General features: G+C 69.3%; 44 protein-coding genes and 4 pseudogenes (2 of these 48 only partly in view). 27 read left to right on the top strand and 21 right to left on the bottom strand.

Annotated elements, in window-relative coordinates; all coding sequences use genetic code 11:
• Nucleotides 1–2,555 carry the 5' portion of a tetratricopeptide repeat protein gene (locus AB0D44_RS08685; RefSeq protein WP_362586484.1) on the bottom strand. 2,383 nt of this gene lie to the left of the window's left edge, so the window shows 2,555 of its 4,938 coding nt (coding positions 1–2,555); it begins with the start codon at nucleotides 2,553–2,555; its stop codon lies beyond the left edge, outside the window.
• 491 nt (nucleotides 2,556–3,046) lie between these two features.
• On the opposite strand from AB0D44_RS08685, the pseudogene AB0D44_RS08680 reads away from it, so the two are divergent.
• Nucleotides 3,047–4,045 (top strand): annotated as a pseudogene (locus tag AB0D44_RS08680) (tyrosine-type recombinase/integrase); the annotation flags it as partial.
• Between the two features lie 213 nt (nucleotides 4,046–4,258).
• On the opposite strand, the gene AB0D44_RS08675 reads toward AB0D44_RS08680, so the two are convergent.
• Entirely contained in the window at nucleotides 4,259–4,510 is a 252-nt protein-coding gene (locus AB0D44_RS08675; protein ID WP_362586481.1) for a hypothetical protein, read from the bottom strand.
• Between the two features lie 86 nt (nucleotides 4,511–4,596).
• Complete coding sequence (locus AB0D44_RS08670) at nucleotides 4,597–11,535, bottom strand: polymorphic toxin-type HINT domain-containing protein (protein ID WP_362586478.1); 6,939 nt, start codon at nucleotides 11,533–11,535, stop codon at nucleotides 4,597–4,599.
• Nucleotides 11,536–12,228: 693 nt separating this feature from the next.
• On the opposite strand from AB0D44_RS08670, the gene AB0D44_RS08665 reads away from it, so the two are divergent.
• The 5 genes from AB0D44_RS08665 to AB0D44_RS08645 all read left to right on the top strand — a co-directional run bounded on the left by AB0D44_RS08665 (nucleotide 12,229) and on the right by AB0D44_RS08645 (nucleotide 23,171).
• A complete protein-coding gene (locus tag AB0D44_RS08665) occupies nucleotides 12,229–16,497 on the top strand; it encodes a ricin-type beta-trefoil lectin domain protein (RefSeq protein ID WP_362586475.1) in 4,269 nt (1,422 codons plus the stop codon).
• A gap of 206 nt (nucleotides 16,498–16,703) precedes the next feature.
• Nucleotides 16,704–18,224: a hypothetical protein gene (locus AB0D44_RS08660; RefSeq protein WP_362586472.1), complete on the top strand. Its 1,521-nt coding sequence runs from the start codon at nucleotides 16,704–16,706 to the stop codon at nucleotides 18,222–18,224.
• 297 nt (nucleotides 18,225–18,521) lie between these two features.
• Nucleotides 18,522–20,108, top strand: a complete 1,587-nt coding sequence (locus AB0D44_RS08655) for a PKD domain-containing protein (RefSeq protein WP_362586469.1) — start codon at nucleotides 18,522–18,524, stop codon at nucleotides 20,106–20,108.
• Nucleotides 20,109–21,048: 940 nt separating this feature from the next.
• The gene (locus AB0D44_RS08650; protein ID WP_362586466.1) at nucleotides 21,049–22,782 is read left to right on the top strand and encodes a VCBS repeat-containing protein; all 1,734 of its coding nucleotides are present in this window, start codon (nucleotides 21,049–21,051) and stop codon (nucleotides 22,780–22,782) included.
• A gap of 74 nt (nucleotides 22,783–22,856) precedes the next feature.
• Nucleotides 22,857–23,171 carry a transposase gene (locus tag AB0D44_RS08645; RefSeq protein ID WP_362586463.1) on the top strand — a complete coding sequence of 105 codons (315 nt, stop codon included), beginning with the start codon at nucleotides 22,857–22,859 and terminating at the stop codon, nucleotides 23,169–23,171.
• Between the two features lie 261 nt (nucleotides 23,172–23,432).
• Here the strand turns inward: AB0D44_RS08645 and AB0D44_RS08640 are convergent, their stop codons facing one another.
• Nucleotides 23,433–24,194: an SDR family oxidoreductase gene (locus tag AB0D44_RS08640; RefSeq protein ID WP_362586461.1), complete on the bottom strand. Its 762-nt coding sequence runs from the start codon at nucleotides 24,192–24,194 to the stop codon at nucleotides 23,433–23,435.
• Nucleotides 24,195–24,689: 495 nt separating this feature from the next.
• Here AB0D44_RS08640 and AB0D44_RS08635 point away from each other — a divergent pair, with 495 nt between their 5' ends.
• Complete coding sequence (locus tag AB0D44_RS08635; RefSeq protein WP_362586458.1) at nucleotides 24,690–25,691, top strand: helix-turn-helix domain-containing protein; 1,002 nt, start codon at nucleotides 24,690–24,692, stop codon at nucleotides 25,689–25,691.
• A gap of 175 nt (nucleotides 25,692–25,866) precedes the next feature.
• Nucleotides 25,867–26,268 (top strand): hypothetical protein, encoded by a 402-nt coding sequence (locus AB0D44_RS08630; RefSeq protein WP_362586455.1) that lies wholly within the window; start codon nucleotides 25,867–25,869, stop codon nucleotides 26,266–26,268.
• A 92-nt stretch (nucleotides 26,269–26,360) separates the two neighbouring features.
• Here the strand turns inward: AB0D44_RS08630 and AB0D44_RS08625 are convergent.
• Nucleotides 26,361–26,429 (bottom strand): annotated as a pseudogene (locus AB0D44_RS08625) (MerR family transcriptional regulator); the annotation flags it as partial.
• Nucleotides 26,430–26,515: 86 nt separating this feature from the next.
• Nucleotides 26,516–26,620, bottom strand: a pseudogene (locus tag AB0D44_RS08620) (HNH endonuclease); the annotation flags it as partial.
• Nucleotides 26,621–26,696: 76 nt separating this feature from the next.
• Between AB0D44_RS08620 and AB0D44_RS08615 the strand changes: the two are divergent.
• A complete protein-coding gene (locus tag AB0D44_RS08615) occupies nucleotides 26,697–27,431 on the top strand; it encodes a hypothetical protein (RefSeq protein ID WP_362586452.1) in 735 nt (244 codons plus the stop codon).
• Nucleotides 27,432–27,530: 99 nt separating this feature from the next.
• Here the strand turns inward: AB0D44_RS08615 and AB0D44_RS08610 are convergent, their stop codons facing one another.
• The gene (locus AB0D44_RS08610) at nucleotides 27,531–28,466 is read right to left on the bottom strand and encodes an MBL fold metallo-hydrolase (RefSeq protein ID WP_362586449.1); all 936 of its coding nucleotides are present in this window, start codon (nucleotides 28,464–28,466) and stop codon (nucleotides 27,531–27,533) included.
• 94 nt (nucleotides 28,467–28,560) lie between these two features.
• Here AB0D44_RS08610 and AB0D44_RS08605 point away from each other — a divergent pair, with 94 nt between their 5' ends.
• Nucleotides 28,561–29,499, top strand: a complete 939-nt coding sequence (locus AB0D44_RS08605; protein ID WP_362586447.1) for an AraC family transcriptional regulator — start codon at nucleotides 28,561–28,563, stop codon at nucleotides 29,497–29,499.
• Nucleotides 29,500–29,590: 91 nt separating this feature from the next.
• On the opposite strand, the gene AB0D44_RS08600 is transcribed toward AB0D44_RS08605, so the two are convergent.
• The 4 genes from AB0D44_RS08600 to AB0D44_RS08585 form a co-directional block, all read right to left on the bottom strand.
• Complete coding sequence (locus AB0D44_RS08600) at nucleotides 29,591–30,514, bottom strand: peptidoglycan recognition family protein (protein ID WP_362586445.1); 924 nt, start codon at nucleotides 30,512–30,514, stop codon at nucleotides 29,591–29,593.
• 329 nt (nucleotides 30,515–30,843) lie between these two features.
• Nucleotides 30,844–31,572 carry a GPP34 family phosphoprotein gene (locus tag AB0D44_RS08595; protein ID WP_362586442.1) on the bottom strand — a complete coding sequence of 243 codons (729 nt, stop codon included), beginning with the start codon at nucleotides 31,570–31,572 and terminating at the stop codon, nucleotides 30,844–30,846.
• A 213-nt stretch (nucleotides 31,573–31,785) separates the two neighbouring features.
• Complete coding sequence (locus AB0D44_RS08590; protein ID WP_362586439.1) at nucleotides 31,786–33,081, bottom strand: RNA-binding domain-containing protein; 1,296 nt, start codon at nucleotides 33,079–33,081, stop codon at nucleotides 31,786–31,788.
• Nucleotides 33,082–33,385: 304 nt separating this feature from the next.
• Nucleotides 33,386–33,688 carry a hypothetical protein gene (locus tag AB0D44_RS08585; protein ID WP_362586436.1) on the bottom strand — a complete coding sequence of 101 codons (303 nt, stop codon included), beginning with the start codon at nucleotides 33,686–33,688 and terminating at the stop codon, nucleotides 33,386–33,388.
• Between the two features lie 426 nt (nucleotides 33,689–34,114).
• Here AB0D44_RS08585 and AB0D44_RS08580 point away from each other — a divergent pair, with 426 nt between their 5' ends.
• The 4 genes from AB0D44_RS08580 (at nucleotide 34,115) to AB0D44_RS08565 (ending at nucleotide 38,474) form a co-directional block, all read left to right on the top strand.
• Nucleotides 34,115–34,804: a DUF4389 domain-containing protein gene (locus tag AB0D44_RS08580; protein ID WP_362586593.1), complete on the top strand. Its 690-nt coding sequence runs from the start codon at nucleotides 34,115–34,117 to the stop codon at nucleotides 34,802–34,804.
• A gap of 610 nt (nucleotides 34,805–35,414) precedes the next feature.
• Nucleotides 35,415–36,119 carry a peptidase inhibitor family I36 protein gene (locus AB0D44_RS08575; RefSeq protein ID WP_362586433.1) on the top strand — a complete coding sequence of 235 codons (705 nt, stop codon included), beginning with the start codon at nucleotides 35,415–35,417 and terminating at the stop codon, nucleotides 36,117–36,119.
• Between the two features lie 17 nt (nucleotides 36,120–36,136).
• On the top strand, nucleotides 36,137–37,585 hold the full coding sequence (locus tag AB0D44_RS08570; protein WP_362586430.1) for a phosphodiester glycosidase family protein: 1,449 nt from the start codon (nucleotides 36,137–36,139) through the stop codon (nucleotides 37,583–37,585).
• Between the two features lie 280 nt (nucleotides 37,586–37,865).
• Entirely contained in the window at nucleotides 37,866–38,474 is a 609-nt protein-coding gene (locus tag AB0D44_RS08565) for a DJ-1/PfpI family protein (RefSeq protein ID WP_362586427.1), read from the top strand.
• A gap of 75 nt (nucleotides 38,475–38,549) precedes the next feature.
• Here AB0D44_RS08565 and AB0D44_RS08560 read toward each other — a convergent pair whose 3' ends face one another.
• Nucleotides 38,550–39,239, bottom strand: a complete 690-nt coding sequence (locus AB0D44_RS08560) for a 1,4-alpha-glucan branching protein (RefSeq protein ID WP_362586424.1) — start codon at nucleotides 39,237–39,239, stop codon at nucleotides 38,550–38,552.
• Nucleotides 39,240–39,445: 206 nt separating this feature from the next.
• On the opposite strand from AB0D44_RS08560, the gene AB0D44_RS08555 reads away from it, so the two are divergent.
• Entirely contained in the window at nucleotides 39,446–39,862 is a 417-nt protein-coding gene (locus AB0D44_RS08555) for a VOC family protein (RefSeq protein WP_362586421.1), read from the top strand.
• Between the two features lie 99 nt (nucleotides 39,863–39,961).
• On the opposite strand, the gene AB0D44_RS08550 is transcribed toward AB0D44_RS08555, so the two are convergent.
• A complete protein-coding gene (locus AB0D44_RS08550) occupies nucleotides 39,962–40,735 on the bottom strand; it encodes a DUF2071 domain-containing protein (protein ID WP_362586418.1) in 774 nt (257 codons plus the stop codon).
• 344 nt (nucleotides 40,736–41,079) lie between these two features.
• Between AB0D44_RS08550 and AB0D44_RS08545 the strand changes: the two genes are divergently transcribed.
• The 7 genes from AB0D44_RS08545 (at nucleotide 41,080) to AB0D44_RS08515 (ending at nucleotide 46,252) form a co-directional block, all read left to right on the top strand.
• Nucleotides 41,080–41,325, top strand: a complete 246-nt coding sequence (locus AB0D44_RS08545; RefSeq protein ID WP_362586415.1) for a hypothetical protein — start codon at nucleotides 41,080–41,082, stop codon at nucleotides 41,323–41,325.
• A 9-nt stretch (nucleotides 41,326–41,334) separates the two neighbouring features.
• A complete protein-coding gene (locus tag AB0D44_RS08540) occupies nucleotides 41,335–42,159 on the top strand; it encodes an alpha/beta hydrolase (protein ID WP_362586412.1) in 825 nt (274 codons plus the stop codon).
• 193 nt (nucleotides 42,160–42,352) lie between these two features.
• Nucleotides 42,353–42,556 carry a hypothetical protein gene (locus tag AB0D44_RS08535; RefSeq protein WP_362586409.1) on the top strand — a complete coding sequence of 68 codons (204 nt, stop codon included), beginning with the start codon at nucleotides 42,353–42,355 and terminating at the stop codon, nucleotides 42,554–42,556.
• A 206-nt stretch (nucleotides 42,557–42,762) separates the two neighbouring features.
• Nucleotides 42,763–43,812 (top strand): PI-PLC domain-containing protein, encoded by a 1,050-nt coding sequence (locus tag AB0D44_RS08530; RefSeq protein ID WP_362586406.1) that lies wholly within the window; start codon nucleotides 42,763–42,765, stop codon nucleotides 43,810–43,812.
• A gap of 222 nt (nucleotides 43,813–44,034) precedes the next feature.
• The gene (locus AB0D44_RS08525) at nucleotides 44,035–44,598 is read left to right on the top strand and encodes a CAP domain-containing protein (protein WP_362586403.1); all 564 of its coding nucleotides are present in this window, start codon (nucleotides 44,035–44,037) and stop codon (nucleotides 44,596–44,598) included.
• Between the two features lie 312 nt (nucleotides 44,599–44,910).
• Nucleotides 44,911–45,414, top strand: coding sequence for a hypothetical protein (locus AB0D44_RS08520; RefSeq protein WP_362586400.1), 504 nt, complete (start codon nucleotides 44,911–44,913; stop codon nucleotides 45,412–45,414).
• A 346-nt stretch (nucleotides 45,415–45,760) separates the two neighbouring features.
• The gene (locus AB0D44_RS08515; RefSeq protein ID WP_362586397.1) at nucleotides 45,761–46,252 is read left to right on the top strand and encodes a hypothetical protein; all 492 of its coding nucleotides are present in this window, start codon (nucleotides 45,761–45,763) and stop codon (nucleotides 46,250–46,252) included.
• A gap of 127 nt (nucleotides 46,253–46,379) precedes the next feature.
• On the opposite strand, the gene AB0D44_RS08510 is transcribed toward AB0D44_RS08515, so the two are convergent.
• Together AB0D44_RS08510 and AB0D44_RS08505 are read right to left on the bottom strand one after the other, a co-directional pair.
• Nucleotides 46,380–46,853, bottom strand: a complete 474-nt coding sequence (locus AB0D44_RS08510; protein WP_362586394.1) for a DUF6069 family protein — start codon at nucleotides 46,851–46,853, stop codon at nucleotides 46,380–46,382.
• Between the two features lie 272 nt (nucleotides 46,854–47,125).
• The gene (locus AB0D44_RS08505) at nucleotides 47,126–47,815 is read right to left on the bottom strand and encodes a TetR/AcrR family transcriptional regulator (protein WP_362586391.1); all 690 of its coding nucleotides are present in this window, start codon (nucleotides 47,813–47,815) and stop codon (nucleotides 47,126–47,128) included.
• A gap of 116 nt (nucleotides 47,816–47,931) precedes the next feature.
• Between AB0D44_RS08505 and AB0D44_RS08500 the strand changes: the two genes are divergently transcribed.
• Nucleotides 47,932–48,642, top strand: coding sequence for a DUF4386 domain-containing protein (locus AB0D44_RS08500; protein WP_362586388.1), 711 nt, complete (start codon nucleotides 47,932–47,934; stop codon nucleotides 48,640–48,642).
• 151 nt (nucleotides 48,643–48,793) lie between these two features.
• On the opposite strand, the gene AB0D44_RS08495 is transcribed toward AB0D44_RS08500, so the two are convergent.
• The gene (locus AB0D44_RS08495) at nucleotides 48,794–49,276 is read right to left on the bottom strand and encodes a VTT domain-containing protein (RefSeq protein WP_362586385.1); all 483 of its coding nucleotides are present in this window, start codon (nucleotides 49,274–49,276) and stop codon (nucleotides 48,794–48,796) included.
• 510 nt (nucleotides 49,277–49,786) lie between these two features.
• Between AB0D44_RS08495 and AB0D44_RS08490 the strand changes: the two genes are divergently transcribed.
• The 3 genes from AB0D44_RS08490 (at nucleotide 49,787) to AB0D44_RS08480 (ending at nucleotide 51,700) form a co-directional block, all read left to right on the top strand.
• Entirely contained in the window at nucleotides 49,787–50,470 is a 684-nt protein-coding gene (locus AB0D44_RS08490) for a maleylpyruvate isomerase N-terminal domain-containing protein (protein ID WP_362586382.1), read from the top strand.
• Nucleotides 50,471–50,565: 95 nt separating this feature from the next.
• Entirely contained in the window at nucleotides 50,566–50,970 is a 405-nt protein-coding gene (locus AB0D44_RS08485) for a type II toxin-antitoxin system PemK/MazF family toxin (protein WP_362586379.1), read from the top strand.
• Between the two features lie 289 nt (nucleotides 50,971–51,259).
• A complete protein-coding gene (locus tag AB0D44_RS08480; RefSeq protein WP_362586377.1) occupies nucleotides 51,260–51,700 on the top strand; it encodes a GNAT family N-acetyltransferase in 441 nt (146 codons plus the stop codon).
• 143 nt (nucleotides 51,701–51,843) lie between these two features.
• Here the strand turns inward: AB0D44_RS08480 and AB0D44_RS08475 are convergent, their stop codons facing one another.
• The 4 genes and pseudogenes from AB0D44_RS08475 to AB0D44_RS08460 form a co-directional block, all read right to left on the bottom strand.
• A complete protein-coding gene (locus AB0D44_RS08475; protein WP_362586374.1) occupies nucleotides 51,844–52,512 on the bottom strand; it encodes a class I SAM-dependent methyltransferase in 669 nt (222 codons plus the stop codon).
• A 35-nt stretch (nucleotides 52,513–52,547) separates the two neighbouring features.
• The gene (locus AB0D44_RS08470) at nucleotides 52,548–53,312 is read right to left on the bottom strand and encodes an MOSC N-terminal beta barrel domain-containing protein (protein ID WP_362586371.1); all 765 of its coding nucleotides are present in this window, start codon (nucleotides 53,310–53,312) and stop codon (nucleotides 52,548–52,550) included.
• A 91-nt stretch (nucleotides 53,313–53,403) separates the two neighbouring features.
• Nucleotides 53,404–54,177, bottom strand: a complete 774-nt coding sequence (locus tag AB0D44_RS08465; RefSeq protein WP_362586368.1) for a maleylpyruvate isomerase family mycothiol-dependent enzyme — start codon at nucleotides 54,175–54,177, stop codon at nucleotides 53,404–53,406.
• Nucleotides 54,178–54,305: 128 nt separating this feature from the next.
• Nucleotides 54,306–55,531: pseudogene (locus tag AB0D44_RS08460) on the bottom strand (FAD-dependent oxidoreductase).
• Nucleotides 55,532–55,750: 219 nt separating this feature from the next.
• Between AB0D44_RS08460 and AB0D44_RS08455 the strand changes: the two are divergent.
• Nucleotides 55,751–56,395 (top strand): TetR/AcrR family transcriptional regulator, encoded by a 645-nt coding sequence (locus AB0D44_RS08455; RefSeq protein WP_362586365.1) that lies wholly within the window; start codon nucleotides 55,751–55,753, stop codon nucleotides 56,393–56,395.
• A gap of 240 nt (nucleotides 56,396–56,635) precedes the next feature.
• Here AB0D44_RS08455 and AB0D44_RS08450 read toward each other — a convergent pair whose 3' ends face one another.
• A protein-coding gene (locus AB0D44_RS08450; RefSeq protein WP_362586363.1) for a GDSL-type esterase/lipase family protein crosses the window boundary here: on the bottom strand, nucleotides 56,636–57,671 show its 3' portion. Its footprint extends 98 nt past the window's final position; 1,036 of the gene's 1,134 nt are visible here — the last part of the coding sequence; its start codon lies beyond the right edge, outside the window — the gene reads right to left on this strand; its stop codon occupies nucleotides 56,636–56,638.

Below are 57,671 nucleotides of genomic sequence, written 5' to 3'. Positions count from 1 at the left end.
GCCCGTCCCGCAGCGTCGCTCCGCCGCCTCACGTCGGCCATCGCCTCCCGGACTGCGGTGGACGCTGCGTCGCCGGACAGCAGGCGCAGATAGAACTCCCGGGTGAACTCGACGGCGAACTCGTCGGCGAGGGGATAGCGCATGGCCAGGACCGCACAGTTCATCGCCGAGGCCAGCCGGATCGGCAGCGCCGGGGCCGGCGTCGGCTCGACGTCCTCCTCGTCGTCCCAGTCGGCTGTGGCGCCCGCGCCGGAACCGCACCATGACAGCACCATCAGCTTCAGTCGCCGTGCCGACGGATTCAGCATCCCGGTGATCTCGTCGGCCGTCACGGTCTCGCTCCGCCCGTGGCCGTCGTCGGTGAACAGCTCTCCGGGGCGTCCGTGCCCGGCCAGGTGCACGATGTCCCAGCCTTCGGGGTCGGGGAGCCGTTCTCGCAGGCGGTCGCGCGTGACTCCGTAGTGCAGGACGTGCAGCTCGATGGCACGGCCGCCGTCCGAGACCTCTTTGACGATCCGCTCGAGGGTCATCAGCTCGCGGCGCAGCGCCAGCGCGTCGGCGTCGGACAGCAGGCTGAACACCGCGAGGATCCGCAGGGCCGTCGACGGCATCTCCTTGTCCGCCGCGGTCGCCGTGGCCGCCGCGGCCGCCACGGTTTCGAAGACCAAGCTCACCGGTCGTTCCGCGAGTCGGACGCCGTCGCCGATATGGGCCAGCTCCCATGGTCTGTCCAGGAGCCAGGAGGCGCCCTCGGGCACCTGGACGCGCACGACGGCGGGTTCGGCGCGGTCCTCGCCGAGGATCGTGCCGACGGGGCCGAGGACCTCCGCCCCGGTCCACCGGCCGAGCCCGTCCATCAGCCTGAGCTCGTCGCTGCGGCGCCGGTCGGGTGAGGTCCGCCAGCGCAGCCAGGTGTGCAGGTCGGAGAAGGCGGCGAAGGACGCGTCCGCCGGGTCGAGCCGCACCTCGTGCTCCGTGAGCACGGTTCCGTCGGTCCGTGTCAGCTTCCACGTCCATTCCACCGGGGCGGCGGCATCCAAGACGCCGTCCGCTGAGAGGATCAGATGGGACGGATCCAGCGGAGGGAAGGGTGTCGTCTCCACGACCGCAGCCGGCTCCTCCTCTTCGGCGTTCCCGCCGAGCTCGCGCTCGACCCGTTCCAGGTCCCCGCGGTCCGCGAGCACATGGGGATGAGCCGGGCCGTCGATGGCCTCTCCTGCGGCCACCGCCGCGGCCAGCTGGTTCCGGGCCTCCTCGAGCTCACCCAGATCGCGCAGCACCCGGGAGAGCGTGGACCGGCAGGCGGTCACCCTGTAGTCGTTCTCCCCCACCGAGGCCAGCAGCTGGGCCAGGGCCTGTTCCATTTCGCGCCGGGCGCCTTGCAGATCTCCTTCCTCGTGGAGGAACAGACCCAACGACTGGTGGCCGACCGCGAGGTCCGGGCTGCCCGCTTCAAGGCGCCTCTCCCCGATCTCCAAGGCGGCCTGCAACTCCGCCTTGGCGGCCGCAGGTTCACCGAGCTTGCGGAGGACCGTCGACAGGTTGTGCCTGTACCGCGCGACTTCCGGGTGGTCTGGTCCGCGGACGGCCGTCGCCAGGGCGATCGCCTGGTCGATCTGGGCACGTCCCCCGGCCAGGTCGCCGTTCTCCGAGAGAGCGTGGCCGTACTGGTAGTACGCCTCGGCCAGGTCGGCAGGGTCGCCGCGCCGGATCGCGAGATGGATCTCCAGGGAGTCCTTCAGCAGCCGTTTCGCCTGCTCGGTCCGGCCCCGCCTGCCCGCGGTCATGCCCAGGTCCCGCAGAACCCGGGCGCAGAGCGGCTGGAGCCTTTCCATCTCGCGCACGTACGCGACCGCGTGCTCGGCGTGGCTCGCGAGCCGGTCGGCGTCGGCGGGGAGGCCCGTCTCGTTGAGTGCCTCGGCGCACAGGAGCAGTGCCGCACTGGCCCAGTAGGGCCTCACCACCAGAGTCCGGGCCGCGGCCTGCACCACGGAGTGCATTCTGAGCTCGGACCCGTCCGGCGCAATCTTGATCAGCCCGTACTCGGCCAGGGTGGCGCCGGCCGCGGCCCGCACCTCCGGATCGCGGAGCGGTGGCGGCAGAAAGCCCAGGTCCCCGTCGTGGCCGAACAGCAGCCGCAGGTCGAGCCGCGCGGGGGCGAGGAACGCCAGCAGGCTCATCAGTTCATACGCGCCGGGCCGGGACCGCAGCTCGCCCTTCATGGCCGACAGTGCCGCCGCCACCGGCGTCACCTGGGCGGGTACGGCCGCACGCATCACGGCTCTGGTCGCGCGGTCGCGGTAGACGATCCCGGTCAGGAGGCGGTTCGGACGCTTCAGGCCCTTGCGCACCCGCCGGAGATAGTCACCGAGGGAAAGCGAGTGCCGTTCCAGGCAGGCCCGGGCCAGCCGGAGGGCGAGAGGCGAATCCGCGAGTTCGGCGGCCAGTGCGTCCGCGTCGCGAAGTTCCACAATTTTGGTCACCGGTGCCAGGTACGCCAGCGACTCCTGCCGAGTCCAAGCCGGCACCAGACCGACGACCGCATCGTCCCGCATCCCAAAAGCTTACGGACCGAACGCCTTCCCGGGCGGAGAATCCACGCATGGGGCCGGTCTGTGCCTTGCCCTGTCCTCAGGCCCCTGGTCGGGTCACCGCACCGACCCGCAAACCACCAGCGCCGCCGCCGATGCCGGCGTGCGTGCCCCGAGCTGAATTCCCAGAACTCTGCCTGGGCCATCCCCGCATGCGCGGGGAGCAGCAGCACACGTCAACCTCCCGCTCCCAGTACGGCGGAGGTCCATCCCCGCAGGCGGCGGGAAGCAGTGTGGATGACCCGGTGCCCCATGCAGCCGGCAATCCAGCCTGTAGCAGTTTCGCCGGTTGCGGCACAGCCGACAGGGGTCAGCCTCGCCCTGCCGCATGCACGCCGGCAAGAGCACTGCCCAGCTGGGCTGCGGTCACCGGGCCGCGTTCCGGGAGAGAGGTCTGTTGCCAGACGCGCAGCGCCAGGTCCCTGTCACCGTCGGCAGCCTGGAGAACGTGACCCAGCAACCGTGGCGTTGCCGTTCCGTCCGCGCAGGGCAGCGTCAGCGCCTACCTGACGTACTGGCTGGAGGCCGTCGCCATCCACCAGCTCCGCGAGAACACCCACACCCGCTACACCACCTGCGTCAACCAGCAACTCATCCCCGGCCTGGGCAAGAAGAAGCTCACCAAACTCAGCGCCAAGGACGTCCGCACCTGGCTCAACCAGCTCCGCACCACCTGCCAGTGCTGCGCCCGCAGCATCGACGCCCGCCGCGACCAGCCCCGATGCTGCGCCGCCGGAGCGTGCTGCTCCAATCGGCTCTCCCCGCTGACGCTGGCGTACATCCACTCCGTCCTCAAGTCCGCCCTGGAACACGCCGTCCTCGAGGAGGAGATCACACGCGACGTGGCCCGCAACGTCCGCACCGGTACACCGCGCCCCCGTCGATTCGAACCACTCACGGCAGATGAAGCCCGCCAGTTCCTCGCTGCCGCCCGCGATGACCGCCTGTTCGCGCTGTACGAACTCGCCCTCCGCACTGGCCTCCGCAAGGGCGAACTCCTCGGTCTCCAGTGGGAAGATCTCGACGTTCATAACGGCACTGCCAGCATTCGCCGCACCCTCCAGCGCACCCAGACCGGCGGGCTGACCGCCCTGCCTACCAAGACCCGCGCATCGGAACGGCGCATCGCCCTCCCCAGCGAGTGCATCCACTCATTCAAGGCACACCGTGAGGTACAGGAAGGAGAACGAGAGGCCGCAGCGGAGGACTGGAGGGACAACGGCCTCGTCTTCAGCACGCCGGCAGGAGGGCCGATCGATCCCGCGAACCTCAATCGCAGCTTCCGCGCCCTCCTCGATCGGGCCGGGCTCCGCCGCATCCGCTTCCACGACCTCAGGCACTCAACCGCCACCCTCCTCCTGGAGCAAGGCGTCGAACTCGTCGTGATCAAAGAACTCCTCGGCCACGCGCACATCGGCGTAACCGCCACCGTCTACGCCCACGTCCGACTCTGACTCCAGCGCGACGCCATCGACCTCTTGGGCCGTGCTCTCCAAGGGTCCGACGACGCCACCAGACAGCCCGGCGACCGCGGCGAACCGCCGCTGTGTGCAGCGCCCGTCCGCTGACGTTGCCGTCAACTACTGCCGTCAGGCACCCACAGCGCACGCGAGCGGCCCCAGCAAAATGAACCTGGTGGGGCCGCTCAATTTTCGTTCTGTTCAGCATCAGGCGGCGGATGCAACACCACGATAGTAATCGGCGGCCTGCTTCAGCGCGACGGCCAATTCCGCCAGACCTTCAGAGTGGCGCCATTCCCGAGTTGCCTCTTCACAGGCTCGCCAAACTCGAACATATTCGTCATCAAGCTCTGACGACTTGATCACGATGTCATCGAATTCGACATCAGAGAATTTTCGCCTGTCGGCATCCAGGAACCGCTCATTCAATTCTTCGCGTGCGACGAGAAGTTCACCCACTCGACGAAGATGCAATCCGCCGACTCTCGGGCTGGAGATAATCTCAGCCAAGACCTTGATGTACTCGGACGGGCCACCTGCTGGACTCACCCTCTGTTCATCCTTCCTCGTAGTACAGCCATCCCGCGACGCCCTTCCGGGAGGTTGACTCCACCAGCCCGCAGGATGTCAACGCAATAGGTCACGCAGCTATTGTCCATCCCGTCGTACGCTCCGAGGTCCGCATCAATGGTCCTCCCTTGAGCCCCGTAGGCATCCTCTGCGTTCGGCAAGTCGAAAGTGAGGCTCCTCGTGTTAGGGCCGAGGTCTCCGGGGAATGCCTCCGCACCTGTGGTCGGGAGCCCGTTGTACTGGCCCGGCCTGGCGGGAATTCCATTAATTACCTGCTCGGTAATCTGCGATCGACCGTCGGCCATATCGATTCGAATTATGGCGTGCCCGGTTGGCCCCATGTCGGGGTCATACGAAACGGTGGCAGTACCACCACAATTATGGACGAGGACCGGAGTCGCGCCTGCCAGCACATAGTACGTGTGGAAGTCGTCGACGGTGAGGTTGTGCGTAGTGACCGCGTACGGGTAGTCGCGCGTGGTCTGGACGGTGAGGGTGGTGCCGTCGGGCTGGCGGAGTTGTTCGCCGGGGGTGAGGTCGCCGGCGTCGGTCCACTGGTGGCGGGTTTCGCTCCAGTATGGGTGGTGAGAGGTGGAGGTGATGGCGACGGGCGGGCCGCGGGGGCTCGCGTCGTCGGTGAGGGTGAGGTCGGTGAAATCCTTGTCGTCGGGGGTGGTGATGGTCGCGGTGACCCGCTTCGGGCGGGTTTCGCCGGTCTGCGGGTCGGTGGCCATCACGGTGTCGCCGACCCGGATGTCCTCGATGGCCTTGGTGGTGCCGTCGGCCATCTGGACCTTGGTGCCCGTGGGGAAGCTGTTGGTCTTTACGTCACAGCTGCCGGAGCTGCTCCTGGAGTCAGAGCCGCTGCCCTTGGCTTCCGCGTCGGCTTCGCCCTTGCCTGCTTTGGACTCTGAGCCGGCGCTGTCGCTGGCTGATTCCTTTGAGGCTTTGGTGTCGCCTGATTTGGCTGCTTTGGATGCCGCTTCGGCCGCTTCGGAGTCTGCCTTCTTAGCCTTGGTGTACGCCTCCATCGCCTGGGACGCTCTGCGTTCGGCGGCGTTGAGGGCATCGTAGGTCTTGTTGATCTCCTTATAGATCTTGAAGGCTTTAATGCCGATCTTGATGGCCTTGAAGAGCTTGCCCCAGGGAACCGAGTTGAGGGCCGTGTTGATGCAGGCCATTACGTCGCCCTTGGTGAAGCAGTCTCGGGCGTCGTTGTAGCCGATCAGGTCCATGACCAGGTCGACAACGGCGTGCTTCAGCTCATCGCGCTTCTTCTTGAGCTTGGTAACTTCGTTGTTGGCGCTGTTCAGCTCAGTCGTTTCAGTCGAACCGGGACCGCCATCCCCTCCCGGGTCGTCTGGCTCGTTCGGTTCATCGATGGTTCCACCGTTGGCCTTGCAGTTGCTGTAGTGCGCGCAGTTGTCGTCCTTGAGGCCACTCGGGTCGGAATTGTCGATCGGGTGATTGTGTGCATACGCGTAGGCGTTCCATTGCTGTGGGTCGCCCGGGTCGATGATGGGGTCGGGGCTGATGAAGCGGCCGGTGGTGGGGTCGTATTCGCGGGCGCCGAGGAGGGTGAAGCCGGTGGCCTGTTCCTTGGTGCCGCCGACGAAGCCCTTGTCGCCGGCCCATGTGCCGGGGGCGGGCTGGGTGCCGCGTTCGTTGCCGAAGGGGTCGGCGGGGCGGCGGGCCTGGGCGAGGTCGGTGGCGTTGAACTGGACGCCGTTGGTGCCGTGGTGGTCCGAGGACTGGTAGGTGAGGTTGGAGGTGCCAGCGGTGGTGGTGCGGGTGATGGACAGGCCGCCGGGGGCGCCGTAGGTGCGGACGTTGGAGATCTTGCTGGTGGCGGTGTCCAGGGTGATCTGGTCGGTGCCGAGGTTCAGCGTGGTCTTGCCGGGGTCGCGGCGGATGAGCTGGTTGCCGCCGGTGTCGTAGAGGTAGCTGGTACCGGCGCTCTCGCCGGTACCGGTGATCTTGTCGAGCTTGCCCTGGTCATTCCAGGTCAGGGTCTTGGTGCCCGGGGTGCTGGTGATCGAGGTGGTGTTGCCGGTGGCGTCGTAGGTGTACGAGGTCACCTTGGGGCTGGTGGTGCCGGTGGTTTCGGTGGACTTCATCAGGGCGTGCGGGCCGCCCGTTCCGGTGCCGGTGTTGGGGCCGGTGCCGAAGGTCTGGGTGACCGTCGCGTCCTTGGCGGTGTTGCCGGTGACGTCCTTCTTGACCAGCTTGGTGCGGTTACCGATCTTGTCATACTCGTACTGCTGCCAGTACGGGGCAGGTCCGCCCACGCTCGGCTTGCCGGTGACGTCGAGTTTGGGGCCGGTGGCGTTGGTGCAGCCGCCGATACCGCGGACGCTGGGCTGCGGGGCGGTCGTGGTGGTCCCGGTGTCGGTCCAGGCCTGGGTGAGGCGGCCGAGATAGTCGGTGGTGAAACACTGCAGGTCGCGGGCGGCGCCGTCCTGCGTGTTGCTGATCGAGGTCAGCTGGCCCACGCGGTTGTAGGTGTAGTCGAGGACATCGACGCTGGCTCGCGTCGCCGTCTGCTTGTCCAGGGTGGAGCGGACCGGTCGGCCGGTCGCCAGGTCGTAGTCAATGGTAGAGACGATCTGCTTGCCGGTGTCGCCGATGGTGGTGCGGATGGCACGGCCGTAGGGGTCATACCGCATGGCGGCGACGTAGGGCGTGATCTGCGAGCCGATAGTGCTGTCGAGGGAGGTGAAGCTGCCGGCGATGTTGCTGTTGTAGGTGAGGGTCTCCGCGGCAAGTCCGGCAGCCGGAATGGCTGGCAGCTGGGTGGTCCTCAGCTGGCCGTACTTGTCGTAGGTGTTCTTGGTTTCGTACGTGCCAGCGAGTTGCTTCTCAGCCACGGGGAGATTTGCGGGGATGGTGACCTTGGTGCCGAGAGGGCGGTAGCCGCTGTCGTAGCCGGTGATCTCGGAGACGTAAGCGTTGCCGGAGGCGCCGCCGGTGAAGCGGGTGGTGGTGGCCGGCTTGCCGAGGGCCTTGGTGTCGTAGGTGAAGGCGCCGACCTGCTTGGCCGGGTCGACGGCCGTGCCCTCGTAGGTCGCGGTGGTGCGGCCGAGGATGTCAGTGACGGTGGTGGCGCTCTTGCCTCGGGCGTCGGTGACGGTGACGAGGTTCTTGCTGTCGTCGTAGACCGTGGTTGCGGTACCCGAGTCCGGGTCGGTGGTCTTCACCGTGCGGCCCAGGAGGTCGTAGGCGAAGGTCCACTCGTTGCCCGCGGAGTCCTTGCGGCGCAACTCCTGGCCCTGCGTGTTCGACTCGTAGGTCGTCTCGTCGTAGTCGGTGCCGGTCGGGGTGTTGGTCTTGTACTGACGCAGGACCGAGGTGGTGCCGTTGCTGATGCTGGCCGTGGCGTAGCCGCCGGTCGGCGGGGTGGTGCGGACCTCGTCCGCCCCCGGGTACTCGGTCTTCGAGCGCCACTGCTCGACGCCGAAGGACTGGAAGACCGAGGCGGTGGGGCGGCCGAGGCCGTCGAAGACGGAGACGGTCTGGGCGGGGATGTGGTTGTCGGGGGTAACGCCCCCGTTGGGCAGGAACAGGGCGCCGCCGGGGGCGGCCTGGTCGTTGTAGTACGGGGTGCTGGTCTTGACCTGCCAGCCGTGCGAGTCGAACAGCGCATCGGTGATCATCCGGCCGTAGGCACCGGACGGGGTGTGGGCCTGGGTCTGGCGGATGCGGCCAAGGCCGTCGTAAATGGTGTAGCTGGAGATGTACGAGTCGTCGTTCATGAGCGTCTGGCTCAGAACGGTCGTCGGCACCGTCCGCTCTTCACTGGTGAAGTAGGAGAACTTGCGGACTGGGGGGTCATTGGCGGCCCGGTCCTGACCCGGCTGCCAGACGGCGGTGACTCGACCCAGTGCATCGTAGGTCTGTTCGGCCACGTGGCCGTTCTCGTCCACCGTCTTCAGCGGCATGGCGCGGCCGGTGTCGAGCGTGGTGGTGGTCTTCCAGCCCAGCGGGTTGGTGTGGATCACTTCGTACGGCAGAGCGTTGGGCAGGGCCTTGTACTCGGTCTTGGTGACCGCGCCGTCCGGGTGGGCGGCGTCCTTGCGGACCTTGTTGGTGGTGGTGCTGACGCGGCCGTAGACGTCGTAGGTGGAAGTGACGTTGAGGCGGTACACGGGGTTGTCCGTGGCGTCGTACTTCTCGAGGACCTCGGTGCCCGTCTGGTCGGCCGTGGTGCCGGCCTGACCGAGCGGCTTGCTGTCGAAGTAGGCGCGGGTGTCGCCGACCGTGTTCGCCGCGTTCGGTGTCTGCGCGCAGCCGGCGCTGCCCTTGAGGACCAGGGTGCGCGAGGCGAGTTGGGTGAGTGCGCCGGTGGGTCCGTCGGCGTAGGTGAAGGTGGTGCACAGGCGCTGGTCGGGGCGGGACAGGTCGCTCTTGTCGTCGACCTGGAGTGGGCGCGAGAAGGGAGTCTTGTCGTAGGTGGAGGTGCGCTCGCTGGTGCGCCAGGTGCCGTCGGCGAGCTTGGCGCGGCTGGTGACCTTGTCCGTGTTCATCACCCACGCGGTGATTTCCGGCATGCCGCCGGACTGGGCGCGGGTCGCGGTGGCTTTGTCGCCGAGGAGGGGGTTGGAGACCTCGTCGGCGATGACGGTGCCGCCGTCGCGGCCGAAGGTCTGGGTCTGGCGGACGAAGCCGGAGAACTGCTCCTGGTCCTTGATGGTGCCGCCGTGCGCGTCGGGGACGTTCACGCTGCGCTTGCTGCCGTTGGCGAGGACGTCGCCGTCCATGCCCCGCAGGAAGGTCGCCACCGACTTGGTGCGCGGGGCCTCGGCGCTGTTGCCGCTGCCGGTGCGGGTGGTGACGGTGGCGTAGCCGCGGAACTGGTCCCAGGTGCGCATCTTGGGGTCGGTGAACTCGGAGTCGTTGCGGTGCCAGGCGATGCCGCCGCCGTACTCGTAGTCCGTGACGACGCTGACCTGGCCGCCGACCTTGTCCTGTTGGGTGACGGACTGGACGACGATCTTGTGGAACCAGTCGTCGACCGGATCGGGGAAGGACTGATCCGGCAGGTACCACTTGACCGGCATGCAGGCCATCGTGTTGCTGTCCGCGGCAGCCGGCATGGTGCCGCTGACACGCGAGCACTCGGGAGCCTTGTAGACGACGTTGATCTGACCACCGGTCTCGGTGTCAATCGTCTGAATGCGCGGCCGGTGGAACTTCGAAGTACCGGCCTCAGTGCCATTGGGGCGCTTGACCACGCCATCGACACGGTTGGGAATCTGCAGCGGCACGAAGGAGACCGGCGGTACCTTCTGCTGGGTCCGGGCGTTGGTCGCGGTGCGCTGGATGGACTCGAGCCACAGGGTCGGCGCGGTGCCGTCACCGGAGGGCTGGAAGCGCTGATTGAGCACGTAGGAGTCGATGTTGCGGTAGCCGCCGGTGCCAAGAACCTGGGTGTCGATGGCCCTGATGCGCTTGGTGGAGAAGTACGTGGGCGACAGGTTCAGGCACTGGCCCTCCTTCGCGCACTCCTGGTCAACCGGGGTGTCGCCCCAAGCACCAGGGTTCGCCTTGCGCTTGGTGGGGTCGCAGGCGTCGCCCGTCTCGAAGCAACGCTCGTCGATGGTCAGCAGGACCTGGGCGGCGGTGTTGGCCTTGCCCTTGGCGGTGATCTGGTCGGGCAGGCGCTGGCCGTAGCCGATCCAGGTCGGGTAGGAGGCGCGCTGGTAGAGGGTGGGGCTGCCGGTGCCGTTGTTCTGGCCGCCGCCGCGCCCGTAGTAGTTGTCCTCCTGCTCGTAGCGGTAGGAGATCAGGTTCTGGTGCGGGTCGACGACGTAGTCGAGGTTCCACTGCCAGCCCAGCTGCTGCCAGGTGCCGTTGGCCGGGGTTTCCGCGCCCAGGCACTTGTCCTGGCCGCTGTTGAAGTAAACCGGGACGGTGGAGACGGACTTGGCCTCCGGGTCGGTGCCGTCGCCGCCGGGCAGGCGGTTGGAGCCGAAGTAGTACTGGGTGCCGTCGGTCGTGGTGACCTTGAAGCCCTCGCCCTTCCAGGCCGCGTTGCGCTGGCCGGTCAGGCGCTCGATCTTCGTACCGTCATCGCCCTGGAGGCGGTACACGCAGGTGGCGTCGTCACGGACGATCTGCCCGGCGTGGCCGGCCAGGGACAGCGACAGGATGTCGCCCGCCCAGCACTCGTCACCCGACTTGGCGATACCCGCGTCCTTGCATCCCTTGTACGAGCGGGAGATCGAGCCCGGGTGCCAGTCCCAGCCCTCACCGATGGGACCGGACTGGGCGTTCGTCGACGCGGTACGGCCGTCGATCGAGGACGAGTCGTAGCCGAGGACGACGCTCGGCGCCGCCCCGGCGATCGCCGAGGGAACCTCGGCCGTGTAGCCGTACGTGAAGTTCGCCGCGTTCGCCCCCGCCTGCCACGAAGCCGACGGAAGCAGCGGTGTGGCTGAGTAGTCGCCCAGGTTGCTGGACGGGCCCGGCTCCACGCCCAGGACGATGCCGTCTGCGGCGAGGACCTGCGGGGCCTGTTTGGAAGCGGACTTCGCGTCGGGCTTCGGCATCAGCACGGAAGCCGCAGCCGCGGCCCTCTTCGATACCTCGACCTCCGCCACCAGGCGGCCGGCGGCATCCCGGTGCGAGGCCACCGGCGTACGGGTGGTGCAGCCGGGCGCGCCCGGAGTGGTCAGGGCGCATGCGGGCAGCTGGACCAGACGGGCGCGGGCCGCCCAGTTCGCGGCACCGTTTTTGGCCCATGCCGAGATGTCGACACCGACCTCGACCTTGTCGGCGGTTGGGGCGCCTGCGGCTCCGGTGAGAGCGATGAGGGCACCGTTCACTCCGGCGGCCCGGGTCTTGGCCTTGTCCTTCACCTCGACCTTGAGGCTGCTCGCCCCTCCACCTGCGACCGACGAGTTTGCGCCATTCACGGGTGCGATCCAGACAGGAAGCGAGCCGGCCTGAACCGAGGCCGCGTCGGCGACGGTGCGGTGGGCGTTTTCACCACCCACGGGCACGGTCGCCACACCGGAGGGGACCTTCCCGTTCGATTCGGGAGTCCACTTGCCACTCTTCGGCGCCTGGGTTTCCCCGGGCTTCGCATCCGAGCCCTTGACGGCCTTGGTCTCTGGAAGCGGAGTGTTGGGAGGCGCCCAGACCTTTGGCGGTTTGTCGGCGGCCGTGACCAGGGGTGCCCCCAGGCCGGAGAAGAGCACCGCGAGCACCGAGACGATCGCGACACGCGAACGAGCGGCGCGCGAGCGCACGAAAACAGGACTTCGACGAGACAACCGGATCCCCCCACAGGACACGCGCAGCACAAAACACCAGGCCGTCAGGGCCCAGATCAAGCGCACCCTACGTAGAGTTCGTTCGAATCTTCAGAGGAGCCTCACATTCCGCTCCAGTGACTCACGTCACTCAGGGGGCGGGTGGGTCGATCCACGTGCAAAACGGGCGCGGACGCGCAACAAACCGTTGACAAGATTGCAGGCGTGAAGGAATCGTGCGGCTGACTTGTGTCCGTCTCACAGCTCAGGGGGGAACCTAACGTGAGACTGCCTTTCCTTACCGCGCGGAAACCGAGACCGGCTGGCCACAGCCAGCGGTCGTCGGGCGTCGCCATGCTCCCGGTCGCCGGTGCGGCCGTCCTGTCACTCGGAGCCGGCCTGATCGCCGCACCGCCCGCCTCCGCCGAGGACTCCCGCGGCCACGGCCCGGCCAACAGCACATGGCCCGCACCCACTTCCCGGCCTCCGTCAGTCGAGGCAGCCGCGATCGACACTGCGAAGGACCAGGCCAAGAGCAGTGGCAAGCCGGTCATCGTCGACCACCTGACCACCGCGACCTCGCAGACCTTCGCCACACCGAGTGGGACGCTTTCGACGGACACCACCCCGGTGCCTCAAAGGGTCAAGAACACCTCCGGTACGTGGCGGCCCGTCGATGCCACGCTGCGCGCCAACGCCGACGGCACCGTGAGCCCGACGGCGGTCCCCTCGAAGCTCACCCTGTCCGGCGGCGGCACCGGCCCGATGGCCACCATGACCACCGCCGACGGCAAGAAGCTGGCCCTCAAAGCTCCCTTCCCGCTGCCGAAGCCCACGCTGAACGGTGACAGCGCCCTGTACTCGTCCGTCCTGCCCGGCGTGGACCTCGAGCTCAGCGCCAACACGCTCGGCGGCTGGCGCCAGGTGCTCATCGTGCGCACGGCCGAAGCCGCCGCCAGCCCCGCTCTCAAGAAGCTCCAGCTCGCCGTCGAGACCGACGGTCTCACCGTGAGCGCGGACGGCGCCGGGAACCTCAAAGCCATCGACGACCAGGGCACGACCCGCTTCTCCGCCCCCACCCCGTTCATGTGGGACTCGGCCGGCAGCGCGGCTCCCGCCGCCCCCTCGAAGTCGGCAGGCGCCCTCGCCAAGCAGTCGGCTCCGGCCCAGGACACCTCGGTGCCGTCGAGCACCGACGGACCCGGCAGCGGCGCCGCGGTGAAGAAGATCGGCACGACCGTCGATGCCCAGGGCATCCAGCTCGTCCCCGACGCCGCTCTCCTCGGCGAGGGGACCGGTCCCTGGTACATCGACCCTGGCTGGAACCCGCCGATCGACAACGCCAACCAGGCCTGGGCCCAGGTCCAGGAGGCGTACGAGGACACCAACGGGTACAACGGAACCCAGTACGGGCAGGACAAGCCCGCCACCGGGTACTGCGGCTACCGGATGGGCAATCCGCCCTGCGAGGGCATCGGCCGCACCCGGGCCTATTTCCAGATCGGCATGGACTCCCGGCTGCACGGGGCCGAGGTCTTCAACGCGACGTTCTACGCGACCGTCGTCTCCTCCTCCAGCCCGAGCACCGTCACCCCGATGGGCTTGTACTCCACCGGCTACATCAGCAACCCCACCACCTGGCGCCAGCAGCCCTGCGCCAACAACGCGCACATGGGCGCCAGCTGCAGCAAGGTCGCCGGCATCAACATGTCGGGGTCGGGTGACATCCAGTTCGACGTCAAGAACCTGGTGAAGACCGCGGTCGCCAACAAGTGGCCCACGGTGACACTCGGCCTGGCCCCGGACAACGAGTACGAGAAGCTCTACCGCCAGCGCTTCAGCAACACGCCGCACATCGTCGTCGAGTACGGCATCACCCCCACCGTCTGGTGGCCCCGCACCAGCCCCACTCCCGGTTTCGCGGACACCGCCGCCTACGCGGAGTGCCGTACCCCCGGCACCGCCAACCCCTGGGACAACCCCGGCTGGGTCGGCGCCAACAACAACATCACCCTCACCACCTCCACCTACTCGGCCACCGGCCTGCAGCTCTACACGGGGTTCCAGTACTGGGACGACGACGACGGCGGCAAGACCATGTACGCCGACGCGGGCTGGAACAGCAGCTACGGCGCCGTCACCGTCGATATCGGCGGCCTGACCGACGGCCACCAGTACGGCTGGCAGGCCCGCGCCACGGATGGCACCCTCACCAGCAGCCCCACCGAGATGTGTTTCTTCCGCGTCGACCGCACCCCGCCGACCGCCACCGTCACCTCCACCGACTTCCCCGCCTCCGGCACCATCGGCGCCCACCCCAAGTACGCCGGCCAAGACGGCACCTTCACCCTCACCGGCACCGACCCCACCCCCGTGGGCGGCGGCCGCAGCTCGGGCCTGGCCTGCGCCCGCTGGACCACCGACCCGGTCAAGGCGGCCGCCACCGGATGGAAGTGCACCGACTCCGGGCCTGGCATCGTCAAGCTGACCGGCGGCAAGGCAACCATCAGCATCCGGCCGCCGCATTGGGGCACCAACTTCGTGTACCTGCAGACGCAGGACACCGCGGGCAACATGTCCCAGCCCTTCGCCTACAGCTACTACGCGCCCTCCAACCCGGACGCAGGCACGGCCGTCTTCGGCGACATCACCGGAGACAAGAAGCCCGACCTCCTGCTGCCCGACACGGCGGGCGACCTGCGCAAGATCGGCGGTGGTGAAGACCCGTACGGCGCGCCCCGCGCCAGGATGGTCACGGCGGCCGGCAACTCCGGAAACTGGAACGGGATCCAGATCAGTCACCGCGGCAGCCTCGGCCGCAAGACCGTCGACGACCTCTTCGCCCATCAGCCCGGCAGCCCCTACCTGTACGTCTACGCCAATGACGAGAACGGAGGCGCGTTCGACGGGCAAGCACCCACGAAGATCACCAAGCCCGCCACCTGTCTGAAGTCCGACAGGACAACGGTCATCGCCTGCGCCACTTATGGCTACGGAGCCGCCGACTGGGCGAAGGTGACGCAGATCGCGGCCTTCGGCGGGGTCACCGGCGAGTCTGGCGGGTCCCTTCCTCAGACATCCCTGCTGTTCGTCGAAAGCGGGCGCCTTTGGCTCGCCACGGCCGGCACCAGCGATCACCTGGCACCCCAGGCTGTCCTCCTTTCGGGGAACGACACCAAGTGGGACGGCTACGAGCTGATCGCACCCGGCCGCGCCCAGGGCACGGCCTTCCCCACGCTGTGGGCCCGGTCCAAGACCGACGTCGGCACCCTGCACGCCTTCACCGTCAAGAGCGCCACCGACCTCAGCGGATTCACCGACCCTGCCGTTGGACTGATCTCCGGCAAGATCGACCCGAAGGCATACCCTCGGATCGGCTCCGACGGTGACCTCACCGGCGACGGGCTCCCCGACCTATGGGCCGTCGACACCAACCAGCAGCTGGTCGCCTTCAACGGAACCGGCACGGCCCCCAACGGCGAGACCGTCTTGCACCCCACCGTCACCGGTGTCGACGCGACGTCCATCGCCTTGGGCAATCTCAACATGCCCAAGGCTCAGTGGCCGCTCACCAAGCCGACAGGCACCACCGTGCCCAGCTCTGTCGGGAACTACCCCGCCACGGCAGCCGGGATCACCTGGCTGGACGGCACCATCGACGGCCGCAGCACCTCCTACGCCGCGTTCAGTGGACCGGGCTCCACCATCACCACCAACACGGGCCCCGTCATCGACACCCTCAAGAGCTTCACTGTCAGCGCATGGGCCAAAGCCGACCAGACCGGCAGTGTCGTCCTCAGCCAGGACGGCTCCCGGTTCAGCTCCCTCCTCCTGTACCCCGACCACCACAACAACGTGTGGCGCTTCGCCCTCGCCAATGCCGAATCCGATGACTGGCCGTACGACATGACCACTGACATCAACAGCACGGCCCGCGTTGCCCTGGGCACATGGACTCGGCTCACCGCCGTCTACGACGCCAACACGAGCCTGATGCGTCTGTACGTCAATGGCACCCTCGCCGGCACCGGCCACCACAAGGCCTCAGGCAGCCCAGCACCCACCGGGCCGCTCGCGATGGGCCACTTCAAGGCGAACGGAGCGCAAGCCCCAGGTGGCTTCACCGGCGGAATCAGCAACGTCGCCACCTACCCCTACGCCGCGTCCGTGACCGCACCCGAAGCCGCCGGACCCATCGCCCTGACCGCCGCGGCAACCAACTGCGTCGACAACGACGAGGACCTGGACGCCGACGGCAACAAGATCCAGATCACAGCCTGCAACAGCACCGACGCCCAGCAATTCCAGGTCCGTAACGACGGCACGATCCGGACCCACGGCAAGTGCCTCAACGCCGCCGGAGCCGGCACCGCCAACACCACGCTCATCGAGCTCCGCACCTGCGATGCGAGTTCCGAAAGCCAGCGCTTCCTCCCGCGCGCCAACGGCGCCCTCTACAACCCCGTCTCCGGCCGCTGCATCGACCTGGGCAACTTCGACACCAGCCCAGGCCACCAGCTCTGGCTCTTCGACTGCAACGGCTCCCCCGCCCAGACCTGGACCATCCCCCACCTTGGCACCGCTCCGCTGCCGGTCCCGGTACCCAGCCTGCCCACCCCGTAGCTCCCCCACCAGCTGAGCAAGGGCCCGCCATCCCGCACCGGGTGGCGGGCCCCTCTCGACCCACCACTCACCGACAGAGGGAACCCGTGCCCAAGCCCCGACTCGTCATAGCCGCAGCTGCCCTCGCAGCAGGCGTTGGACTCATCCCCGGCATGGCCCAAGCCCAGCCGGTAGCACCCGAACCCCACAAGGCAGCCGTTCCCGACGTGGACCCTGCCACGGCCGAGGCCTCCGGTGCCGAAGTCTTCAGCACCCCCGCGGACCGTACCGTCCGCAGCACCGTGCCGTCCGCGCAGAACCGGGCGGCGTCCGCCGCCGACGGCCAAGACCTCGCGTTCAGGCTGGAGAGCTGGGGCACCTCCGCACACCGGATGGTCGCGTACTCCACTTTCAGCGGCGCAACGGGCCCCCTCAGCGTCACCATCTCCTGGGGCGACGGCACCACGGACACGGTCACGGCCGACGCCTCCGAGCCTCTGTTCAGAGATCACGCGTACGCCGAGGTCGGCGCATACACGATCATCGTGACGGCGACCGACCCGGCAACGAACACGCAAGCCGTCAACAAAGTGACCGTCAAGACCATGGGCTCGGACTTCACCCCGCACGCCCCCTTGCGTCTCCTGGACACCCGCAACGGGACGGGCCAGGCCCAGGGCAAAGTGCCCGCGTACGGCGGGGCCAGCCTCAAGATCACGGGCAACGGCTCGATTCCCGACGGAGTCACCGCGGTGGTCCTCAACCTCACCGTCACCAACACCACCAGCAGCGGCCACATCCTCGCCTGGGGCACGGGCCGTGACAGGCCCGACATGTCCAGCATCAACTACGCCCCCGGCGAGACCGTTCCGAACCTGGTCATCATGCCGGTCGGCCGGGACGGGTACGTGAACTTGGACAACAGGGGTTGGGAATCCGTCGACCTCATCGCCGACGTGACCGGCTACTTCACCCAGACGGCGTCCAACGGCTACACCTCCCTCTCACCGACCCGTTTCGTCGACACTCGCGAGGGGCAGGGGACGGCCAAGGGCCAGGTCGTCGGGCAGGGATCGTTCGGCGTGCAGGTCGCCGGCGTGGGCGGCGTTCCGAAGGGTGCCACCGCCGTTTCGCTCAACGTGACGGTGACCAACCCCCGCGAGGCCGGCCATCTGACCGTCCACCCCAGCGGGCAGGCGGCGCCGACCGCGTCCAACCTGAACTTCACCGCCGGTCAGACGGTCGCGAACTCGGTGATCGTGCCCGTGGGGCCAGACGGCCGGATCACGGTCCGCAACGGCTCCTGGCAGGGCACCGACGTGGTCATCGACGTCAACGGCTTCTATACGCCCGACAGCAAGGCCGCGTACGTGCCGAGCCGGTACGGCCCATCGCGCTTGCTCGACACCCGCAAGACGGGTACTCCGCTCGCGGCCCGCGACTACATGCACCTTCTCTACGCCCCCAACGTCGAGGCACACGCCGTGAACGTCACGGTCACCAACACGACCGGCGTCGGCTTCCTCTCGGTGGCCCCGGACCCGAACACACCCGAACAGTACGAGAACGGCACCGCGACACCGCCCGCCCGGCCGGTCGCCTCCACCCTCAACTGGATCGCCGGCAAGACGGCGGCGAACCTGGTCCAGACAACCCCGGGAGACAAGGGCATGGTCGCTTTCTGGAACCAGGGCTGGCAAGACGCCGACCTACTCATCGACTACTACGGCCACTACGCAGCCAACTGACCCGGATGCCACCCCGGCGGCACGTTGCACCACAACTCGATGGGTGAGACCAGGGAGTGCGCCACGTCCAGCCCCGCTTGCGCGGGGAGCGGCACCGCGGCCTCTACCGGTACCTGTGAGCCCCGCCGCATAGTTGTCCTGCCAACGGCACGCGGGGCCCGCCACCCATGGGGTGGCGGGTCCCGCTCCGTCCAGTCCTGTCCACACCCACAACCAGAGACGTAGGAAACCGTGCCCAAGCGCCGACTCGTCATAGCCGCAGCTGCCCTCGCAGCAGGCGTTGGACTCATCCCCGGCATGGCCCAAGCCCAGCCGGCAGCGCCCGAACCCCACAGGGCAGCCACCCCCGACATGGACCCGAGCACGGCGCAAGCCTCCGGCGCCGAGGTCTACAGCAGCGCCGCGGACCGCACCGTCCGTAGCGCCGTGCCGTCCGGCCAGAGCCGCGCGGCATCGGCTGCCGACAACCAGGAGCTTGCGGTCAGGCTGCACAGCTGGGGCACCTCCGCGCACGGAATGCTCGTGCATTCCACCTTCAGTGGCACTGAAGGCCCGCTCGGCGTCAGCATCTCCTGGGGCGACGGCTCCACGGACACGGTCACCGCCAACGCTGCCGAGCCTCTGATCAGCAAGCACACGTACACCGAGGTCGGCGAGTACACGATCACCGTCACGGTGACTGACCCGAAGACGAACACGCAAGCCCTCAACAAGGTGGCCGTGAAGACGCTGGGCACGGACTTCACCGCCCATGCTCCGCTGCGCATTCTGGACACACGCAATGGCACGGGCCAGGACATGAGCCAGGAGAAGGGCAAGATCCCTGCGCACGGCTATGTCAGTCTCAAGGTCGCCGGAACCGGCTCGATTCCCGACGGAATCACCGCTGCCGTCCTCAACCTCACTGTCACCAACTCGACGGGTAGTGGCCACATCATCACCTCGGCCAGCGGTACTCCCAGGCCCGATACGTCCAGCGTCAATTACGGCCGCGGCGAGACGGTTCCGAACCTGGTCATCGTGCCCGTCGGGCGTGACGGGAGGATCAACCTCGACAACATCGGCTGGGAGTCCGTCGACCTCATCGCCGACGTGACCGGCTACTTCGCCCCGACCGCGTCAAGCGGCTTCACCGCGCTGCCGCCGACCCGATTCGTCGACACCCGCGAGGGGCGGGGCACGGCCAAGGGCCAGGTCGCCGGGCAAGGGTCGTTCGACGTACAGGTCGCCGGGGCGGGCGGGGTCCCCAAGGGAGCCACCGCCGTCTCGCTCAACGTGACGGTCACCAACCCGCGCGAGGCGGGCCACCTGACCGTCTACCCCACCGGCCAGGCGGCACCCACCGCGTCCAACCTGAACTTCACCGCCGGCCAGACCGTCGCCAACTCGGTCATCGTGCCGGTGGGACCCGACGGCCCTATCACAGTCCGCAACGGAGCCTGGCAGGGCACCGACGTGGTCATCGACGTCAACGGCTACTACACCCCTGACAGCCAGGCGGCCTACGTGCGGAACTGGTGGGGCCCGGTTCGAATTGTCGACACCCGGAAGAGCGGCCAACCGCTCGCGGCCCGCGACTACATGCACCGGTTGGACAATCCCAACATCGAGACATACGTCCTGAACACCACGGTCACCAACACGACCGGCCCCGGATTCCTGTCCGTCGCCCCGGACCCGAACTCGCTCGAACAGTACGAGAACGGCACCGCGACCCCACCCGCGCGCCCGGTCGCCTCCAACATGAACTGGACGGCGGGCAAAACGGTCGCGAACCTCGTCCAGGCCAGCCGCGCCGACAACGGCATGGTCGCCTTCTGGAACCAGGGCTGGGAGGACATCGACCTGATCATCGATGAATTCGGCTACTACGGCACCAACTGATCCACCGGACGAAACACCACAGGCGGCGGGAGGGTTCAGGCACCCTCCCGCCAGCGTCACGGGATTCCAGTCGCACACCTGGAGGTCCCTCGGGTATCACCGGTCCGGCGCTGACGGTGCCCGCGGCTGATGTCCGGCCTGGGGTCATCCATACCTGCACGGGAAGCAGTGTTCTCTGCGGATCGCCCGGATTGCTTGTCGGGGGTCATCCCCGTGGGCGCGGGGAGCAGGCGGCTGGCGGTCATGCCCGCTGGCGCGGGGAGGAGCCCCGGGTCCCGGAACTGACCGAGTACCCGACTGGTTCATCCCCGCGGGTGCGGGAACTGACCTGCGACTCCACGCGGAAATCGACTCCCCTCGAGCACTTTCACCTAGTCCGGCAGAAGAGGTTGGGAACGCACCGCACAAGCCGCCCGCGGGTACGCGAGAGCCGGACTCGCCCTTGCGGAGGACACGAAGCGGGCCCCGCACCCCTCGCTGCCGGCCCCCGAGGAACCCGTTCGCCAGCCACGGCCCTGTCGGTGGTCAGCCGGCTGCTGCGGCCGACTCCTTCCCGAAGCGCGGTACGTCGTCCACGGTGACGTCCAGGTGCAGGCTGGTTCCCGTCACGCATTCCTGAGGTGCGGTATTCCTCACCACGCACCGGTCAATGGACGTGCGACGGCTGCGGTCCGGCCATTCGAGGGGCGCGGTGGCCGTGGCCGCTGCCACCGTGCGGTAGTGGCCTGGCCCGCGGCTCGAAGCACTCGGACCCTCAACTGCGCCTGTGGAAAGAGAAATTGGTACAGAACTTTCACCGGCGTCGTCTATGGCGCGGCAAGGCTGGAAGCGGGAACCGTTCACGCGTCGACGTGTGTCTCCCAGCACACAGCGAGACGTGTCCGGGCGTGTCCCGGCTCGATCCTCAGGGGGGATCTTGACTTCATCGCACCGCGGAAGAGTGCGTGCACTGGCCGTCGGCGGCGTATTGGCCCTGGCCGTCAGCGCCTTGGCCGCCGCCCCGAGCAGCGCCGCCGAGCAGCTCCTCATACCCGGTTCCACCACCACCCCGTCGGCGGCCGGCCCGGCGGCGGATCCTGTCGTCGATGCCGCAGCGAGCGGCGACCGCCAGTACCCGAGCGTCGTCCTGCCCGGACGCGCCACGAATCCGGCGCCGCTGGCCGCCGCCAAGCCGCGGCACGACGTCGACGGCGACGGCATCAGCGACATGATCGTCATGGAGTACGACCAGACCACGGCCGTCTACCTGTCGTCGATCTCGACCTGGAGCGAATACGCGATCTACAAGACCGACCCCGACCCCAGCGCCTCGTTCAAGGACCTGCTGCCGGTGGGCGACGTCGGCGGCACCAGCAAGGCCGAGTTGCTCTCGCTCTCCTTCGACGGCGTGCTCACGCTCTACGAGACCGGCCTGACGAGTACGTCGGCGCCCCTCTGGTCGGGCCGCGGCTGGCAGATCTACAACCGCGTCATGGCCACCGGCGACGTCACCGGGGACCGCCACCCCGACCTGCTGGCCCGCGACCACGCCGGCGACCTGTGGCTGTACACCGGCACCGGCAGCGTCAGCAAACCCTTCAACGGCCGGGTCAAGGTCGGCTCCGGCTGGGAGGTCTACGACCAGCTGGTCGGAGCCAGCGATGTCGACGGCGACGGCCTCGGCGATGTCCTCACCCGTACGCTGAGCGGCGAGTTGTGGTTCCACAAGGGGGCCGGCAGCGCCACCGCCCCGCTCAAGGCCCGCGTCAAGGTGGGCACCGGCTGGAACGCGTACAACGTGATCACCGGCTCGGATGACGGCGACGGCGACGGCCTGAGCGACCTGCTCGCCCGCGACCGCGACGGCGTGGAGTACTGGTTCAAGTCGGTCGGTGGCGGCAAGTTCGCCGCACCCGCCTACTTCGGCAGTGGCTATGAACTCAACAAGTTCATCGTCGGCGCGGGCACCACGTCGCTCTACGGCAAGGCACAGAACCTCGGCACCGAAGCGGACAACGACCTCGCCAAGTACAGCGCGCTGGCCAACGGCGACTACCGGATGCCGCCGATCTGGGCCGGCAAGGAGACGCCCGGCTCCCGCAACGCGTACGCCACCGGGCTCAACAGCCGCAACCACGCGACCTACGTGCAGAACATCGGCAGCGACCTGTACATCCAGGGCGAGCGGGTCAGCACGACGTGGAACTACACCCTGACGGTCGGCCCCGGTGACCTCACCGGCGACGGCAAGGGCGACCTGCTCAGCCGCGACTCCGGCGGCACCCTGTGGCTCCACCCCGGCGACGGTGCGCTGGTGACCAGGTTCAGCGCGCGCATCAAGGTCGGCACCGGCTGGAACGCCTACGACGCAATCGTCGGCGCGGGCGACTACTCCGGCGACGGGCGGCCCGACCTGCTCGCCCGGGACTCCTCCGGCCGTCTGTTCCTCTTCAAGGGCACGGGCACCGCCACCGCGCCATTCGCCGCCCGGGAGCAGGTCGGCAGCGGCTTCGACCAGTACGACAAGCTGTTCGTCCCGGGTGACATCGACGGCGACAGCAAGGGCGACCTGCTCTGCCGTCTCCCGAACGGCGTCGTGTACCGGTACTCCTCGACGGGCAAGACCGGCACCGCGACCTTCGCCGCCCGGGTGAAGTTCGGTACCGGTTGGGACCTCTACAAGAACATCATCTGAGTCCCGCGGCCGCCCGGTCGCGCAGCAGCGACGGCACGGGCCCGTCCACCGGCACCAGCCGGCCGGGCGGGCCCGTGCCCGCCGACTCCAGTCTGCGCGGCAAGGACATCTACCGGCCCCGCTTCCCACCTTCCGTTCAAAGGGGCTCGCAAGAGCTTCGCCCGGACGACTACCGCGACCTCGCCGTCCGCGCGCATATTCAGCTCGGCGGCCCGATCGTCCTTGTGTGGGACGACCTGAACACGCACCTGGCCGCCGGAATGAAGCGGTACGCGGCCGAGCACGACTGGCTCACCGTCTTCCAACTGCCCTCGTATTCACCGGACCTCGACTTGGTAGAAGGCATTGGTCTCGCCTGTGACGCGGCCCGATGGGGAACACCGCCTTGACTGACCCGGACCACCTCACCCGCGCCCTCCGCCGGGGCCTGCGACACATCCAGCTCCAGCACTTCCTCATCGAGGGATGTCTGGCCGGCACCGGCCTGTCACTTGTTCCACCGCCTCATCCTGAAGCCTCAAGTGGTGGCTCGAGCGCGCAATTTCACCGGCTCCGCGTCGCCTTCTGACGCCGCAATCGAGGCTATGAACGCCAGCGATTGCTTCCTTGCCCCCTGCCGGAAGGGGACGGCGAGGGCTCGTTCGCTCAAGTCATGGCCCGACTCGCTCGATCTCGTTCGGATCGATTCGCAGCACTGATCCGCTTTCGAAGGGCGCCTTCGATGTCAGGAGGCCGGCGACTACTTCCGCCACCCTGTCGGGCGAGGTGACCTGTCGGCTCGGACAGATGCCCTCGGCGAGGGCCGTGATGGGGGCGCCTGCCATCTGCGAGATTCGGTCCATCATGGGGGTGTCGACAACTGCTGGACAGATGGCGAAGACCGAGATCCCCTGCTCGGCGAGTTCGGCGGCCGCCGAACGGGTGAGGCTGAGCAGGGCGGCCTTGCTGGCTGCGTAAGGTGCGGCGCCAGGCATGGGAATCATCCCGAGCCAGGAGCAGCTGTTCACGATCACCGACCCGGAAGCCATTCGCGGCACGGCGTGTTTCATACACAGGAACGCGCCTTTGACGTTCACGTCCAGCACCGCATCGACGACGTCAGCAGACCACGCGGCCATCGGCCCCGCAGTGCCCTCGATCCCGGCGTTATTGAAGAGGCAGTCCAGACGCCCGAAGCGTTGGAGAGTGGCTTCGACGGACGACTCAACCGATGACTCGTCCGTCACGTCCAGTGGGTGGAAGGCGGCTCGCGCGCTGCCGAGCTCGGCAACGACGCCCTCGCCCCGCTCTCGGTTCCTGGACGCCATCATGACGCTGCAGCCATCGGAGAGGAGCCGACGTACCGTGGCGAGCCCGATACCGGTGGCGCCCCCGGTCACCAGGACAGTCTTCGGCTGGAGCCTGTCGTCCATCTCAGCCCTCACGGTCCGGTGTCGGCAGGAATGGTGCGCGGCCACGCCGTCCGCTCGTCGGATCAGCTCCGTGGGCGACCCATCCGGCCTCGGATCTGCGGAGCGCATGCCGCAGCCTGCTCACGACTCACCATGGAGCCCCTCCACTCCCGTCGCAACCCGGGAGCTCGAGCCCGGCAGCCGTCCGGAGTCGGCAGCCTAGAGACTGTGCGGCTTGGCCGGTCTGTGCCTGCTTCTCGGCCGACCGGTCCGGTCGCCCGCGATGGCAGGCTCTGCGACGAAGACTGCGGCCAGAACCTGGGTGGACGTCACACCCCGCTGACCGGCAGCTTCCGGTTAGGCCCGTCCCCACCTTGGTGCCCCCGGCGCTCCTGCTCGCCCGCGTACACGTGGTCGGGCAGGGGCAGCGTTGCGCCTGCATGCCGGATCGGGCATGGGGGTGGGGCATGCTGGGGGTGTGCTCGCGCGCTCTACTCGCTGGCAGGAGGCCGGTCGGTGTTACGCATTCACTTCACGGCGGAAGACCTCGCCCGGACGCGGGTGGCCGCATCGATCGGCGTCGCAGCGGAGGTCTACTACAGCCTGGAGCTGCTGAGAGACAACCGGGAGCTTCCTCACTTCCGCTCGTGGCGGTCAGCGGTTGCCGGCCGGATGGGAGCCGAGACCCGCCCCCTGACGTCCCTGGTTCCCGTGCGCGGCCCCGGGATTGATCTGCTGGCGCTGATGGGCGACGTGCCCTCTATGGACCACGCCGTGGACAACCTGCTGCACGCCCCGGTATCCCGGCTTCGACGCGAGCTGGAAGGCCTCGACTTCCGTCCCGCACACCTGCCATGGGCCAGGCGGGTGTCCGAAGGGGACCGCGAAGCGCGGCGGGAGCTCGCCGAGGCCGTGCGTGCCTGTCATCGGGTGACCGTTGAGCCCTTCTGGCATCAAGGGCGCTCCGAACTGGTCGCGCTGTCCACCCGTTGCGCGAGCCTGATGTTGGAGGGGGGCATCGACCTGCTGCTGCGTTCGGTGTGCGCACCACTGGTCCGCTGGCGCCCGCCGGTCCTCGAAGCTCCCTATCCGCGCCGAGTTGACGTACGTCTCCAAGGAAGGGGACTGATCATCACACCCACGGTCTTCTCGAAGCATCCGGTGAGCTTTCTGTGGGATCCGCTCGACATCTCCCAGCCACCCCGGTTGACCGTGCCGGCTCTGCGTCGACCCCTGGCCGGTACCGGGTCGGCGGAAGCGGATGGCTCCGCCGGTCGGAATCTGGGGTCCCTGCTCGGCCGCACGCGGGCTGCCGCCCTGCAGGTGACAGCAGAAGGCTGCACGACCAGCGACCTGGCCCGGCGCCTCAACGTCACGGCCGCAGCGGCCAGTCAGCACGCCAAGGTGCTGAGGAAGGCGGGCCTGATCACCACCACCCGCCGAGGCGGGTCCGTGCTGCACCACATCACCCCCCTCGGGCTGGCCCTGCTGCGGACCGGCGCCCTGACGGAACCGTGAGGCCGAGGGCGCAGTGCCGCCCTGCCCAGGGGTCGGAGGGGCCTCGTGCCGAGGTGGGTGGGGTTGCGCCTGCCATCCCGGCCCCTTTTAAGCCGTGACTTAAGAGGTGGGCCGGAGGGGCCCGACACGCCCAGGATGTGAAGCCGCAACCGGCCGATCCCATCCTGGAGACCGCATGAAGACTTATCTCGCCGCCGCCCTCGGTTCCGCGGCACTGACCGCCGGCATGTTACTCGGCACTCCCGCAGCCAGCGCGCAGACCGCCGCCTACCCGACCACCGCTTTCGACGTTCCGTACGGGGCCAGCTACGTCCGCGGCACCCTGACCTGGTACAACCGGTCGGTCGGGGCCGAGGGGGTACTCCGGGCCGTCGGTTGCCGCCGGGCCTGGTTCGGCGCGTACGGTGCCTCTGGCAACGAGCTCGGCGCCAGGAGCACCAGCACCAAGTGCGACGTGACGTATCCGATCGAGACCGTCATCCCTGCAGACGTGCCCGGTGGGGCCGCGTACGTCATCGTCTGCATTGACGATGCGAACGCGAACCCGCTCAGGTGCGAGCGGTACGACCGACCCTGACCCAACCGGCCGGTCGTACAGGGACCTTGCCAAACCAGCCCGCCGTCGGCGGAACAACGGGCGACGTCCCGGAGAGCTCACCTCGCCGCCCTTGCGGCCCGGACCATCGTCTCGACGGGGTAGTCGTCGTCAAGGCGGCCGAACGAGTCGTCCGCTGTCATGGCGCCTCCTACAGGGGGCGCGCATGCGGAGGGGCCCTGGTGCCCATGGCACCAGGGCAGCCGGTCCCGCTCCGCCTCGTCGGCGGCAGGCCCCAGCGGAGCTTGATCGCGGTCCATTCCGCGCCGTACCGACGCAATGCCACCGGCGACGACGGCAGCCACTGCGCCGGGTCCTGATCAAACCTCTGCCGCACTCTCGTCCACGAAGCGGCTGAAACCGGCCGCCCCCTGGCCAGGCGTGTCGAGAGGTGCGGGCAGAATTGCCGGATGCTGATCGACGGATATCACGATGCCCCGCTGGTGGCTGGGGAGGAGTTGGTCTCCTACCCCGGGTTCTGGGCCGCGTACCTGATGTGGATGTGCGACCCGGAGGAATACGAGGGTGCGCCGGCCGCCGAGTGGTTCGGAACAGACGCGGCGAACGCCGAGGCGGCGAGTACGGCGCTGGCGGGCGCGGGCACGTGGCCGGTGTTCCGGGTCCCGTTCGCCGGCGGACACACCGCGATGGTGCTGAGCCGCCCCTCCGATCACGGGACGCAATACCTCATTACCCACCCCGACTGGGACCGGCACGGTCACCTCGCCACCATCGGCGGACGCCAGGCGGGCCCCGGCCTCTCCTGGCGGGAATTGATCCACATCGCCAACACCCCCGACCGCCAAGCTCCGGGCATCCACGACCCGCACGCCCGACTACTGCTCCTGCTGCCAGCGATGAGTGACGAGGAGGCGCTGGACGACGAGGACGCGCCCGACGTGATCGCCGAGGCACTGGTCCGGGTCGGGGCTCCGGCCCGCAGCGCGCGGCGCGTGGCGGAGCTCCTCGTGGATCACCCCCTGTGGGAGCCGACCGGCTGGTGGTTGCCCGACGAAAACCCCTCCGGCGGCATACTCCGGAGCGACGACCCCCGCAGCCCGCGATTCGACAACGGGCTCGCCCAGGGCATCACCCGGGAGCACAACGAACGACTCGCCCGTGCTCTCGGAACCTCACCTGCCTGACAGCACGAACCAACACGCGGCCGGCAGTCGGCAGCCTTGATGCTCCGGTCCACCGCGTGCTCTGAGGAGCCGCGTACGGCGTTGCGGCCTACGGGGTCCTCACCACCGCTCGCGGTGCTCGAGGGCGAAGGCCGCACCGTCCCGGCGGACCTCTACCGCACCCGTCCCGCCGAAGTGGGCGGGAACCACGAGTTCGTGGGCGTCCGATGCCCGTTCCAGGATCCGCCGGCGGGTGGCCACCGCCTGGTCCGCGTCCATGCAGAAGCAGCTGTTGCAGGCGGGCCGCAGGATCTGGACGGGGCTGTGCAGGAGGTCACCGACGAACACCGCCCGTTCGCCGCCGGACGCGAGGCGCAGGATGCTGGAGCCGGGGGTGTGGCCGGGGGCCGACTCCAGGGTGAGGTGTTCGTCGATGCGGTATGTGCCGTCCCAGAGCACGGCCTGGCCGGCCCGGTGGATGGGCGCGACGCTGTCCTCGTAGATGAGCCGGTCGTCCAGGCGCAAGCCCGCCCCGTACGCGTTGTCCGGTCCGAAGTGGAAATCGTCCGCCGCCGGCATGAGGTAGCGGGCGTTGGGGAAGGTCGGCGTCCAGTGGCCGTCGACATCGTGGGTGTTCCAGCCGACGTGGTCGCCATGGATGTGGGTGTTGACGACCGTGTCGACGTCCTGCGGGCGGATTCCGGCGTGTGCCAGTCGTTCGAGGAAGTCCCCCTGCCAGTGGTGGAACTCCGGTGAGCCGGGGCGTTCGCGCCCGTTTCCGACTCCGGTGTCGACGAGGACGGTGCGGCCGGCGCTGCGCAGGACCCACGTCTGCAGGGCCGCCACGGCCATGTCCTCCTCCGGTTGCCAGTGGTCCGGGGCCAGCCAGTGCTCGTTGTCCTTCCAGACGTGCGGGCCGGCTTCCGGGACGAGGGTGCGGGCGGGGGTGAACGGTCCTGCCCACTCGGTGATCCGGATGACCTCGACGTCTCCCAGCAGGATGCGCTGGGCGCTGTCGCTTTCGCTTTCGTTCTCGCTCTCGCGTTCGCTCTTCATGGCCTCCACCGTAGGAGGGCTTGATGAGCCTCTCAATGCACGTGCGGCTCACTGGAATACGAGAACGTCTCATCGTCTCATCTAGGCTGGTCCCATGGACGTGGTGAGCGATGCGATCTCGGCCGTGCGGATCGGACAGCCCTCCTCGGACCGGGTGCGGGTGGGTGGACGGTGGTGCACGCGCTTGGCCCCGTACGACGGCGCCGGCTTCCATGTCGTACTGGAAGGCAGCTGCTGGCTACTGCCCGACGGGGGCTCCCCCGTCGTGCTGGGTCCCGGGCACGCGGTGCTGCTGCCGCACGGGACGGGGCATGTGATCGCCGACGGACCCGCGGACGCAGCGGCCGTGAAGCGGGCCGTGCCCTTCGAGCAGTTGGCCGGCACGATGGCGGCGCCCGCTCCGGAGGACGGCTCCGGTGCGGTGGAGATGCTGTGTGGCAAGTACCGCCTCGACCGCAGCCGGTCGCACCCGCTGATGGCGGAGCTGCCGGAGCTCGTGCACCTGCCGAGCCGGGAGGATGCGCATCCAGAACTCCGCGGCGCCATCGGGCTGTTGGGGCGAGAACTGGAAAGGCATCGACCTGGCGCCGGGGTCGCAGTGCCCAGCCTGCTCGACCTCCTGCTCGTCTACATGGTCCGTTCCTGGATGGAGGAGGCCAGGAGCGGGACGTGGCCCGCGGCACTGGGGGACCCGGTCGCGGCCGCCGCCTTGCGCGCGCTGCACTCGGACCCGGCCGCCCCGTGGACCAACGAACGCCTGGCGGCCGAGGCGGGGGTCTCCCGGCCGACCCTGGCGCGGCGTTTCACCGCCTTGGTCGGCCGTCCGCCGATGGCTTACCTCACCTGGTGGCGGCTGAACCTGGCCGCCGCCTTGCTCCGGGATACCGCGGATCCGCTGTCGACGGTGGCCCGTCAGGTCGGCTACGGCACCCCCTACGCGCTGTCGCACGCTTTCAGCCGCGAGTTCGGGACGACCCCGGGGAGGTACCGGGCGCAGGCCGGGGCGGGCCGGGGAGCGTCCTCCGACAGATGATCGACCGGCCGGGACCGGCCCGGGGGCTTCCGGTGCCACGGCCGGTTCCTGCCGCCTGGGGGGATCGGGCGGCAGGGGCTCGTCGGACGAGTCAGCCGTCAGGGAAGAGGTCCGCCGGGAGGTACTCCCTGAGCCCCGAGGCCGGCTGGTTGGTTTCCCGGTTGACCAGTTCCCATACCGGGTCGCGGTCGTTGTCGTGGTCCGGCTCCGGCTCCGGCCCCGTAGGGGGATCCGTATCCGTACTCGGATTCGGCGGAGGTGTGCCGAGGCGTGTGGCGACGTCCTTGCGGAGGGTCGGGAGCAGGGCGTAGAGCCGGTCGCCGGGGCAGGAGGTGGAGTTGAAGTCGCGGTGCCCGTAGATCGCCGAGGCCGGAATGCCGTATTGGCGGCAGACGTGGGCGCACAGGTCGGCCAGCGCCGCGTACTGTGCCGCCGGCGGGAGCTGCGAGGTGTACGTGCCCTCGTTCTCGATGCCGATCGACACCGTGTTCTGCCCGATGCAGTGTGCCGCGCGAACCTGGCGCCGGCCGCGACCCAGCTCCGCGAGGCTGCTGTGGCGGCCCTCCAGCACGAACGCCCCGCGGCTGACGGTGAAGTGCTGACCGGTGTCGATCCAGCCCTGCGCGTCCATGTGGTACGTCTGGATCGCGCGGGCCAGGGCGAAGGCGCGCTGCCGCGAGTAGTCCGTCACGTTTGCCGTCGCCGTGTGGTGGACGATGATCCGCTCCGGACGAGTGCCCAGGATGGCGACGGGCTCGGACGCGTCCCGTGCCCCCCAGGCGGCGCAACTGATGATGTCCGGACCGGCGGCGGAGTATGCGCGCCCCGCCGCGGCGAGGGGCAGGGCGGCTGCGGCGGCCAGGGTGAAGGCGCCCCTGAGGAGGGACCGGCGGGTGTAGGGGGCCTGGGGGTAGGCGGCCTGGGGGTGGTCGAGGTCCTGGGCCGTTGGGTGCGCTGGTAGCCGGTGCGGGGGGAGGAGGGTTCGTGAAAAAGGGGTCCGTGGGAGGAGGGTCATACGGTGGCCGTTTCCGTAGGAGTCGGCCCATTGAAGAAAGCCCCGCTCCACGGACCGTGCAGACACACCGCGCCGCACTCGGAGTGGACCCGGCCGGGTGCGTGCCGAAGGGGTGGATCACGGCACGGGGCAGGGTGCGAGGCACGCGCGCCGGCGAGCGGCGATCCACGAGAGACCGCGGCAAACGGTCCTTCGGCCGGGCAAGTTGGATGCGGTGAACGTCGAGGGGACGGCGCGGGGGCGATTTACCAGCCGAACCCTGCCCGACCGCTCTGACAACTGCGAAACGGCCCGGGGCCCCGCCTGCGCCCGTCTCGTACGCGCCCCCGTCAGGGAACCCGCCAGACGTTGGCGAACGCCGCGTTCTCGATGGTCCGCCGCTGCCGTACGGCCTCCAGTTCCATCACCGCGTCGTTGACGGCGGCCAGCACGGTCGTCACCGGATCGTCGTCGAGGACCGGCTCGCCCTCGGACGGCTCCCCTGCCCCACCGGACTCCCCGGACAGCTTCCCGGGCTCCTCGGACACCCCGGACTCATCGAATTCCTCCGGCTCACCGAACTTCTCGGAATCGCCGAACTCCTCCGACTCACCAGATTTACCGCTGCGAATGCCCACGGCCGCAGCGAGGGCGGCCAGGACCGGCTCCTCCGCCGCCGAGCGGCTCATCGCCCGCCGGCCAGCCTCCGTATCGACGAGTTCCATCCGCTCGGAGCCGAAGCCCAGACGGCCGCGCCGCCCGGGAGCCAGCTGACCGTCCGCCTCCAGCGCGGCCTGGTACGCCGCGGCGAGCTCCCGGCCCCGGCGCCACAGCCAATCCTCGACCAGCTCATGGGGCGCCTGCCGGACGAGTGCCGCTGACGCCTCGCCCAACAGGCGATCAGCCGGGGCCGGCTCGGAGCCCGGCACGATGCGCTCGCCGTCCAGGCTCACGGCCCCCGCACCGATGAGGTCGATCAGCTCGGCCCCCGCGAGTGCGAGCGACAGGTCACCCTGTCCCACGGGACGCTTCGCGCGCGGGTCGATGGCGATGATGAACAGGTCTTTCGCCGTGGTCATGAGCGGCTCCCCTCGGAGTATCGGCGCCGACGTCTCGCCGCCACTCCACGCGCGGCCCCAGGCCGGGCCGAACGGCAGAGCGACTGCCATGATCGGTGCCTCCACCCCACCCTAACGACCACCGCCCCGCGGGACCGGAACTCCACCCGAAACAGTCCCCTGCCATCGCCTCCAGGCCCATGGAGGGGAGGCCGCGCGGCCGGCGGGGGACGATCAGCCGTGCACCTCTGGGAAACCGGGGTACAGGAATCGCCAATCCAGCGCGATGTTGTGCAGGGCTTCGAGCGTGGCGCCCTTCAGGTCATCCACCCCAACGAGTTCCTCCGGCAGGTACTCACTGCCCCGGTGCACATCGCCCACCCCGGTGCGCTCGCCGAGCATCGTGGTGTCCAGGAGGTTCGAAAGGGTTCTCTGGTCGGGCCGACCCGTTGCGATGTGGAGCTCGATCGGCGGCGTGGCGGCGTTGGCTGTGCCCGTGAGTTCTTGGGTCAGCGTGGGAAGCGCATGGCGTACGAGTGCCTGAACCGCCTCGTATGCGGTCTGTACCCAGAGCTCCCCCGCGAGGCGTTGTCCGGGCATCCAGTACAAGACGTCGAAGTGCACATCGATGCTGGTTCCGCCGCCGGCGAGTTCAGCGGAGCACTCCATCCGTGTCCCGGTGGTGGTGGGTGGCTCCGACAGGGTGCCGTGGCCGGCTGAGATCCGTACGAAACGGCTGTGTCCGTGATGGGGGTCCACTTCCCATGCGCTGAGCCGCTCTCCCGGTCGGACGCGTGCGGCAAGCCCTGTCAGAGAGGGGGGCGGGTACTGCGCGATGCCCCGAGGCAATCCCTGACGATCACTCAACGCCGAGATGAGGGCATCGACGGTGGTGCCTCGGAGCCGGCGTCGGACGCCGTCTTGCCGAAGCGGACGCGAGGTTGAGGCGCGGATCACCACGTCCGGGGGGTCCCGCCGGTACACCGGCCGGTGGCCCGGCGCGGCGTACTGGTCGGGAGCGAAGCGCGGATCGCTGCCCGGGGTCATCGTCGTCTCGTCGGCCGATTGGAACAGCAACCGCAGGAGCCGCCGGTCAGCCGTGTCGTTCCTTCCGTCCACACGTACCTTGGCGGTTCCCTTGTGCAGCAACGGACGCGGGACCGTTTCCGGGTCGACGCGAACGACCAAGAGCGTCGTCCCGTCCATCGCGACGGGGATGACATCCGGGCACCAGCCGGGCGGATCGAAGACAGTGACCATCTTGCTGACCAGCTTGTCCTTGTCCGACGGCTGCACGCCGCGCAGCGGACCCGGCAGGTTCTGATCCTTCGGATCGTTGTCGACACCGATCAGCACGACGCCGCCGTAGCTGTTGGCCATCGCAGCGACCGTATCCGAGACCGCATCGATGTTCCGCTTGTAGTCGATCGTGAAGCTCTCTTCCAGCCGCAGGGCGAGGAAGCCGCGCACCATGTCCGCGTCGATGGCGGAAATGGGCGCTGTGAACAGTTGATGTGGGTACGTCGGCATCACGCACAGGATGGCGTCGTGGTGGGGACGCGCGCAGCCGGTTTCTCAATCCGTGCACACGGGGGTACTCGCCGCGCGGGAGTCTGGTCGGCCGGGGAAGTTACGAAGCCTCGTGCCGGCCAGCAGGAAGCCGGGCCCCACGGGACCAGAGCGAGCGCACCCTGGCCGCTGCCAGCGGCGACCGCGCGGTGCGACTGTGGGATCCGGGAGAACGGACGGCGTCCCTGCGGGGCAAGTCGGTCGACCGTGCGCGCAGCTCGGACTCAGACCGACGTGCCGGTCAGCGAACGGGCAAAGGGCCGTGTCAAATCGGGTTGTCATTTCCGACTCGGAGGTTGTGACGACGGCGCAACAATTCCCACGGGAGCAGTGCGGCTACGCCATACACGGTCACGGCCGCCCATGACGGCAGCGTGAAGCCGAGCAGAAGCGCGCTTGCGAACCAGGCCGGGTAGCAGACCAGCTCGACCCGGAGCGGAACATACGCGAGCCTTGCGAAGATCCCCGGTATGCGTCGCTCCTGGCTGCCTGCCGCCGCGTAACGCATGTAGACCATGCTGGCAGCTGCTGCGGTGACGGCGGCGGCAACGACGGCGATGATCTGCATCTGATTCTCCTGCCCTCTTGGCTGTACGCGAAATTCCCGAGTACTGCCCTTCGCGGAACCCGGATGAGTTCCATGTCGAGGGAAACCGACCCATGGGCCGCGCGTCATGCCGCGAAATGTCGGGGCTTGACATGCGTGACGGGTCAGGACGAGTTCATATCTGGACCCGTGGCCCCCGTGACCACCGCCGATCAGGTCATACCGGGCTTTTGCCGTCGCGGGCCCTATCCGCTCCGCCGCCATCCGTCAAGTCACGTGTCCTCTTGTCACGAAATCACGGGAGCTGACGTGAGGCGAATGCCGGGGCTCAATGGTGGTACCGGCTTCTGCCGCGCAAGTTGCCGACCCACATCGTCCCGGCAAACCGCGGGCGATGTGAGGTACGGAGACTTTTTTGCACCCCCTGAAGGAAAGGAAATGGCAGTGATGTTTCCCGCTTACACTCATCCCTTGCACGTCAAAGCAACACTGGATCCCCGGCTCAGTCGATGGAAGTGGCTGGTGAAGTGGATCCTCGCCATCCCGCACTACATCGTTCTGTTCTTCCTGCAAGTCGCGTTCCTGCTGCTGAGCGTCGTCGCGTTCTTCAGTATCCTCTTCACCGGCCGCTATCCCCGGAGGCTCTTCGAATTCAATGTGGGCGTCATACGCTGGAGCCTGCGTGTCAGCTACTACTCCTCCACGGTGCTCGGCACCGACGCGTATCCACCATTCACCCTGAAAGACGTTCCCGAATACCCGGTCCACGTCGACGTTTCCTACCCCGCGCGGCTGTCACGGGGACTGGTTCTGATCAAGTGGTTGCTGGTCATCCCGCAGTGCCTGGTGATCGCCATTCTGCTCACCAGTGGCTGGAGCGCGTTCCGGTACATCGACGACTACACCCCGTTCTCCTCCGGACTCATCGGCATGCTCTCGCTGGTCGCGATGGTGATCCTGACCTTCACGGGGACCTACCCGCGGGATCTGTTCGACTTCCTCATGGGCTTGGTCCGCTGGACGCTGCGGGTGTTCGTCTACATGTCTCTCATGACCGACAAGTACCCGCCGTTCCGGCTGGACATGGGAGGGAGCGAACCGTCGGCGGCAGCGGTCGCGCCGGCGGGCGGAGGGTGAGGATGTCTGTAAGTGGACAAGGCTCCGGGGGCCCACGTGGCCCTTTCCAGGGGCCGTCGCACCACCTGGTCGCGGCCTTTTGATCAGGCCGCGAGCAGTTTGTGCAGGCGCTCGGCTGGGGTTTCCCAGCCGAGCGTTTTGCGTGGGCGGACGTTGACCGCGGCGACGGCGGCGACGGCGGCCAGGGCGCCACGGGTGTGCTGAACAGCGCTGACGCCTGGGTGTCCGGCCGGAAGCTGGAGAAGGCCGGCCCCGGCCGCATGGGGGCGGCCGGGCGGAAAAGCGCGTCGAGCTGTTCTGAAGGCTGCTGCCGGTCGCGAGGAAGCAGGAGGGGTCGCGGGCGGTGATCGACTCCTCCCCCGTCCGGGCCGCTGGGTGGGGCCCAAAAGCCGGCCCGGCCCGGTCGCCCGCGCTCGCCCGGTCGGCCGCGCTCGTCCGGTCGGCCGCGCTCGTCCGGGCAGCCGCGCCCGTCCGGGCAGCCGCACTGCCCGGCAGTCCGGTCCGTGGCAGATGCACGGGACCCGCGGCGTCGGGCTCGCGACGCATCGGTATGATCACGCCGCCACCTGTGCAATCGAACTCATAATCTATTCTCTTTGGGGTCCTCTCGGTGAAACGCTCTCTGACGTGGGTGATCACGGCCATCTCGCTCGTGACGCTCGCGCTTTCCTCGCTGGCCGTCTCGCGGGCCAGCGCGGCCGAATGGCAGGGCTGCGACTCCGGCCGCTTCTGCGTCTACAGCGACGCGGACGGCCAGGGAGCAACGCAGTCCTTCGGCCCGGAGGCTCCGGTACAGCTCTACTCCGCCGACTGGGACGACAAGGTCACCTCGGTGCACAACAACTCCCCGTACTGGTCATGCGTCTACCGGCACGGCTACTACGGCGGCACCCTGCAGGCACTGCGCCCCGGCTACCGCGGGAACCTGGCCGACACGAGCACGAACCTCAACGACCAGATCACCTCCCACAAACTGGCCAAGTCCAAGGCGGGCTGCTTCACCGGCTTCGAGCGCTGTGAGACCGGCTACCTCTGCCTGTTCACCGAGCCCGGCGGTCGCGGTGCGATGACCGCGACCCAGAGCGACGTCTCCCGGTACGAGGTGACGTGGGACGACCGGGTGCTCTCGGTCGCCAACTACACCGACAAGCACGCCTGCTTCTACGCGGACCCCGATTTCACGGGCTCGTGGAGCGACGGCGGGAAGTCCTACGGGAAGTACGTGGTGCTCCGGACGGACAGCACGGTCATCCCCCAGCCGTACGCCGGCGGTATCACCTCCCACAAGCTGGTCGTGGGGACGAGCCAGTGCTGACAACCGAGGAATCCACCGTGAACAGCAGCGCGCAGCGCACCGCCGGGAAGCTCACCGTCATGAAGGGCGCCCTGGCGCTCGTCATGGCCGGCTCGGTCCTGGCCGTCCCCGTCTCCGTACCGACCGTGGCCGCCGCAGAGACGGGTCTGACCCTGGCACTGCTGGAGTCCGGCTCCACGAAGACGGTCGACGCAACCGTGCCGGGCGTCACCCGCACCACGTACTCGGGCGGTGGCGCCGGACCGTGGAACGTGAACGTCGTGGTGATCGATCCGGACAAGGCGCCCCTGAACCTCAAGGGCACCTTCGGCAACGGACTGTCCACCTCCCAGACCAGCTCCTCGATGCTGCAGGCCGTGTCCGTCAACACGGTGCGCCGGCCCCGGGTCGGGATCAACGGATCCTTCTTCGACGGAAACGTCAAGAACCCGGCGGACAACACGCACGACGGTGACGTGAGCGGCATCCTGGTGCGCGGCGGCAAGCTCGTCAGCGAGGCCGTCAAGGGCAAGGGCAGCAAGCCCGTCGGCTCCGCGCTCGTACTCCAGCACGGCCGGGCCTACATCACCGAGCTGAGCACGACCCTGACGGTCAAGCCGAAGAACTCCGCCGTGGCGGCGCGGCAACTGGACGGCATCAACCGGCTGCCCGGACGCATCGCCCACTGCGAGGGCCGCGATTCGGGCGAGACCATCGACGGCGACGGCGTCTGCTGGGACACCTCCGAGATCGTCTCCTTCACACCGGAGTACGGCTCAGCCACGCCGACCACGGCCTTCGTCGCCACCTCCAACGACCCCGACGCCCCGAGCGGCGAGGGCGTGATCAGTACGGACGAGGGCATCGAGGTCGTACTCGACGCCAACCGCAAGGTCACCGCCTGCTACGACTCGGCCCCCGTCACCGCCTCCACCTGCCAGAACGGCAACAGGGGCGGGCGTACGGTGCCCTCCGCTGGCCGGATCCTGCAGGGCATCGGCGAGGGTGCGAGCTGGCTGCGCAGCAACGCGCCCGTCGGCACCGAGCTGGAGCTCCCCGAGACCGTGACCGATACCCGCTTCGGTGACACCGTGGCTCTCGACCCGTCGATGTACGTCACCGCCGGTGGTGACCTGCTGATGCGTGACGGCCAGATCACCTACGTACAGCCGACGAACGCCGACGGCTCCCCGATCGTTCCCGACGCGGCCCCCCGCACGGCGGTCGCCACCGACGGGTACGGCCGTACCCTCCTGGTGACCGTCGACGGCAGGCACACCTCCATCAGCAAGGGCGCCACCCGACTGGAGCTGGCCACCCTCCTGAAGGACCTCGGAGCGGTGGACGCCCTGAACATGGACGGCGGCGGCTCCACCACGCTGGTGTGGCAGAACGCGGTCGTCAACCACCCCTCGGACGGCACCGAACAGGAACGGGCGGTGGGCGACTCCGTGTACGCGGGCGTCGGCGGCTACCCGCTGCCGTAAGGCGACCGGCTCCTCCCGACGGATCGACGTGCAGTACCTCGCGTAGCCCGGCCTGGTGGTGGACACCACCACCACAGGCCGGGCTACGGCTTTCCAGGTATCAGCACGATGCAGCCGGGTCCCGTCCCGTGCCTGAGCGATGGGGCGACCAGTCCGGTACTCGGTCTCGGGAGTCGGACCCCCGGGGCAGAGGGCATGCCACCGGGCGCCAATTGGCCTGCGCGCCGGGCACCGTTCGCCTGAGAGACTCGGCATCCGACACCGAGGACGGGGAGTTGTGATGCAGGTAGCGGTAGTCACCTTCGACGGGTTCAACGAACTCGACAGTTTCATCGCCTCCGCGCTGATCAACCGGTGCCGGAGGGACGGCCTGGAGGCCTTCATCACCACGCCGACGCCAGTGGTCACGTCGATGAACGGCCTCGAGGTGACCGGGCAGCGCCCGATGGAGTTCGTGACCGAGGCCGACGTCGTACTGATCGGGAGCGGGGTGAAGACGCGCGATGTGGTCGCCGACAGCCGGATGCTCTCCATGCTGCCGCTCGACCCTTCACGGCAGCTGATCGGTTCGCAGTGCTCCGGCGCGCTGGTTCTGGCGCGGCTCGGGTTGCTGGGTGGCATGCCGGCGTGCACGGACATGACGAGCCGGCCCTACGTCGAAGCCTGCGACGTCACCGTGCTGGACGCCCCCTTCCACGCCGAGGGGAACATCGCCACGGCGGGCGGCTGCCTCGCCTCGGAATACCTCGCCGCGTGGGTGATCACCCGAACGCTCGGGGAGGACACCGCGCGCAGCGTGATCGACTACGCGGCTCCGGTCGGCGAGAAGCAGGAGAGGGTCGAGCGCGTCATGCACGCCGTCCGCGCCGGCGAGGCCGCAATGCGCTGACGGCCGGTCCCCGACCCGCGGGTCGGTCCGTTCACCAGCGGCCCTCGCCGACCACGTGAGGGCCGCTGCGCGCGGTCAAGTGCCGGCGTGCAGGACGGCGAACGTCCCCCGGACGCGGGTCCCGTCCGGCAGGCTCCAGGAACCGCTGACATGACCGATCGCTCCCGCCGGAGGGAGAACCTGGTCGTCCGCGGCGGGCCGCAACACCCGGTGCAAGCGGAGGACCGCGCCGCGCGGCGCAGTCAACTCGGTGCCTTCTCGATCATCGGTGGCGGTGCCGGTTCCAGTGCTGGTGGCAGTGCCGGTGCCGGTGAAGTCCGGGGAGAGGGGTCCTTCACCGGTGTGCTCGCCGATGACGTCGAGGGCGGGAACGTCGCTGATGTTCTGGTCCTGGGCCTGCACCCGCCCCTCGATCAGGGCCAGCAACTGCGCGACCGACACGGGGTCGTGGCAGCCGTCGTAGGCCCAGCGTCGCCCCAGCACCCCGTGCTCCATGGTGCCGACGAGCGCGTGCTCCGCCCCGTCGAGCGGGGCACCGCGATACGTGAGGGGTACCAGGTAGGTGACCAGGTCGTCGCCCGAGGCGTCGGTGACCACCATGAACTCGATCCCGACCTCGCCCTGCGGGTCGTCCAGCCGGAACCCGCCTGCCTTGGCCAACGCCGGCCCTGCCGCGTCCCCCCGGTACCACGGGCGTGAAGGCAGCCAGGTGGTGAGCAGTTCCAGCTTGGTCGGCGCGAGGGCGGTCTGGTGGATCACGGCCATGCCTCAGGACCTCTTCCCTTGGGTGGATGCGAACTCCCTCACCTTCGCATCCGTACGGCGCTCACAGAACGGTTTCCCGCCGACAAGATCAAAAGGCAGCGGCCGTACCCGTCCAGGCGAGTGACCACGGCCTGAAGCTCGACTGACTTCACCCCTGACACACGTAGGCTGCCCGCGCTGACCATTCGTCACGAAAGGAGCGTTTTGTGGCCACACGACTCAACCCGTACATCAGCTTCTCCGGTGATGCCAAGCAAGCCATGGAGTTCTACAAGGAAGTCCTCGGCGGCAACCTGGCCGTCCACACCTACGGCGGCTTCGGCGCCGAGGCGCCGCCCGGGTACGCCGACAAGATCATGCACGGCCTGCTCGAGACCCCCGGCGGACTCACCTTGATGGGCGCCGACAATCCGCCCGGGATGGAGCACCGACCCGGCAACAACATCGCGGTGAGCCTGAGCGGCGACGACGCGGACGAACTGCGCGGCTACTGGAACAAGCTGTCCGCCGACGCCACCGTTTCCGTCCCCCTGGAACAGCAGATGTGGGGCGACGTGTTCGGCATGTGCACGGACAAGTTCGGCGTCACATGGATGGTCAACATCAGTGAGCGGCACACCTGATCCACACCGCGGCGCATCGACGCGTCGGCGCCCCGAGGGCCCGCCGACGCGTCGCCCTGACCCCGGCGTCGACGCCGTCCGCCGCCATGGCGGCCCTGATCACGGTGTGGGGATGCCCGCGGGCCGGCGCGGCGGGCGCCCGAACCGCACCGGGACGCCCGGCGAGTACAGCACGCTCACGGGGGGCTCGGCCGGTGCGGGCAGGCCCGCCGCGGCGACCAGGTTCTCGTCGCAGTCCAGGAGTTCGGCGCGGTGCAGTGGCCACCGCGGGTGGGCGTTCGGCAGGTAGAGCGGCCGGCCGAAGAAGGCGCTGTGCATGCCCCAGCGGGCGGTGAGGAAGTGTTCGAGGCCGGTGGGCTCCTCGATGGGCTCCCCGATCCGCACCGCGATCCTGCTGTGCGCGCCCCGCGGTCCGGGCCAGCGCCGGGAGCTGGTGTACGTCACGGTGCCGCCGTCGTGGCGGACGGACATGCGCGACCAGACGTACGGCAGGCGGAAAGCGGACCGCGCGACGGCCACGGGGATCAGGCGGGAGGCGTCGAGCGAGCGGAAGACCACCCCGCGCCGTCCGTGGGCGTCCACGGAGTACAGGCGCACGTTCGTCTCCGGGAAGGTCCCGAGGTAAGGGATACCGGGGAGGCGGAACCATCCGACGCGGTGCATCCGGAAGGCGACGAGACCCACGTACGTCACCCCGTCGAGGGTGTCCGGGACGGTGTTGGGCGGGAGCAGCGGAGCGATGTCGGCGGGGTCGGCGGCCCAGTGCAGGAAGGCCAGGTCGAGCCAGGACTGGGTGAGCAGCGGGCGGTCCGCGGCGTGCGGCGGATCGGCCGTTATGGGGTCCGGCTCCACGGCGGGCGGCCTCGTCGGCATGGCGCCAGTATCCTCGGGCGGCTTCATGGACGCCAGGTCGGGTCGGTGGCTGGGGCTGCCGCGGCTCGCGTGGGGCAGGGTCGATCGCGGACGGACTCCCTGGATCCGTCGGACGCGGTCAGCGTGAAGTCCACGTCCTCGGGGTACGTGTCGGTCACGGTGAGTACCACCCCGCCCGGTTCGTTACGGCACTCGGCCACCCGCCGGGAGTTCGCCGCCTCCTGCCGGGCCCGGCCGCACCAAGGCCGCCCCGCCACCCGTTCCTCTCAGACAGCGGCAGCCCACTCCGCCTCTCCCCCAGTCCCCGCCGCACGCCTCCGCCGTCTCACACTCGAGGAGTCCTGATGGCCGTCGTCCCCACGATCGCCGTGGTCCTGGGCGCCTGGTGCGCCGCAAGCGTGATCACCGCCGGCCTGTACACCGCCCTGCGCACCTGGTGGCTTCGGCGGCAGCGGGCCGTGGAGTCCCCGCTCGACGACGGCGCCGCCGGCCGGTACGTGCCGACCGCGGAGCCCGACGGTTTCGGCATCCCCGTTACAGGTGCCCGCCGGTTCAGAGTCAAGCCCTCGCTGACGACCCCGCGCGGTTAGCCCGCGGGAATGGAGATCCATGTGGGCCGGATACGGGTCCACTACGTGGAGCACGGGACCGGTCGACCGGTGCTGGTACTCCACGGCGCCGGCGTCGACCACCGCGAGGCCGAGGCTTGCTTCGAGCCGGTCTTCGACGGCGTCGCGGGGATGCGGCGGATCTATCCCGACCTCCCTGGAATGGGACGGACGCCCGCTCCTGTGACCCTGCGCAGCGCCGAAGACGTCCTCGGCACGCTGCTCGACTTCGCCGACGGGGTCGCGGGCGGGGCCGCGTACCTCCTCATCGGCCACTCGGCGGGCGCGTACTACGCGCAGGCGATGGCCGCGAGACGTCCGGCGCAGGTCGCCGGTCTGGCGCTCGTGTGCCCGCTGCTGCCGGGGCTGCGCAACATCCCGGAGCACCACGTCGTCGTCGGACCGGGTGAGGGTGAGGGTGAGGTCGGTGACGACGTCTTCCGTGGCTACTTCGTGATCCAGACCCCCGAGATGCTCGACCGGTACGAACGGTACGTCGCCCCGGCCGCCGCGCTCGTCGACCCGGCGGCACTCGAGCGGATCGGCGCCCAGTGGGCACTCGCCCCCGACCACGCGGCGCCTTACGCGGGTCCGGCTGCGGTCGTGGCGGGGCGGCTGGACTCGACGGTCGGCTATGCCGCCGCCATCGACCTCGTCGACCACTACCCGCACACCTCGCTCGCCGTGTTCGACGACGCCGGACACGCCCTGCCACACGAGCAACCGGAACTCCTGCGCGCCGTCCTCGTCGACTGGCTCACGCGGGTCGCGGGCGCGGGCGGGGGGCGGCGGCCAGGGGGCGGGGGCGCTGGCTGAACGGTTTGACGGCCCTGGGCGCTGGGCGGGGATGGGGTGGACGCGCCCGCCGCTGAACTGACGGTGATCTGCACCATTCATCCACGTGCGCCGCGCCGACTCCGGTCCGCGCTGGGGCCGTCGGGGGCTGATAGCGTCCCATGGTCTTGATCGATATCGACGGTCGAAGATCGACGACGGAGGAGACGGCTGCATGCCCGAGGACCTGGCCGGCGACACCATCCGGAAGCTGGCGGACGTAGTGGCGTCGAATACTCTGCCCAAGCACGTCGTCGAGCTGCTCCGCATCGCCCTCAGCCAGGCCGAGACGGCAAAAGCGGCAGGCCAGGACCAAGAAGCCCTTACCATCGCCGGCCAAGCACTCCACATGGCAGAGAACCCGACCAGCGAGCAGTAGCCCCGCCTGCCCCGTGCCCCTGCCGGTCTGCCCGGCTGGGGTGCAGGCCGCGGCCGCCGCCGGCACTGCCGTGGCACCCAGGTCGCGACGCTGCTGCGCGTGGGCGTACGACCTCCGTAGCCCCGCCCGCCGCTGATGGGGCCGGGACCCCGGATTTGCGCGTCCACGGGGGAGCCTATTGCCGACTCCCGCGCTACCCTCCCCCCATGATTGGCATGAGCATGACGCGCCATGCGCGTCCACCCCGCCTGCTCTCCCTCGTCTGCCTCCTCCTCCTGGTCCTCCTGGGCGCGCCGGGCACCACCGCCGCCGCCTCCGCGACGCCACGTACCGACACGCGCGCCGCTGCTGCCACTGCCGCTGCCGCTGCCGCGCGCTGGGGCGACCGCCGCCTCGACGAGGCCGCCTTCCTGACCACCCACAACGCCTTCACCAACTACGAGGACTCCCGCTGGAGTTCGGTCAACCAGGCCGAGTCCGTACGGGCCCAGCTCGACAACGGCGTCCGCGGCCTGAGCCTGGACACGCACTGGTACGAGCGCAGTACCTGGCTCTGCGTGATCAGCTTCGGCAGCGACTGCTACCCCAGTGACGTGTACCTGTGCCACGGCGACTGCAAGACCTTCGCCGGCGCAACGTACGCCCTGCCGAGGCAGTCCTTCCACGGCACCATGCAGACCGTGGTGGACTTCCTCGTCGCCCATCCCCAGGAGGTCGTCACCGTCTTCCTGGAGGACTACGTCAGCGCGGAGCAGCTGAGGAACTCCCTCGGCAGGGTCGGGGGGCTGAACGAGATGCTGTTCCGGCCAGACGAGTGGGGCGTACGGCAGCACGGGTGGCCGAAGGTGGCCGACCTCGTCACCGCCGGGAAGCGCCTGCTCGTCTTCTCCGACCGGTCCGACCGTGAGCACCTGGGCGTGATGTACGACAGATCCTGGACGGTGAGCAACTACTGGAGCCTCGGCGACCTGGGCAACGACCTCGCGTGCGTCTCACGCTGGCCCGACGTGCCGTTGGACCGCCAAGAGGCGGGCTTCCGGCGGTTGTTCACGATGAGCCACCACCGCAACGTACCCACTGTCCTCACGGCCGCCCTGGACAACGGCGCCAAACTGCGCGGTCGCATTGCCGATCAGTGCCGGACCGCCGCCGGGGGTCGCGACCCGAACTACGTCTCCGTCGACTTCCACCGTCTGTCGGACGGCAGCGGCCACACCCCCGCCTCGATCGTCGCGGAACTGAACGCGAGGCCATGAGGCCTGCCGCGCGGTCTGTCCGGCCTCCAGTGGGGCCGGATGGCGGGCCGACGCGTCGGGTGGCAGCCTGGAGGAGATGTCGTAGCGGCGGGCCGTGCCACGTGCCGCCACTTGCGCGACGTGGCGCCCCTTCACCGCCGGAAACACTGTTTTCGTGTTCGCGGGAGGTGGACCTCCTTGAGCAGGCACGCTTCGCTCACCAAAACCGCACGGAGTCTCGCTGTGGCCGGTGTCCTGTCGGCCGCGCTGGTACCGGTCTCGGCACCACCGGCGACGGCCGTCGCGTGCGACCTTGCGGCTGCTGCCCGAGCCCCGAGCAGCAGCAACGACGGCGCGGTGCGGAACGCGCTGATCTGCCTCATCAACGCCGAGCGCACGCAGAGGGGGCTGTCTGCCCTCACCACGAACCAGGCCCTGACAACTGCGGCGCAGCAGCACTCCGCTGCCGCCGTGCAGCTGAAGTGGTGGGGACCGGGGAAGGATTCGCACACCAACCCGCAGACCGGTTCGACACCGCAAAGCCGGATCAAGGCCGCGGGCTACTGCCCGAACCCCACCTCATGGGCCGTCGCCGAGATCACGTACACCGGCTGGGGCGGCTCGGGGACCCCGAAGGCCGCGGTCAACTGGTGGATGAACGTCAGCACGTGGGGCCACCGCCAGATCATCCTCAACCCGTCGATGCGAGAGATCGGCGCCTGGGCCCAGCCGGGTGCGGCGGACCCGGCCGGGGCCGGCGCGAGCCAGGCCGGGACCTACGTCGTGACCTTCGGACGCTGCCAGTAGCGTGCCATCGAGTGCAGGGTTTGCCGGCCTGTGGAAGCGGTGCAGGCAGTGCCCGGGCGACTACGCCGTGACATAGCACGGTGAGTGATCAAGCTCCTCGCGACGGGCGCCGGCCTGGTGGAGCGGGCACGCCTTCCTGACCGGCCGCGGCACGTCCTGACCCCCGCCCCCGGGCGAACGGTGACGTGCGTCATGCCGCACACCCGTCGCTTCCGGCTACCCTGAGCGTCCACGAGCGGAGCGGCGCAGCTTCGCGCCGCAGCTCGCGGACCCGGCACGGGCCAGGGCGAGCACGCTCCAGAGGAAGCCGCCGTGTCCGCCGATCTCGCACCCGTCATAGCCGCCGGCGCCCGCTGGCTACTGACCGCCTTCCCACCCGCCCCGGGAGCGTTCGGCCAGGCCCTGGCCGAGGCCCAGGCCCGCCAGGCCGTCACCCTTGCCGCCGCCCTGCGGTACCCGACACCGCTCGACGCTCAGCTCCTGCACCTCCTCGGCCCGGGCGGAAGCGCCCGGCTGGACTGGATGACCGGCGCCGATCACGGCGGCGACGCCGACGCCGGCTGGCGGACCTGGGTGGACGAGACCCTCGTCAGCTGGGCCGCCTGCTTCCTCGCGGCGCCCTCCCTCGCCCTGGACGCCCACCGCCTCGTCGATGGCGGCCAGGCTGGCGAGGTCACCCGTCTCACCCGCCCCGGCGATCACGAACACGCGGCCGCGCCCTTGCTGCGGCACCCCGACCTGCTCGAACCGGTCGCCGCTCTGCACCGGGAACTGCTGCTGGACCGGCTCGACAACGAGAACGCCGCTCTGGGATAGGGGCGGGCTTCACCCCAGCAGGTCAAAGCGGGCAGAGCCACCGCCTGCGAGGTGACCGAGAAGAGCGGCTGGGCGAGTCTGCTCGGCCACCCGGCACTCTCCCGGTCCGGAACGATGGCCTGAGCGGCGCATTCATCGATACGGCAGGTTCCGCAACGTGTCTCGCAACCGCGTCACCGGGATCCCCCCGTCCTCCCCCCCCCGGCCTGCTCCCCACCGGCGACCACTCTTGACCCCGCCGCCGGCGGCCGGATGAAGCAGAGCCGGGCTTCCTCCCCCGGACGGGGGAGGAAGCCGGTCGGAACGGAGGACGCGGCCCGGCCGATGCTCACCGCAGGATGAACCCATGCCCCGATCCCGATCCCCCAAGAAGCACCTCGCCGCAGCCCTCACCGCCTGCCTCGGCGCCCTCGCCTATACCGTCAGCAAGGTGCACCTGGCGAGGCAGGGCGAGTTGGGCATGCCGGGCTTCCCCGCACCGCCGGAGGCGTACGCCGCCGTTGCCAACGTCGAGACCGCCCAACTGGCCAACGCAGCCCTCGGCCTGCTGATGGCCGTCGTTGCGCTGTTCCTCGTCCGCCTGCCGGGGACCCCGCTGGTCCGCTGGCCGGTGCTCGTCGTCTCCTGGGCGGGCATCGCGATGGTGGGAGCGGGCGTTCTCGGCTTCGGCGCCCGCGCGGCGGGCCTGGCACCGAGCCTGGGTGACGCCCCTCCCCACATGCCCACCGCGCTCGCGGCATTGCTTGTCGGAGCCGTGTGGGTGACGGCTTGGACCATCGCCACGGTCTGCGCCACGCGCCGCAGCCGCAGGCGGTACGCCACCAGCGCCAATCCGTGAGGCCCGGAGTCACCGGCCAGCGCGCCGGGTCGGCAGCGGGCCTACACCTGCGGAACTGCAAACAGCGCCGTTGGACCATGCGCCGGCGAGCCGCGCGTACCTGTCGACGTGAGTCCCGGCGGGGTGGTCAGCGCGTGGAGGGGCGCGCCAGACGGTGGCGGCGGTTCAGCTCCAGGGTGGCGACCACCATCACCCCGAGGGTGATGTGCATCAAGGCCAGGGCGGCAACGGTCCCGCCATCGGCGTCGGATGACAGAGGGCCGGCGACCGACAACAGGGCGAGGCCTCCACCCACGTACTGCGCGATCCGCAGGAAGGCCAGTCTCCACAAGGACAGCAACAGGGCAGCACCCGTCCCGACGACCAAGGGAACGACTGAGGCGCCGATGACGCCCCCGACCGCGATCGGATGCTCTTCGCCACCGTCGACGACGACGAGCGAGGCATCGCCCAGCTTGGCGATGGCGAGGATGAGCAGGTTGACGACGACCGCGCCGACCGCCCCGATGACCAGTGCCTTCCACCAGGTGAGGCCGAGGCGGTGGAGCGGGAATGCGTCAGGCCCAGCGGGGCCGGAGTTGTGAACGGTACTGCTCGACATGGGGCTTCTCCAATGTGTGAGGGGCCGCGCCGCCCCCGGCCGGCGACGGTGCGTACGGGTAACCCTCCAATCTGAACCACACTTGAGGTCAAGAGCCGGCTGTCGCCATGCGGCTCGGGGGTCAAGGCGCCTGACGGGGTGGGGGACCGTGGGTCGGACGCGTCCCGCGGGGCGTCCGGTGGCGCATGGGCCGCGGAGATGCGCCGCCTGCGGACCCAGCGCCAAACCGGCGGGTGCCGCGCGCCGGCGGTCCGGGACGGCGGCAGACCGCATCACCTGCCCGAGGTCCAGCCTTGCCGCCGGAGCCGTTCGAAGCCGTCCAGGAGGAGGTCCAGGGCGAACTCGAACTCGAACTGGTCGTCACAGCCTCCGCCGACGACGGAGTCCCCTTCGTGGGCCACCGCCGCGGCCAGCTCCGTCACGTAGGGGTAGAGACCCGTGGCCTCGGGGGGCGTGGTCGTGCTGGCGTCCGGGGCGGGGCCCGGCGTGGCGTCGAAGAGTTCCTGGGCGAAACCCAGCATGCGGCTGCCCAGGGCGTGCATCACGTGATGCGTCAGATCGACCGAGAAGCCGCCGGTGCGGAACATCCCGATCACCGAGTCCATGTAGGCGAGCACGACCGGCGTGGGGCTGGTCCGCGATTGGATCACCTGGGCGGCCCAGGAGTGCGCAAGGAGGGCGCGCCGCGCCGAGAGGATCCGCTGCCGGACCGCGCTCTTCCAGTCCGCGCCGGGAGCCGGAGGGTCGATCCCGCCGACGACGACGTCCACCATGCCGTTGAGGAGTTGCTCCTTGTTGGCGACGTGCTTGTACAGCGCCATAGGCACCACACCCAGCTCCTGCGCGAGCTTGCGCATGCTGAGCGCTTCGATCCCGATGTCGTCGGCGAGCGCGACGGCGGCAGCCAGCACCCGATCCCTGCTGAGAGGGGCCCGGCGTCCCGTGTCCGTCTTTTCCGCCATTTCGCTTCAACTCCCCGTGATCAGCCGTGGACCGCATCCAGCCTTGACGAGTGTACGACGTACACCTAAGGTGGCGAGCGGTGTACGCCGTACACCAGCACATGGGGAGGGTCCCGATGGACTCAGCTAGAAAAATCGCCGTCGTCGCGGGTGCGTTCTTCCTGTTGACGGAAGTCAGCGCGATCGCCGGGCTCGCGCTGTACGGCCCCGTTCTCGAGGGCGGGGACTACGTGGCCGGCTCCGGCGCCGACACCCGGGTGTTCCTGGGGGCGTTGTGCGAGCTCGTCCTGGCGACGGCCGTCATCGGCACCGGGGTCACCCTGTTTCCGGTCGTCAAGAAGCGGAATGAAGGGGCCGCACTGGGCTACGTCTGCGCCCGCCTCCTCGAAGCGGCCGTCATCCTCGTCGGCGCTGTCAGCCTCCTGTCGGTGGTGACCTTGCGGAGGAGCTTCGCGGACACTTCTCATGGTGCGGGCGGTGACGCGGCGTCCCTCGTCACGGCCGGCGATGCCCTGGTCGCGATCCACGAATGGACCTTCCTCCTCGGGCCGAACTTCATCCTGGGCGCGAACACGCTCGTCCTGGCGGGGTTGATGTACCGCTCGGACCTCGTACCGCGGTACATCGCCGTACTGGGCCTGGTCGGGGGCTCGTTGATCTGCGTTTCGGCGACGGCCGTGATGTTCGGCCTGTACGAGCAGGTTTCCGTGGCGGGCTCGCTCGCCGCACTCCCCGTGTTCGCCTGGGAGGTGTCGCTCGCGTTCAGGCTGATCACCAAGGGGTTCAAGCCTTCTCCCGCGAACTCCATTCTCGGGGAAGCCGCTTGAGCCGAGATGCGGATCGTACGGGCTCCGGACCCCAGCCGGGAGGACTCCCGGGTCGGGCGGTCGGAGCGGCATGAACCCGGTGAGCCCGTCCTCGGAGGCCAGTTCCCTCAGCCGGTCGGTCTCCGTGGACGCGGCGAGCGGCCGGCGGGACTCACGATTCCTCGGCCACGGCCTCACCGCAGGACTGGGCCGCCCTTCTTCTGCGGTACATCACCACCCCGCACACCGCGAGGAGCAGGACCGCCACCGCGGACACCCCGAGGGCCGTCTGCTCGGCGAAGAGCCTTCCCAGCACTTCGAGCACCCCGAGGCCCGCGGTCGCGTAGATCAGCGCCCAGGCCGCTCCGCCCACGAGCAAGGCAGGGAGGTAGCGCCGCAACGGCATGCGCATGCTGCCCGCGAGGAAGTTGGCGGCGGTCTGGAAACCGACCGTCAAGAAGGAGACGGCCACCACCGGGGCGCCCCACCGCTGGATCGCCCGCTCGGCGTGCCGGAACTTCGTCGACGAGATCCGCTCGGCGAACCTGCTGCGCCGGGCACCGGCGCCGGCGAGCCACCCGACGGCGAACGTCCCTCCGGCTCGGAGCAGGACGATGACATACAGGGCTCCGGCCGTCAGCGCGATCTTATCCACGACGCCTCGTCCCGATCCCAGGGCAGGAACCCGGGACGCCCCTCACCCGCATGGGCGTCCCGCCCCAGTGGGCGCACGATGCGCACGAGCCCCGGTCACCGTCTCTCACTTGCGCCTCTCCTCTGCCCGTCCCGCTTGGGTTGCCACCTGCGGCACGGAAGCCCCGAACCCTGCACGACCACATGCCAGGCAAGGTAACCCTAACCGAACGCGCAAACGGGGTATAGGGCACCGGGTTGCCTGGACGACGGGCGCCCGTGAGCTCGCCCACTGATTCAGGGCTGGGCCGGCCGCCGGCAGAGGCTGCCGATCCCGGGTAGCAGCTCACACCGCTGACTCCAAGGACCGTCTTGACGATCTTTCTCCGGGTGGACGCAACCTGCACCCCACCAGAGCGCGTGTCGGCAGAGGAAGAAGCAAGCAAGACGTTGCCCGTCGTGGCCGTGCGGAGCGGACCGGCGGGACGGCGAAATGAGCGCGGGACGACGAACGGACGGAAGGCGACGCAGCATGGATCACGACAAGGTGCTCGAAGCGTTTCAGCTGGAATGCGGGGCCCTCGGCGACGCCGTGGCCGGACTCTCCGAGGCCGAGTGGAACCTTCCGACGCGCTGCACTCCCTGGACCGTACGCGACCTGCTGGGGCACGTATGCGTGGTGATCGACTGGCTTCCGGTCATGCTGGACGCGCCGGCGCCCGGCGAGGCGGAGACCTCCGCGGTGGAGTACTACCGCCCGGACGACCGCTTCTCACCGCAGACCAACGGCAAGCGGATCACCTTGGCCCAGGACCGTGCGGCGGGGCCGGCCGACGGCGCTGCCTTCGCCGAGGACTTCGCCGCGACGTGGCGGCGGGTCGACCGGCTGTGCCGGGTCCAGCCGGCCGGTCGGACCGTGTGGACACGCCATGGCGACGCCATGCTCCTGTCGGAGTTCCTCCTCACCCGCGTCGTGGAAGTCGCCGTGCACGGCCTGGACCTGGCCGACGCACTCGGACGAGAAGCCTGGCTCACCCCGGCCGCCGGTGACGCCGTGACGGAGCTGCTCCTCGGCCCGGAGCACACCGCGGCGGCCCGTGAACTGGAGTGGAGCCGTCCCCACTTCCTGCGCAAGGCCACCGGCCGAGAGCCGCTGAACGAAGCGGAGGCCGCACAGGTCGAACAGCTCGGCATCCGCTGGCTCGCCCTGGGCTGACTCCGCCCCTGCCGGTGGTCCCGCGAGGCCGGGAATGACCGATACTCGGACGCAGGATGCGTGCGTCCACCCTCTGTCCCGTATCAGGAGGACTTGTGCAACGTGGCGAGGTCTGGTGGGTCGAGTTCGACGAGCGGAGGCTGGCCGTGCTCCTGTCGGGAGACGGCCCGTCCGGGATCCGGGTGGTGCAGGTCGTCGCCCCGGCGGGTGTCGACGTCAGCGGTCTGGGCGTCGAAGTGGCCGTGGGCACCGTGGAGGGACTGCCCTTTGACGGTGTGCTGCGGTTCGCGTTCCCGCGGCCGGGCCTTACCCCCTGCACGTGGCTGACCACCGTGTCCCGGGACGACCTGATCGAGCCGGCAGGCGTCCTGCCCTCCGCGAAGCTCAGCGAGATCGAGGATGCCATCCGGCTCGCCGAACAGGCGCAGGAGTGGACCCCCTCGGCGGCCGCGAAGCTGAGCGAGATGCGAGACGCCCTGCGTCTCGGCGGCCGCGGGTAGCGGGGGTAGCGGGTAGCGGGTAGTGGGTAGCGGAGATCGTCGTGAGTTCTTCGTGGTACCGGACGACACGTCAGGGAGCCTTGCCCTCCCGACCGCGCCTTGCCCTGCGGGCCACAGTCGGCCCGTCTGGTCGTGGCGGCCCGGCACCAGGACCTGCGGGCGGGTGAGAGTGCCGGTGATCGCGCCGTGCCGGTGACGCCTTCGGCGGTGTCCCGTTTTCTGATCTCGGTCCTTCTCCGCACCTGAATTCGAACGCGGGAACAGTGGCCCGGGTGTCACACTCTGCGGCATGACACATGATCACACCAGTGGGACGTTGACGGTCGGCCAGCACGACACGGAGCTGAACGAACGCCTGTCCCGGGGCCTGGACGAGGTCAACTTTCCGGCGACCGGAACCACTGCCGCCGACCAAGGTTCCCTGTCCGTGAAGTATGTCGATGACGCCGGCGAGCTCATCGGAGGACTGACCGCTTGGACCTGGGGCGGGCTCCTCGGGATCGAAATGCTCTGGATCCGTGAGACGAGCCGCGGGGACGGGTGGGGATCGAAGCTCCTGACGGCTGCGGAGGAAGAGGCGCGGCAACGTGGCTGCGACCGCGCCTGTGTGTCGTCCTTCACGTTTCAGGCCCCGGGTTTCTACCAGCGTCACGGGTATGTCGAGACCGGGCGGACACGGGGAATTCCCGGTGGAGCCGAGGACGTCCACATGTTCAAGCAGCTGGCATAGGCAGGCCGGAACAGGGCACGGGCAGGGCGTAAATCGAGGGATCGCAGCGCCTCTCGGGCATCGGTCGATCACTCAGCGCGGCCGCGTCACAGAAGGTGAACCAGGACTCGAGAGGGAACTGCGGCTCGCGCTTGGAACCCCGTTCACGCCGGCACGGTCTGGGTGACGCGCCACAGCCTGCGAGGGAGGCCGCCCTCCTCGAAGGCGTGAACCTCCTCAAGGCTCCAGTCCTCGGCCAGGGCGTCGACCAGGTCGCGGGAGAAGAAGTGGACGGCGAAGCCGCCGTGCTCCCAGATGTCGTCCCCGTATCCGGTACCGGCCCGGTAATGGGCGTCTCCGGTGTGGCGCACGGTGTAGACGAAGGCGCCGCCCGGTCGCAGCACGCGGCGGACTTCTGCGATCAGGGCGTGGATCTCCTTTGTGGACAGTGCCATGCACAGCAGCATGTGCGCGAAGACCGCGTCCACCGAGGCGTCCGCGAGCGGAAGCGGCTCGCGCACGTCTTGGATCGCCGTCGTGACCTTCTCGACGACCTCGTGCGCGACGGCTGCCTCACGCAGCTGCTCCAAACCGACCGGGCTGAAGTCGGTGGCCAGCACGGAAAAACCCTCGCGGGCGAAGTAGAGCGCGTCGCGACCGTGCCCGGCGCCCAGCTCCAGCACCGTGTGTGCACCGGCGGCCCGGAACACCGCGGCGGCATGGACCGCGGGCGCGGACGGCTCCTCGCCGTACATGCCGGGATGCTCGCCATAGGTCTGCTGCCAGTGCTCACGCTGCGCCGTGGCCAGCTCCTCCGGCCCGTCTTCCGACACGATCACGTCCCTCCTGAGCCCGTTCCCCACCCCCGTCACATGAGGGCAACAGCGTCCCCGGCAGTCACCGGGCCGGGTGCCACCACTGTGGCCAGGGCGTCCAACCGGGCGTGATGGGCCTTCGCGATGACCCGCAGCACCAGGGGGGAATGCGGCAGATCCTGCTGGGCCTCGTTGGTCATGACACACCGCTCGCTGGAGCGCACGAACTCCACGCACAGGGCAGTCCCGATCCACGCCTTGCATCCGAACCACTCGTCTTCGACGAACGGAGGGGTACCCGGTGGGGTCCGTACCAGGAGGTTCGGCCGGAAGCGGCGCTCGTCGACCGGTACGCCGGGAACGGCTGCGCGCACCCAGTCGAGGGTGGCAGTGGTGAGGATGCTGAGAGGGAGCTGGTCGAAGTGGGAGATCGCTTGCTCCCGTGCCAGTTCGACGTCGGGTCGGTCGAGGTATCGGCGAAGGTACGCTGTCGGATCCGCAACCTTCGCACCGCGCGGATCCAGCAGTTCGGGCTGCTCCGCCCCGTCCGGGTACCGGGAGCGCAGCTGCAGCAGACCGGGCATCCGGCGGAACCTCCGGGTGTTCTTCCCCGAGCCGAACTTGCCCTTGCTGTCGCGCACCGCGAACAGGCGGTCGCCGACGAGGCCGCGGGGGTCAACGTCTGCTTGTTCCAGGAGTTCACCTCCCGTCGACTTGATCGGATAGCGCCATATGCGCTCGACCGTTCCTAGTTGTCTGCCATTCCTTCTGGCTTTGGCTCCGTCCTTGTCGTACATGTGTGGCTGCGAATGCTCCATGGCCCCAGTCTGCATCGGCCATGCCGGCCACCGAGCCCAGGGTGCAGCCCACGGACCCCGGTCCGGGAGTTCGAACGAGCCTCGGCGCGCTCTACGCGTTCGGGTCCCAGTCTGCAAGCTGCTCCATCGGCTCGGTGTTGCCGGTGGTCTGCAGGCCGTCGAGCGGGACGCGGTCGTAGAAGTAGAGGACCAGTTCGCTCGCTGCGCCCCGCATCGCCATGTCGCCCGGCTCCGCGTCGGCGGCGAGGTCGTCGCAGCGGACGCCGTCGGCGTTGAGGGTCAGGCGCCAGGAGCGGCCTTCGGTCGTGTGCAGGTCGATGGTCGCCGGCTTGAACGGCCAGGGGACGGTCGTCGCGGAGACGGTCGTCAGGAACTCGTCGACGCCCTCGACCGCGACGTCCGTCGGCAGCGGCTGTGCGGCCCCCTGGGTGAGCTGGACGTCGTAGGTGTGGACGGCGATCTCCTGGATCTGGTGCCGGGCCACGGCTCCGCTGGTCTGCGGGGCTTGCGAGCGGCCCCACCAGGTCCAGCAGCCGCGGTCAGGGCCGGCCTCGCGCATCGCGTCGAGCATGAGCCCGGTCGACTCGGCGAGCCAGGCGTCCAGGGCTTCGCGGTCGCGGGGCGCGGTCGGGGCGCCCTTCGGGTCCGTCTTCGCCGGGGGCTCAGCGCCCGGGCCCGCCGCGACGATGGCGGCCTGGCGGCGGCGGCCGTCGCCGAGGTGCTGCGCCAGTTCGCGCAGCGTCCAGTCCGGGCAGGTCGGGACCTGGACGTCAAGGTCGCGGGCGGACGCCATCGCGGCGCGGAACGCGGCCGAACGGTCTTCGATCAGCCGCAGGACCTCGGGAAACTCCAAGATTTTTTGCACGTCGGTTGTGTATCACGGCGCTCCGGCCGCCGGGTAGCGGATTTGTCGGACGAACGCGTCGACGGCCGGGCGGGTGAACGGTCAGCGCACTGGGCAGTACGGCGGCGAACCGGGTCCTCCTCCCCCGGCTACCGCTGGGAGGTGCCCCCAGACCCGGTCCGCGCGGCGGCGACCGGCGGCGTGTCGCGGCCGGCTCGGAGCAGCTGCTCCCGTATGCCACCTCCCGAGATGTTGTGCAGGCTGTACGACCCGGGCTTGCCCGCCTCGTCCGCCAGGTGCTTGACGGTGCCCTTGCACACGAACTCCTTGAGCTTCGCGCCGGGTCGGCCGGCGATGTGGAACCACAGCGCGACGTCGTTCTTGTGGGCGAACTGGAACATGCCGGCGCCTCGGCCCACGCTGATGCACTGACCTGCGAACACCTGATTGAGGGTGGCGGGCTGCTCGCCTTCGATCCGGCTGAGCACCGTGTCGGCGGCCCGTGCGCCCTGGGGCATCGCTGCCTGGCAGCTCATGCGCGCCGGCAGGCCCGACGGCGCGGCCGAGTCGCCGGCCGCGATCACGCGTACGTCGTCCACGCTGGTCAGGGTCTCGTCCGTGAGGAGCCGGCCCAGGGCGTCGGTGCTCAGCCCGCTGCGAGCAGCCAGGTCCGGCACGCCGAATCCGGCGGTCCAGATGGTCACCTCGCTGGGCAGAGTGCGGCCGCTGCCGAGCCGGACGGCGTCACGGGTCACCTCGGTCACCTTCGTGTCGGGGCCGTCGAGCACGGTCACACCGAGCCCGGTCAGCCGCTTGGTGATCGAGCGCCGGCCGCGCGGGTGCAGGTACGGGCCGAGGACCCCGCCGCAGATCAGGGTCACCGCGCGGCCGGCCTCCGCAGCTCGGCGGCCGTCTCGATGCCCGTCGGCCCGGCGCCGACCACCGTCACCGCGGCCGTCGCGGGGGCTGCGTCGAGGACCGGCCGCAGCCGCTGCGCGTCCTCCAGGGTGGCGATCGGGTAGGCGAACTCGGCCGCCCCGGTCACGCTCGGGTCGGCGCTGCCGCTGCCCACCGCGTAGATCAGGTAGTCGTAGCCGACCGTGCCGCCCGATGCCAGGGCCACGCTGCGCCCGTCCGCGTCGATCCGGGTCACGGTGTCGACCACCAGCCGGACGTCGTGGTCCAGGACCTCTCTGTAATCGACGACCGCGTCGTCGGTCCCGCCCACCAGCTGGTGCAGACGGATCCGCTCCACGAAGTGCCGGCGCGGATTGATCAGCGTCACGGTCACGTCGGCGCGCTGCGTCAGGCGGTTGGCTGCCATGACTCCGGCGTACCCGCCGCCGATCACGACCACTTCGGTGTTCTCGTTCATGGTGCGTCCTTCGCTTCAAGGGTTTCGGCGTCAAGACACCGACGACCCGGTTCCTGTGACGGGTGTGGCTGACGGGTGTGGCTGTGGAACTGTGCGCAACGAGCGCGTTTTCATTCCGGTGCAGTCACTGCACTCGTGTGCAGCGACTGCATGAAGATATACTCATTGACTGAGGGGGCGTCAAGGTCCCGTCCACCCACCGATCAGGAGCGACCCGCGATGACCCGTGACGAGCCAACCCGCCGCGGTGGCCGCGAAGCGCAGCGCCGTCGGACCCGCAAGGCGATCGTCGACGCGGCGGTGCGGCTGTGCGCGGGCGGAGCGACGCCGTCCATCGACGAGATCGCGGCCGCTGCCGACGTGTCGCGGCGCACGGTCTACGCGTACTTCCCGAGCCTCGACCACCTGCTGATCGACGCGACCGCCGGCGCTCTCAACGAGCCCCCGGTCGAGGAAGCGTTGAACGACCCCGCGATCGCAGACGACCCGGCCGGCCGGGTGGACGCCCTCATAAGGACGCTGTTGAAGTACTCACCGCAGTCGCTACCCCTTGGCCGTCGGCTGATCCGCCTGACCGTCGATCAGCCCGTGGCCGGCGCCGAGGAACCGGTCGGCCCGCGCCGCGGCCCGCGCCGGATCGAGTGGCTGGAGCAGGCCTGCGCACCGCTCCGCGACACCCTGGGCAAGGAGTCGTTCGACCGCTTGATCTCGGCCCTGACCATCGTGGTGGGCTGGGAAGCGCAGATCGCCCTGCGTGACGTCCGGGGCCTTGATCCGCAAGCCGAAGAAGAGGCCATCACCTGGGCCGCACGCGCTCTGGTGGAAGCAGCGATCAGGGAACACGAAGCGGACGGCCGCCCGTGAGATGACGCCGCCTCGCCTGCCGGTCGGCTCTGACAGGGGCCCTGGACAGGAAGCAGGCCTGGGTGACGGGCAACGACGCCTGCCGACACCCGGCACCGGCCTCACGCATCCGCAGGCCGGCTCTTGCCGGTGACTCGCCTCGGGGCCGGCGTCGCCGAACGGTCCGGCCGAAGGATTGCGACACGGACCCATCCGCTGCGCGGGGGCTCAACCGCCGACCAGAACCCCGAGCACCGGGTGTCACAGGCGCACGTGCGCGAGGTCGACGGCGGCGGCCATCGCGTGTGCGCCCGCGTCGTTGAGGTGGAGGTGGTCGCCGCTGTCGAGGTCGGCGCGGATGGCGTCCGGGGCGTCGGGGTCCTGGACGGCCGCGGCGATGTCGACGACGGCCTCGAAGACGGTGGAGGTGCGGATCCACGCGTTGACCTCGCGCCGGACCGCGCGGCCTTCAGGGGTGTCGATGCCCGGGTAGACGGTTCCGGCGTACGGGCCCATCGTCATGCCGATGGCTGCCAGTCCTGCCGAACGCGCGCGGTCGGCAAGCTCGGTGAAGCCCGCGATCAGGTCCTCGGCGCGCGCCGGGGGCTCGCCGACCATGCCCGGCAGGCCCACGTCGTTGAGGCCGAAGTGGAAGAGCACGTGGGTGACGCCCGGTACCTGGAGGACGTCGCGTTCGAAGCGGGCCAGGCCGCGCAGGCCGACCTCGTCGGTCAGCAGGCGATTGCCGCCGATGCCCTGGTTGACGACCCAGCCGCGGTCGAGCCGCCGGTTCAGCTGGTTGGGGAAGCGCTGGTTGGTGCCGGTGGAGGTGCCGACACCCTCGAACCACGAGTCGCCGAACGCGACCGCAATCGCGGTGTTCTCGGGGGCGAGAACGTCGACGCCGACGACGTAGTAGCGGCCGTCGATCTCCTCGGCGCCCGTGAAATCCGCCGAGAGCGCGTCGCCGGGCAGCACGTAGGCGTTCTGCGACGGGGTGTGGGAGTACGTCGCGAGGCCGGTGTCCTCGGGCAGTCGCAGGGTCAACGCCAAGTCGGTCCCGGCTGACACCGCAAGGGCGACCGGGTCGCTCTGCAGCCGCTCGCCGACCGGAATGACCACCTCGGTTGCGCCGCCGAAACGCAACGCGGTGTCGGTGGCCGGGTCGACGGCGCTGCCGCTGGTGCGGACGGCAAGCCGCGCCGCGGCGATGACCAGCGGCTCCTTGCCGTACTCGTTGCTGAGGATCACGCGCAGTGCCTCGCCGCCGCCGTCGAGGTGCAGGATCTGGCGCAGC

The organism is Streptomyces sp. NPDC048349 (assembly GCF_040651925.1).
Classification (GTDB): Bacteria; Actinomycetota; Actinomycetes; order Streptomycetales; family Streptomycetaceae; genus Streptomyces.
This window is presented reverse-complemented; position numbering and strand designations above follow the sequence as displayed.

Bases quoted from the DNA above. Each gene is read 5' to 3' on its own strand.
- AB0D44_RS08610 (WP_362586449.1), bottom strand. From the start codon at position 28,466: ATGAAGAGCGAACGCGAGAGCGAGAACGAAAGCGAAAGCGACAGCGCC.
- AB0D44_RS08630 (WP_362586455.1), top strand. From the start codon at position 25,867: ATGAAGACTTATCTCGCCGCCGCCCTCGGTTCCGCGGCACTGACCGCC.
- AB0D44_RS08595 (WP_362586442.1), bottom strand. From the start codon at position 31,572: ATGACCACGGCGAAAGACCTGTTCATCATCGCCATCGACCCGCGCGCG.
- AB0D44_RS08560 (WP_362586424.1), bottom strand. From the start codon at position 39,239: ATGGCCGTGATCCACCAGACCGCCCTCGCGCCGACCAAGCTGGAACTG.
- AB0D44_RS08545 (WP_362586415.1), top strand. From the start codon at position 41,080: ATGGCCGTCGTCCCCACGATCGCCGTGGTCCTGGGCGCCTGGTGCGCC.
- AB0D44_RS08510 (WP_362586394.1), bottom strand. From the start codon at position 46,853: ATGTCGAGCAGTACCGTTCACAACTCCGGCCCCGCTGGGCCTGACGCA.
- AB0D44_RS08480 (WP_362586377.1), top strand. From the start codon at position 51,260: ATGACACATGATCACACCAGTGGGACGTTGACGGTCGGCCAGCACGAC.
- AB0D44_RS08640 (WP_362586461.1), bottom strand. From the start codon at position 24,194: ATGGACGACAGGCTCCAGCCGAAGACTGTCCTGGTGACCGGGGGCGCC.
- AB0D44_RS08535 (WP_362586409.1), top strand. From the start codon at position 42,353: ATGCCCGAGGACCTGGCCGGCGACACCATCCGGAAGCTGGCGGACGTA.
- AB0D44_RS08530 (WP_362586406.1), top strand. From the start codon at position 42,763: ATGATTGGCATGAGCATGACGCGCCATGCGCGTCCACCCCGCCTGCTC.
- AB0D44_RS08600 (WP_362586445.1), bottom strand. From the start codon at position 30,514: ATGACCCTCCTCCCACGGACCCCTTTTTCACGAACCCTCCTCCCCCCG.
- AB0D44_RS08585 (WP_362586436.1), bottom strand. From the start codon at position 33,688: ATGCAGATCATCGCCGTCGTTGCCGCCGCCGTCACCGCAGCAGCTGCC.
- AB0D44_RS08655 (WP_362586469.1), top strand. From the start codon at position 18,522: ATGGCCCAAGCCCAGCCGGCAGCGCCCGAACCCCACAGGGCAGCCACC.
- AB0D44_RS08515 (WP_362586397.1), top strand. From the start codon at position 45,761: ATGCCCCGATCCCGATCCCCCAAGAAGCACCTCGCCGCAGCCCTCACC.
- AB0D44_RS08540 (WP_362586412.1), top strand. From the start codon at position 41,335: ATGGAGATCCATGTGGGCCGGATACGGGTCCACTACGTGGAGCACGGG.
- AB0D44_RS08605 (WP_362586447.1), top strand. From the start codon at position 28,561: ATGGACGTGGTGAGCGATGCGATCTCGGCCGTGCGGATCGGACAGCCC.
- AB0D44_RS08590 (WP_362586439.1), bottom strand. From the start codon at position 33,081: ATGCCGACGTACCCACATCAACTGTTCACAGCGCCCATTTCCGCCATC.
- AB0D44_RS08490 (WP_362586382.1), top strand. From the start codon at position 49,787: ATGGATCACGACAAGGTGCTCGAAGCGTTTCAGCTGGAATGCGGGGCC.
- AB0D44_RS08470 (WP_362586371.1), bottom strand. From the start codon at position 53,312: ATGGAGCATTCGCAGCCACACATGTACGACAAGGACGGAGCCAAAGCC.
- AB0D44_RS08505 (WP_362586391.1), bottom strand. From the start codon at position 47,815: ATGGCGGAAAAGACGGACACGGGACGCCGGGCCCCTCTCAGCAGGGAT.
- AB0D44_RS08665 (WP_362586475.1), top strand. From the start codon at position 12,229: ATGCTCCCGGTCGCCGGTGCGGCCGTCCTGTCACTCGGAGCCGGCCTG.
- AB0D44_RS08565 (WP_362586427.1), top strand. From the start codon at position 37,866: ATGCAGGTAGCGGTAGTCACCTTCGACGGGTTCAACGAACTCGACAGT.
- AB0D44_RS08550 (WP_362586418.1), bottom strand. From the start codon at position 40,735: ATGCCGACGAGGCCGCCCGCCGTGGAGCCGGACCCCATAACGGCCGAT.
- AB0D44_RS08580 (WP_362586593.1), top strand. From the start codon at position 34,115: ATGTTTCCCGCTTACACTCATCCCTTGCACGTCAAAGCAACACTGGAT.
- AB0D44_RS08455 (WP_362586365.1), top strand. From the start codon at position 55,751: ATGACCCGTGACGAGCCAACCCGCCGCGGTGGCCGCGAAGCGCAGCGC.
- AB0D44_RS08500 (WP_362586388.1), top strand. From the start codon at position 47,932: ATGGACTCAGCTAGAAAAATCGCCGTCGTCGCGGGTGCGTTCTTCCTG.
- AB0D44_RS08615 (WP_362586452.1), top strand. From the start codon at position 26,697: ATGCTGATCGACGGATATCACGATGCCCCGCTGGTGGCTGGGGAGGAG.